The organism is Salinicola sp. V024 (genome assembly GCF_052645315.1).
Map to the genome: position 1 here is coordinate 56,056 of NZ_JBQXYB010000008.1, position 56,731 is coordinate 112,786.

Annotated in this window: 55 protein-coding genes, 1 tRNA gene and 1 riboswitch (1 of these 57 cut by a window edge); of the genes, 29 read left to right on the forward strand and 27 right to left on the reverse strand. The window is 61.7% G+C overall.

Annotated elements, in window-relative coordinates:
- Positions 1–259 carry the 3' end of a LysE family translocator gene (locus tag ACUN9V_RS12850; protein ID WP_075560555.1) on the forward strand. The gene continues 347 nt to the left of window position 1, outside the view, so only the last 259 of its 606 coding nucleotides appear in the window; its start codon lies off the left edge, out of view; the stop codon is at positions 257–259.
- Here the strand turns inward: ACUN9V_RS12850 and ACUN9V_RS12855 are convergent.
- Together ACUN9V_RS12855 and mntP are read right to left on the reverse strand one after the other, a co-directional pair.
- Positions 254–865 carry a cyclodeaminase/cyclohydrolase family protein gene (locus ACUN9V_RS12855; protein ID WP_445511678.1) on the reverse strand — a complete coding sequence of 204 codons (612 nt, stop codon included), beginning with the start codon at positions 863–865 and terminating at the stop codon, positions 254–256. The two genes, ACUN9V_RS12850 and ACUN9V_RS12855, sit on opposite strands and share 6 nt — an antisense overlap.
- A 66-nt stretch (positions 866–931) precedes the next feature.
- A complete protein-coding gene (gene mntP, locus ACUN9V_RS12860; protein ID WP_445511679.1) occupies positions 932–1,513 on the reverse strand; it encodes a manganese efflux pump MntP in 582 nt (193 codons plus the stop codon).
- A gap of 76 nt (positions 1,514–1,589) precedes the next feature.
- Positions 1,590–1,694: riboswitch (yybP-ykoY riboswitch) on the reverse strand.
- A 663-nt stretch (positions 1,695–2,357) separates the two neighbouring features.
- Here mntP and ACUN9V_RS12865 point away from each other — a divergent pair.
- The 7 genes from ACUN9V_RS12865 (at position 2,358) to ACUN9V_RS12895 (ending at position 8,917) form a co-directional block, all read left to right on the forward strand.
- The gene (locus ACUN9V_RS12865) at positions 2,358–2,531 is read left to right on the forward strand and encodes a hypothetical protein (RefSeq protein ID WP_167369271.1); all 174 of its coding nucleotides are present in this window, start codon (positions 2,358–2,360) and stop codon (positions 2,529–2,531) included.
- Between the two features lie 272 nt (positions 2,532–2,803).
- On the forward strand, positions 2,804–3,757 hold the full coding sequence (locus ACUN9V_RS12870; RefSeq protein WP_083627606.1) for a SctD/MshK family protein: 954 nt from the start codon (positions 2,804–2,806) through the stop codon (positions 3,755–3,757).
- 63 nt (positions 3,758–3,820) lie between these two features.
- On the forward strand, positions 3,821–4,237 hold the full coding sequence (locus tag ACUN9V_RS12875; RefSeq protein ID WP_445511680.1) for a hypothetical protein: 417 nt from the start codon (positions 3,821–3,823) through the stop codon (positions 4,235–4,237).
- Positions 4,238–4,268: 31 nt separating this feature from the next.
- Positions 4,269–4,661: a tetratricopeptide repeat protein gene (locus ACUN9V_RS12880; RefSeq protein WP_445511681.1), complete on the forward strand. Its 393-nt coding sequence runs from the start codon at positions 4,269–4,271 to the stop codon at positions 4,659–4,661.
- Positions 4,658–6,844: a type III secretion system export apparatus subunit SctV gene (gene sctV / locus ACUN9V_RS12885; RefSeq protein WP_439286859.1), complete on the forward strand. Its 2,187-nt coding sequence runs from the start codon at positions 4,658–4,660 to the stop codon at positions 6,842–6,844. Before ACUN9V_RS12880 ends, sctV begins: the two co-directional genes overlap by 4 nt.
- A gap of 214 nt (positions 6,845–7,058) precedes the next feature.
- The gene (locus ACUN9V_RS12890) at positions 7,059–8,402 is read left to right on the forward strand and encodes a type II and III secretion system protein family protein (protein ID WP_445511682.1); all 1,344 of its coding nucleotides are present in this window, start codon (positions 7,059–7,061) and stop codon (positions 8,400–8,402) included.
- 47 nt (positions 8,403–8,449) lie between these two features.
- Positions 8,450–8,917: a hypothetical protein gene (locus tag ACUN9V_RS12895; protein ID WP_439286857.1), complete on the forward strand. Its 468-nt coding sequence runs from the start codon at positions 8,450–8,452 to the stop codon at positions 8,915–8,917.
- Between the two features lie 13 nt (positions 8,918–8,930).
- On the opposite strand, the gene ACUN9V_RS12900 is transcribed toward ACUN9V_RS12895, so the two are convergent.
- Positions 8,931–9,725, reverse strand: coding sequence for a tetratricopeptide repeat protein (locus ACUN9V_RS12900; protein WP_445511683.1), 795 nt, complete (start codon positions 9,723–9,725; stop codon positions 8,931–8,933).
- Positions 9,726–10,183: 458 nt separating this feature from the next.
- Here ACUN9V_RS12900 and ACUN9V_RS12905 point away from each other — a divergent pair, with 458 nt between their 5' ends.
- The 14 genes from ACUN9V_RS12905 to ACUN9V_RS12970 all read left to right on the forward strand — a co-directional run bounded on the left by ACUN9V_RS12905 (position 10,184) and on the right by ACUN9V_RS12970 (position 23,371).
- Complete coding sequence (locus ACUN9V_RS12905) at positions 10,184–10,648, forward strand: hypothetical protein (protein ID WP_439303063.1); 465 nt, start codon at positions 10,184–10,186, stop codon at positions 10,646–10,648.
- Between the two features lie 88 nt (positions 10,649–10,736).
- On the forward strand, positions 10,737–10,934 hold the full coding sequence (locus ACUN9V_RS12910; RefSeq protein ID WP_075560545.1) for a hypothetical protein: 198 nt from the start codon (positions 10,737–10,739) through the stop codon (positions 10,932–10,934).
- Positions 10,935–11,193: 259 nt separating this feature from the next.
- Positions 11,194–11,643, forward strand: a complete 450-nt coding sequence (locus ACUN9V_RS12915) for a hypothetical protein (protein ID WP_445511684.1) — start codon at positions 11,194–11,196, stop codon at positions 11,641–11,643.
- A 36-nt stretch (positions 11,644–11,679) separates the two neighbouring features.
- The gene (gene sctJ / locus ACUN9V_RS12920) at positions 11,680–12,468 is read left to right on the forward strand and encodes a type III secretion system inner membrane ring lipoprotein SctJ (RefSeq protein WP_445511685.1); all 789 of its coding nucleotides are present in this window, start codon (positions 11,680–11,682) and stop codon (positions 12,466–12,468) included.
- The gene (locus ACUN9V_RS12925) at positions 12,465–13,151 is read left to right on the forward strand and encodes a hypothetical protein (RefSeq protein ID WP_445511686.1); all 687 of its coding nucleotides are present in this window, start codon (positions 12,465–12,467) and stop codon (positions 13,149–13,151) included. Before sctJ ends, ACUN9V_RS12925 begins: the two co-directional genes overlap by 4 nt.
- Complete coding sequence (gene sctL, locus ACUN9V_RS12930; RefSeq protein ID WP_445511687.1) at positions 13,148–13,735, forward strand: type III secretion system stator protein SctL; 588 nt, start codon at positions 13,148–13,150, stop codon at positions 13,733–13,735. The genes ACUN9V_RS12925 and sctL overlap by 4 nt, the downstream gene beginning before the upstream one ends.
- On the forward strand, positions 13,732–15,159 hold the full coding sequence (locus ACUN9V_RS12935; protein ID WP_445511688.1) for a FliI/YscN family ATPase: 1,428 nt from the start codon (positions 13,732–13,734) through the stop codon (positions 15,157–15,159). Before sctL ends, ACUN9V_RS12935 begins: the two co-directional genes overlap by 4 nt.
- Positions 15,156–15,638: a hypothetical protein gene (locus tag ACUN9V_RS12940; protein ID WP_445511689.1), complete on the forward strand. Its 483-nt coding sequence runs from the start codon at positions 15,156–15,158 to the stop codon at positions 15,636–15,638. The genes ACUN9V_RS12935 and ACUN9V_RS12940 overlap by 4 nt, the downstream gene beginning before the upstream one ends.
- Entirely contained in the window at positions 15,635–16,798 is a 1,164-nt protein-coding gene (gene sctQ / locus ACUN9V_RS12945; protein WP_445511690.1) for a type III secretion system cytoplasmic ring protein SctQ, read from the forward strand. Before ACUN9V_RS12940 ends, sctQ begins: the two co-directional genes overlap by 4 nt.
- Positions 16,791–17,450, forward strand: a complete 660-nt coding sequence (gene sctR, locus ACUN9V_RS12950; protein WP_110654667.1) for a type III secretion system export apparatus subunit SctR — start codon at positions 16,791–16,793, stop codon at positions 17,448–17,450. Before sctQ ends, sctR begins: the two co-directional genes overlap by 8 nt.
- Before the next feature lies 1 nt (position 17,451).
- Positions 17,452–17,721: a type III secretion system export apparatus subunit SctS gene (gene sctS, locus ACUN9V_RS12955; protein WP_075560538.1), complete on the forward strand. Its 270-nt coding sequence runs from the start codon at positions 17,452–17,454 to the stop codon at positions 17,719–17,721.
- Between the two features lie 30 nt (positions 17,722–17,751).
- Positions 17,752–18,570, forward strand: a complete 819-nt coding sequence (gene sctT / locus ACUN9V_RS12960) for a type III secretion system export apparatus subunit SctT (RefSeq protein ID WP_445511691.1) — start codon at positions 17,752–17,754, stop codon at positions 18,568–18,570.
- A gap of 174 nt (positions 18,571–18,744) precedes the next feature.
- The gene (locus tag ACUN9V_RS12965; protein WP_445511692.1) at positions 18,745–22,287 is read left to right on the forward strand and encodes a hypothetical protein; all 3,543 of its coding nucleotides are present in this window, start codon (positions 18,745–18,747) and stop codon (positions 22,285–22,287) included.
- A gap of 34 nt (positions 22,288–22,321) precedes the next feature.
- Entirely contained in the window at positions 22,322–23,371 is a 1,050-nt protein-coding gene (locus ACUN9V_RS12970; protein ID WP_075560535.1) for an EscU/YscU/HrcU family type III secretion system export apparatus switch protein, read from the forward strand.
- Between the two features lie 12 nt (positions 23,372–23,383).
- Here ACUN9V_RS12970 and ACUN9V_RS12975 read toward each other — a convergent pair whose 3' ends face one another.
- Positions 23,384–23,965 carry a TetR/AcrR family transcriptional regulator gene (locus tag ACUN9V_RS12975; protein WP_445511693.1) on the reverse strand — a complete coding sequence of 194 codons (582 nt, stop codon included), beginning with the start codon at positions 23,963–23,965 and terminating at the stop codon, positions 23,384–23,386.
- 175 nt (positions 23,966–24,140) lie between these two features.
- Between ACUN9V_RS12975 and ACUN9V_RS12980 the strand changes: the two genes are divergently transcribed.
- Positions 24,141–25,376 (forward strand): MFS transporter, encoded by a 1,236-nt coding sequence (locus ACUN9V_RS12980; protein WP_445511694.1) that lies wholly within the window; start codon positions 24,141–24,143, stop codon positions 25,374–25,376.
- On the opposite strand, the gene ACUN9V_RS12985 is transcribed toward ACUN9V_RS12980, so the two are convergent.
- From ACUN9V_RS12985 to ACUN9V_RS13030, 10 genes are all read right to left on the reverse strand, one after another.
- On the reverse strand, positions 25,373–26,029 hold the full coding sequence (locus tag ACUN9V_RS12985) for a tellurite resistance TerB family protein (RefSeq protein WP_445511695.1): 657 nt from the start codon (positions 26,027–26,029) through the stop codon (positions 25,373–25,375). The two genes, ACUN9V_RS12980 and ACUN9V_RS12985, sit on opposite strands and share 4 nt — an antisense overlap.
- 99 nt (positions 26,030–26,128) lie before the next feature.
- Positions 26,129–26,749, reverse strand: coding sequence for an NUDIX hydrolase (locus ACUN9V_RS12990; RefSeq protein WP_445511696.1), 621 nt, complete (start codon positions 26,747–26,749; stop codon positions 26,129–26,131).
- A 162-nt stretch (positions 26,750–26,911) separates the two neighbouring features.
- On the reverse strand, positions 26,912–27,688 hold the full coding sequence (locus ACUN9V_RS12995; RefSeq protein WP_445511697.1) for a hypothetical protein: 777 nt from the start codon (positions 27,686–27,688) through the stop codon (positions 26,912–26,914).
- Between the two features lie 199 nt (positions 27,689–27,887).
- The gene (gene nrdF, locus ACUN9V_RS13000; protein WP_110654928.1) at positions 27,888–28,868 is read right to left on the reverse strand and encodes a class 1b ribonucleoside-diphosphate reductase subunit beta; all 981 of its coding nucleotides are present in this window, start codon (positions 28,866–28,868) and stop codon (positions 27,888–27,890) included.
- Positions 28,869–28,965: 97 nt separating this feature from the next.
- The gene (gene nrdE / locus ACUN9V_RS13005) at positions 28,966–31,143 is read right to left on the reverse strand and encodes a class 1b ribonucleoside-diphosphate reductase subunit alpha (protein ID WP_439286839.1); all 2,178 of its coding nucleotides are present in this window, start codon (positions 31,141–31,143) and stop codon (positions 28,966–28,968) included.
- Complete coding sequence (gene nrdI / locus ACUN9V_RS13010) at positions 31,125–31,529, reverse strand: class Ib ribonucleoside-diphosphate reductase assembly flavoprotein NrdI (protein WP_075560528.1); 405 nt, start codon at positions 31,527–31,529, stop codon at positions 31,125–31,127. Before nrdI ends, nrdE begins: the two co-directional genes overlap by 19 nt.
- A gap of 82 nt (positions 31,530–31,611) precedes the next feature.
- On the reverse strand, positions 31,612–31,836 hold the full coding sequence (gene nrdH, locus ACUN9V_RS13015) for a glutaredoxin-like protein NrdH (protein WP_075560527.1): 225 nt from the start codon (positions 31,834–31,836) through the stop codon (positions 31,612–31,614).
- Between the two features lie 366 nt (positions 31,837–32,202).
- Positions 32,203–33,105, reverse strand: coding sequence for a phosphogluconate dehydrogenase (NAD(+)-dependent, decarboxylating) (gene gnd, locus ACUN9V_RS13020; RefSeq protein WP_110693114.1), 903 nt, complete (start codon positions 33,103–33,105; stop codon positions 32,203–32,205).
- 107 nt (positions 33,106–33,212) lie between these two features.
- Positions 33,213–34,436 carry a 5-demethoxyubiquinol-8 5-hydroxylase UbiM gene (ubiM, locus tag ACUN9V_RS13025; protein ID WP_445511698.1) on the reverse strand — a complete coding sequence of 408 codons (1,224 nt, stop codon included), beginning with the start codon at positions 34,434–34,436 and terminating at the stop codon, positions 33,213–33,215.
- 182 nt (positions 34,437–34,618) lie between these two features.
- Positions 34,619–34,807, reverse strand: coding sequence for a hypothetical protein (locus ACUN9V_RS13030; protein ID WP_445511699.1), 189 nt, complete (start codon positions 34,805–34,807; stop codon positions 34,619–34,621).
- Positions 34,808–35,073: 266 nt separating this feature from the next.
- Here ACUN9V_RS13030 and ACUN9V_RS13035 point away from each other — a divergent pair, with 266 nt between their 5' ends.
- Positions 35,074–35,538: a DUF2501 domain-containing protein gene (locus ACUN9V_RS13035; protein ID WP_445511700.1), complete on the forward strand. Its 465-nt coding sequence runs from the start codon at positions 35,074–35,076 to the stop codon at positions 35,536–35,538.
- A gap of 182 nt (positions 35,539–35,720) precedes the next feature.
- Here the strand turns inward: ACUN9V_RS13035 and ACUN9V_RS13040 are convergent, their stop codons facing one another.
- The gene (locus tag ACUN9V_RS13040) at positions 35,721–36,614 is read right to left on the reverse strand and encodes a LysR substrate-binding domain-containing protein (protein ID WP_445511701.1); all 894 of its coding nucleotides are present in this window, start codon (positions 36,612–36,614) and stop codon (positions 35,721–35,723) included.
- 169 nt (positions 36,615–36,783) lie between these two features.
- Between ACUN9V_RS13040 and ACUN9V_RS13045 the strand changes: the two genes are divergently transcribed.
- From ACUN9V_RS13045 to ACUN9V_RS13065, 5 genes are all read left to right on the forward strand, one after another.
- A complete protein-coding gene (locus ACUN9V_RS13045; RefSeq protein ID WP_445511702.1) occupies positions 36,784–37,761 on the forward strand; it encodes a TDT family transporter in 978 nt (325 codons plus the stop codon).
- Between the two features lie 89 nt (positions 37,762–37,850).
- The gene (locus tag ACUN9V_RS13050) at positions 37,851–38,957 is read left to right on the forward strand and encodes a serine hydrolase domain-containing protein (RefSeq protein ID WP_445511703.1); all 1,107 of its coding nucleotides are present in this window, start codon (positions 37,851–37,853) and stop codon (positions 38,955–38,957) included.
- Complete coding sequence (locus ACUN9V_RS13055; protein ID WP_445511704.1) at positions 38,954–40,561, forward strand: gamma-glutamyltransferase family protein; 1,608 nt, start codon at positions 38,954–38,956, stop codon at positions 40,559–40,561. Before ACUN9V_RS13050 ends, ACUN9V_RS13055 begins: the two co-directional genes overlap by 4 nt.
- 19 nt (positions 40,562–40,580) lie before the next feature.
- Positions 40,581–41,513, forward strand: a complete 933-nt coding sequence (locus ACUN9V_RS13060; protein ID WP_445511705.1) for a 2-hydroxyacid dehydrogenase — start codon at positions 40,581–40,583, stop codon at positions 41,511–41,513.
- Positions 41,514–41,613: 100 nt separating this feature from the next.
- Entirely contained in the window at positions 41,614–42,435 is an 822-nt protein-coding gene (locus ACUN9V_RS13065; RefSeq protein ID WP_445511706.1) for an HAD-IIA family hydrolase, read from the forward strand.
- Positions 42,436–42,491: 56 nt separating this feature from the next.
- On the opposite strand, the gene hemG is transcribed toward ACUN9V_RS13065, so the two are convergent.
- From hemG to ACUN9V_RS13125, 12 genes are all read right to left on the reverse strand, one after another.
- A complete protein-coding gene (hemG, locus tag ACUN9V_RS13070; RefSeq protein WP_445511707.1) occupies positions 42,492–43,925 on the reverse strand; it encodes a protoporphyrinogen oxidase in 1,434 nt (477 codons plus the stop codon).
- A 105-nt stretch (positions 43,926–44,030) separates the two neighbouring features.
- Complete coding sequence (locus ACUN9V_RS13075) at positions 44,031–45,401, reverse strand: aryl-sulfate sulfotransferase (protein ID WP_445511708.1); 1,371 nt, start codon at positions 45,399–45,401, stop codon at positions 44,031–44,033.
- Between the two features lie 175 nt (positions 45,402–45,576).
- Positions 45,577–46,209: a cysteine hydrolase gene (locus ACUN9V_RS13080; RefSeq protein ID WP_445511709.1), complete on the reverse strand. Its 633-nt coding sequence runs from the start codon at positions 46,207–46,209 to the stop codon at positions 45,577–45,579.
- 83 nt (positions 46,210–46,292) lie between these two features.
- Positions 46,293–47,882: an ABC-F family ATPase gene (locus ACUN9V_RS13085; protein ID WP_110693123.1), complete on the reverse strand. Its 1,590-nt coding sequence runs from the start codon at positions 47,880–47,882 to the stop codon at positions 46,293–46,295.
- Positions 47,883–48,062: 180 nt separating this feature from the next.
- The gene (gene betC / locus ACUN9V_RS13090; protein ID WP_445511710.1) at positions 48,063–49,577 is read right to left on the reverse strand and encodes a choline-sulfatase; all 1,515 of its coding nucleotides are present in this window, start codon (positions 49,575–49,577) and stop codon (positions 48,063–48,065) included.
- Between the two features lie 289 nt (positions 49,578–49,866).
- A complete protein-coding gene (gene rpsO / locus ACUN9V_RS13095) occupies positions 49,867–50,136 on the reverse strand; it encodes a 30S ribosomal protein S15 (protein WP_075560513.1) in 270 nt (89 codons plus the stop codon).
- Positions 50,137–50,273: 137 nt separating this feature from the next.
- The gene (gene truB / locus ACUN9V_RS13100; protein ID WP_445511711.1) at positions 50,274–51,200 is read right to left on the reverse strand and encodes a tRNA pseudouridine(55) synthase TruB; all 927 of its coding nucleotides are present in this window, start codon (positions 51,198–51,200) and stop codon (positions 50,274–50,276) included.
- Positions 51,200–51,667, reverse strand: coding sequence for a 30S ribosome-binding factor RbfA (gene rbfA / locus ACUN9V_RS13105; RefSeq protein WP_445511712.1), 468 nt, complete (start codon positions 51,665–51,667; stop codon positions 51,200–51,202). Before rbfA ends, truB begins: the two co-directional genes overlap by 1 nt.
- 66 nt (positions 51,668–51,733) lie before the next feature.
- Entirely contained in the window at positions 51,734–54,259 is a 2,526-nt protein-coding gene (gene infB, locus ACUN9V_RS13110; protein ID WP_075560510.1) for a translation initiation factor IF-2, read from the reverse strand.
- 27 nt (positions 54,260–54,286) lie between these two features.
- Positions 54,287–55,780, reverse strand: a complete 1,494-nt coding sequence (nusA, locus tag ACUN9V_RS13115) for a transcription termination factor NusA (protein WP_439303032.1) — start codon at positions 55,778–55,780, stop codon at positions 54,287–54,289.
- 108 nt (positions 55,781–55,888) lie between these two features.
- Positions 55,889–56,350 (reverse strand): ribosome maturation factor RimP, encoded by a 462-nt coding sequence (gene rimP, locus ACUN9V_RS13120; protein ID WP_075560508.1) that lies wholly within the window; start codon positions 56,348–56,350, stop codon positions 55,889–55,891.
- Between the two features lie 175 nt (positions 56,351–56,525).
- Positions 56,526–56,602: transfer RNA gene (locus ACUN9V_RS13125), tRNA-Met, on the reverse strand.
- Positions 56,603–56,731 lie beyond the last annotated feature (129 nt).

Below are 56,731 nucleotides of genomic sequence, written 5' to 3' on the forward strand. Positions count from 1 at the left end.
GCAGCTGGTTAATCCCAAGACCTGGATGATGGCACTATCGGTCGTCGGCGTGTTCACCGACTCGGCGTCGAGCGCGACGCAGATCGGCGTATTGGCGCTGACGTTCGGGATCGTGGCGCTCCCCTGCCTGGCCCTCTGGGGCATGATCGGCAGCGGTGTCGCCCGTCTGTTTCATACCAAACGCCAGTGGCAGTGGTTCAATCGCGCGCTGGCACTACTGCTGCTGGCAGTGGCGTGGGGGAGCGTGCTGGCGTCATGAGGCGTCAATGCCGAGCCGATGACAGCTGGCTCGAGCGCTGTCGCGAAGCTCGCCACAGCGAACCTCCAGCTGCCGCCTTGCGGCGGGATCGGGCAGGGCCTCGAGATTGGACTCGACGCCGATCAGTAGCGCCTCCATCGCGGCGCGCAGCATGGTCGCGCCGGCCAGCGTGTCGCTCTCCATCGCCGACGACGTCAGCGACAGCCCCTCGACCGCCAGCACCAGCCCGTCCTGGCATCGCTCGGCGGCCGCCAGCGGAATCTGAATCGATGCATCGCGGGCTTCGCGCAGAGCCGAATCACGCTGCTCCGATTCGGCGCCGGTATCACTCGGTAGACGCTGCGCTTCGAGATAGTCGGCGAACGCCGCGGCATCGTCATCGACGGCCTCGGCCAGCGCTTTCTGCAGCCCATCGCCCTCTTCTATCAGTCGGCGGCGATGACGATCGAGGTCGGATTCGCCTCGATGCAACCGCACGCCCTTGAGAATCAGCGACAGGCCCAGGCAGCCACTCAATGCCGCGGCCGCGCCACATCCCGGTGTGGAACGGGTTTCAACGGCGTGCTGGAAATCGGCAAGCGAACGTTGCCAGAGAGAAGATGACATGCGGCACTCCGTGACGGGATCACGGTTCAGCATAGACAGCGAGCGTCGCCAGCGCGCGGAAAGGCTTCAACCCATGTGGGCGAATAGATGCTCATAGAGGACCGTGATACCGATCGCGATCAACACGATCCCGCCGGCGATCTCGGCGCGCTTGCCGATCAGCGAGCCGATCGCACGCCCCAGCATGATGCCGATGGTCACCATGAAGGTCGTCGCCAGACCGATCGCCAGCGCGGTGACCAGGATATTGACGTCGGCAAAAGCCAGGGTCACGCCAACCGCCATGGCATCGATGCTGGTCGCCAGCGCCGTGACGGCCAGCAGCCAGACCGATTTACGCTCCGGTATCTTCTGGTGATCCGCTTCGCTGTCGACCGGCTTGAACCCCTCCCAGATCATGTGCCCGCCAAGCGCGCCAAGCAGCACGAAGGCGATCCAGTGATCCCACTCGGAGACGAATCGCGTCGCTGCCAACCCCACGGCCCAGCCGATAATCGGCGTGATCGCTTCGACCGTACCGAAGATCACGCCGATTCGCAGCGCTTCGGGAAAGCGTGTACGGGTGAGGGCCGCGCCCTTGCCGATCGATGCGGCAAAGGCATCGGTCGACATGGCAAAGGCAAGCAATACGAGAGAAGCAGGGTTCATGGTCTTATCCAGCCGGTAATATCGCCACGACATCCGCAATTCCCGACGTTGCACTGCGGATGTCCATGGTCTCGCCAACCGGACCCGGCGTTCGTGCCACGGCATTGCCGAGTGTGTTGACACGAACATCACCACCGGCAGTCAGCACAGCGGTGATCGGCTACTCCCCAAGGAGGAGATAGACTATAGTCACACCACCGAAGAACATCAATAAATGATTGAATTTAAAGAGAAAATTCACCACGGTTAATTCATGTCGTTAGCGTTAATCAAGTTAACGCCGGTTGGACTTTGATGGCGGGGTTGCAGATGCGGCACTCAACCGATCAGGGGATGACGCCATTGAGAGACATTGATAATCAACGCCGTCTCTGGATAACGACACCGGGACGTTTATTCAACCATTTTTAATTAAGAAAATACTGATTCTTAGAATAGAAACTCTCATTATCAAGCAAGACGTGCAATTTATTGCACAACTCCCCAGCTCATATCGTGAACCGCTATAACGAAGGCGAAAAACACATTCAAACAACCGATTTAATGTAATATAAAGTAATAAAAACGCCATCTCAGGTATTTGAATGAACGTTCAATATAATATATTTTTATTTTATATCAATAACTTGAAGACAAAAACTGGGTTTTATTTTGCTTACCTAATCGATACGCAAAGAATCAAATATTTACTTCAAATTAGCCCTCTTGTCACGCAAACCCAGTAACCTGAATTACGTTGGATCGCGTTCCTGACGTCTCGCTAATATTGCGGATTCGATCTAGCACCTTTTCTAGCACCGCTAGAATTGCAGACTCTGAAACTCACGCTATTAGGAGAAATACCATGGCTGATACTCCTGCAATCGATCCGTCGACTTCAAACGACAGCGCTGATTCTTCCATTAGTCAGTTGAAAGCGGTTTTTGATCAGGCGATCGAGAAATCCGCTGAAATTACCAAGGTCACGACCGAGAAGAAGACGATGCTCGACGCGACCAAGCAGCGTCCGCAGAACTAATGCGGCCAGTCGCGGGCGGCCTTATGCCGCTCGCGGCGTTTCTACCCCATCATCCGGCAAAGCGGCAGAACGTTCACGTGACGGCCCTTGGTCCAACAATGAAGACTGTAAAGCCGGGAGATGATGAATCGAGGCGACACATTTGCAAAGTCGCTGACAACCTGAAAAACGAGACCCATCCAGGAGCTTCTTTGGCTCTCCGACCTGATCGATTCGGCACGGACAGCCAAGGAATTTCTCAATGCTTCGTACGACACTAGCGAGTTAAACGCATGAAACCCGCCTCCTCCTCTTCGGCGTCGGCAAGCGAAGTCGTAACGACGCTTAGGGTCACCGCTGGCTTACATAGCGGAGCGATGATCGAGCTGACTGATCCGGTTTGCCGAATCGGCAGTGATGAGACTGCCGATGTTGTGCTGGGCGATTCTGGCACGACGGCCGAACACTTGGTGCTACGTTTTCACGGGCGCCAGATGGCTGTCGAAGCCATTGGCGGCGATGTCATCGTCAACGGTCGCGTTGTCACCCGGGGCACCGGGCTACGTAGCGACTTGCCAGCCGAGCTGCGTTTCCATGACGTCGCTTTGAAGCTGACGCGCCCCGCGGCGTCACCGATGCTTCCCGCTTTTCCCAAGCTTCCGACGCTGCCACCACGCTGGCGCAGCTCCCTCAATCGCGCCTTCACCTTGCTGGCCCTGGTGGCAACGCTTGGGGTACTGGCGCTCTACGAGTTCATCGACGTCAACCAGGCCGGTGCCAGCATCGGTAACTACTCGTCACCTGCCACACTCGATACGCAGGCCATAGAAGGGTCCCGCCAACTGGTCAACGACGCACGCCTCAGCCCGGCGGCCTCTTTGCGCCAGGAGCTAACAAGCGCTGGGCTCTCCACGTTGGAGGTCACTGATCATGGCGGCTACCTGAGCGTCTCCGGTCAATACACGGCAGCGCAAGCCGAAACGTGGAACCAGACTCAGCGCTGGTTCGATCAACGTTATGGTAGCCACAACGTTTTACTCAACGACGCTAAACCGCAACAGGCGCCGGCCCAGCCCGATCTGCGCCTACAGGCCGTGTGGCTCGGTGAAAACCCTTATGTCATCGACCATCAGGGAAAGCGACTCTACCCCGGTGCGGCGCTAGAGTCCGGCTGGGTGATCTCAGCGATTCAATCGGATCAGATCATGCTCCGCCGCGGTGATGATCAATTTGCGCTGACGCTTTGAACGATCGATTTCTAACGATTCATCTCTCAACTACGCCATGCGCGCTGACGGGGCTGTCGTTCCATGAAGATTCCTGATCGCCCGATGCCAGGAGATCGCTATCGTGCATCTCGTGCCGACGCCGGGCCGATCGGACGCATCGATGCCGAATCCTTCGATCAGGATACGGCGTTCACACGTGCGGTCAGCGAATCGCGTAGCCGACAGACCGAGCAACCGGCTCTAGCCGATCGACTGGATGCATTGGCGCAACCCGCAGCCAGCGATTCCCGGAGCTATGAAAATGCACGCAGCATCGAGTTGCTCCAGCACGTGGTCGACAGCATCTTGCCCAAGCTGGAAGCGGATGACGACATCGTCGCCATGGCACGAGACATCATTGGCGAAGAGCTCGAATGGCGTCAGGCGTGGGAAGGCCGCATGAATGAAGCCATGGCACCCTCGCTAGACGATGATCCTGGTGAGAAGAGTCTTTCATGAACCCTCTTCGACTCATGAAACAGACAATCGCATGAACGACAACGATGATCGCGACGCCGCCGACCTGCTCCATTTGATGGGGCATCTGTATTTGAAGAGTGGGCAGGCTCAGAGAGGACTGGCACTGCTGTTGATCGCCAATCGCATGGCTCCGGATCATCTCGGCGTGCTTCACGCACTGTGTCGAGGATTTCTGACCACCGGTAATGGACAACGCGCGATCAACGTCATCGCTCGTCTCGAGGCGAGCGGACAACACGACAACACACTGCTGCTATTACGCAGCCGGGCCGAATGGCTGAACGGTGAACATGCATCCGCTCGGCAACATTTTCAGACGTATCTCGAACGAAGAAAGCGGGAAGAGGGTCGGCTCGGGCCGCCATCGATCGACGCCAATCAACGGGGAGAGCCTGCGGCATGAACGAGATTCTCGGTCGTCTCAACATGGTGGCTCGCCGCGCCTCTCAGCGCAGCGATGTGATCATCGCCGCTTTCATGGTGCTGGCGGTGGTGATGATGATTATTCCGCTACCGACCGCGCTGGTCGATGCGCTGATCGGCATCAACATCGCCTTCAGCCTATTGATTCTGGTAGTGGCGTTCTATATTTCGCATCCGGTCGAGTTCTCGTCGCTACCGCCGATCATTTTGCTGGCGACACTGTTTCGCCTGTCGCTATCGATTACCACCACTCGGCTGATTCTGTTGGATGCCGATGCCGGCCAGATCGTCGACGCCTTCGGAAACTTCGTTATTGCCGGCGAAGTCGTCATCGGCATGGTGGTGTTTCTGATCATCACCGTCGCCCAGTTCCTGGTCATCACCAAAGGTTCGGAGCGCGTCGCCGAAGTCGCGGCACGCTTTACTCTCGATGCCATGCCCGGCAAGCAAATGAGTATCGACAATGAAGCCCGTAACGGCGATATCGATAACGCCGAAGCTCGTCGTCGACGTTCGCTGCTGGAAAGCGAAAGTCAGCTTTACGGGGCAATGGATGGGGCGATGAAGTTCGTCAAGGGCGATGCCATTGCCGGGCTGGTGATTCTCTTTGTCAACTTGATCGGCGGCCTGTTGATCGGAATGCTGGAACACGACATGCCATTCGGCGAGGCCGTGGAGACCTATTCGCTGCTGACCGTCGGTGATGGTCTGATCGCCCAGATTCCCGCCCTGTTGATCTCGATAGGTGCCGGCACCGTCGTCACTCGCGTTAGCTCCGACAACGCCAGCGATCTGGGTAGCGAGATCGTGGGTCAATTGGGCAGCAATTCCAAGGCGCTGGGGCTGACGGCGGCGGTACTGTTCTGCGCGGCCTTCATTCCGGGCTTTGCCACCGGCGTTTTCCTGGCCATCTCGGCGTTACTGGGAAGCGCTGCCTTCATTTTACGCCGACGTCATCTTCGCGAGCAGACCGACGAAGCCCCCCAGACAGGGACAGGAGCGGAAGGCACAGCGGCCCTGACATCCAACGATGCCACCCACGACGCCGCGCCTTCCCACTCAGACCTCTCTAACTCAAGTCTCTCCCGCTCGGCCGACGATGACCCTCGGCAGCATCGTGTCATGCTTTGCCTGGGTGCCGGTCTCGCCGATACGCTGCCGCTAGAAGTGCTGCGTGAGGGGATGCAGGCTGCCCGTGAGCGGGTCGAGCGCGATCTCGGCATTGCCATTCCCTCCGTCGGACTACGGCTGGAACCGGCACTCGCCGCACGCCGCTTTGCGGTCGAACTGGACGAAGTCCCGGTGCTCAACGGCGAACTGCCGGAATCTCAAGTGCTGCTGGATGATGATCCCAGCACCCTGGAATTGCTCGAACTGACGACGGAGACGCATCCGGCGCTGGCCGGACGCGGCAACTGGCAGTGGCTGCCGGAATCCGCGAGCACCGCATTGACCGATGCCGGTGTCAGATATCGCACGCCGGATCAGGTGCTGGAACGCTGCCTGGAGCGTACGTTGATGCGCTACGCAGGCGACTTTGTCGGCATTCAGGAAGCCCGTGCGCTACTGTCGCACATGGAGTCGGATTACGCCGAGCTGGTCACCGAAGCCGTCCGTGTGGTGTCGCTGCAGAAGATGGCGGAAATCCTCCGCCGACTGGTCAACGAAGGCGTGCCAGTTCGCGCCATGCGCACCATTCTCGAGGCAATGGTGACCTGGGGACCGCAGGAATCCAGCAGCGCTCGGTTGGCCGATCGCATCCGTACCGCCATGGCGCGCCAGATAAGTCATCGTCACGCCCGCAGCGACAGAGTGTTACCGGCTTGGATCGCGACCCGCCCGATGGAAGAAGCGCTGCGCAGCGCCCAACGCCATGCCGAGGATCAACCCCTGCGAAGCGGGCTGCCGGCACCGTTATCACGAGCGCTCAACGCCTGGTTCCAGCAACAGCTGGAAACACTCGATGCCGACCTGCATCCCGTGGTGGTCGTTGCCAGTGATGTGCGCGCCACGCTGCAGCAGTGGCTCAAGCAGCATGACATAGACCTTGCGGTCATGGCCTGGCCGGAAATTGCGCCGGAATTCAGTCTGCAGGCGATCGCCCAGGTACGTTTACCGAAACCGGCATCTCGACGTGAGGCCGAGACGCAAGCCAAGTCCTGATTCGACCGAGAAAGCGTCGATGACACTCCAAAGAGTCCATTCCGGTCACAATGGAAAAGCGTTACACAGCCTAAAAAGATATAAAGTCATCAAAATCAATAATGATAGCCAAGCGTGGCGACCCGGCATGGCGATTGGATTAACAGGAACGGGATCAACAAAAATGGGATCAGCTGGGATGGAGAATACCCGTGACACAGTGGCAGCAACAATCATGAAGGCAAGCGCAATCTCCATCGACGTCAAACCGTTCCAGACCGCCATTCGTCTGATATCGCAGGTAACGCTACTGTTACTAGCCACCGTCACGTCACTGATCGTCACTTCATTGCCGGCCCAGGGTGATGTCGCCGTCGATGCTTCCGGTGGCGCCATGAGTGTGGAGACCGGCCAAGGGCGCATTCTGCGATTCGATCAACAGGTGGCTTCGGTGTTCGTCGCCAATCCTGCCGTCGCTGACGTGCAGGTCGTCTCGCCAGGCGTGATCTATCTATTCGGCAAGCAGGCCGGTGACACCAATCTGATCGCTCTCGGTGCCGACGATGAAAGCCAGGCATCGCTGCGCCTGCAGGTGCGCGATGGCGATGCCCAGGCAAGCGAAGCACTGCGCGGTGTCGATGGAGACAGCCAGGTGCGACTGCACATGGCCGGCAATCAACTGATAGCCGAGGGCCGCAGCAATTCGGTGGAGGGCGCCATGGCGACCCAATCGACGCTCGATGCTCAGGCACCGGCCGGCGGCAGTCTCGATCGATCTACCTACGACGGCACCAACCAGATCAACATTCGGGTGCGTTTCGCCGAAGTCGCCCGCGACGAACTGCTCAGCTACGGCGTCAGTTGGAATGCGTTGATCAACAATGGCTCGTTCTCGTTCGGCGTACTGACCAGCAATATTGCCAGTTCCGCGGGCAGCGAGGGGGTCGACGGTCTGCTGCAAGCGCTACAGCAGAACAACTTGCTGCAAATTCTGGCCGAGCCCAATATCACCACGGTATCCGGGCAGACGGCGAGCTTTTTGGCAGGCGGAGAAATTCCGATTCCCGTGCCGGTCAACAGTGACCTGGTGGGTATTCAGTACAAGCAATTCGGGGTATCGCTGCTGAGTACGCCGACATTGCTGCCCAATGGTCGTATCTCGATGGAAGTGCGTCCGGAGGTCAGCAGTCTGACCAGCGACAACGTTCAGATCGCCGGCTACGACGTACCGTCGCTGCAGGTTCGCCGAGCCGATACCGTGGTCGAAGTCGGTAGCGGTCAGACATTCGCCATTGCCGGACTGTTTCAGCGCCAGGTCTCCAATGAGCTGGAGCGCATTCCGGTGCTGGGTGATATTCCGATTCTGGGCCAGCTGTTTCGCTCGCGCCGCTTCCAGCGCAACGAGACAGAACTGGTGATTCTGATCACGCCCTATCTGGTTCGCCCCTCCTCATCGCCGGCGCCGAGAACGCCGCTGGATCGGGCCCAGGTCAGCGCCAATCCGCGACTGGGTGACGATCCCGCACAGCATGCTCGATCCGCCGGCATCGATGATCCCTTCGGCTTCTATCTGCAATGACCGAGGCGGCAATGATCGAAGCTGAAATGAATGAGGAGAACAGCACCATGTCATCAAGTCCGACCGCATCGATACGCAAGACATGGCGCCTCGTGCCGCTGCTGGCGTCGGCTTTTCTGAGCCTCGGGTTGCTGGCCGGCTGCCAATCGTCGATGGGACCTATGAACTGGACCAGCGGCTATCGACAAGTCGCCGTCGCCAATCCCCAACCATCAGGCGCAGTGGCGGGCAGCCAATCGGTGACGATTCCCAATCTGTGCCAGACACAGCCCGACGACACCGGCCTGGTGTCACTGCCGCCGGGCTGTGCCAATGACCTCAATCTTCAGCTGATGGTGGCGAATCCTCAGGATCTGACTCGCGGGCAAGAGATGGGACCAGCGCAGGCGGCACCGGTGGCCAACGCCGCCCGCGAACGTCTCAATGACCGCGAACGCGCCAGCGAGCGGCGCGCCATGCTCGAGAACGAGGCGCGCAGCGCGATGGGCAACACCGCGACCACCAATGGCCTATAACCTCGAAACGCCGTCAGTCGCGGCGCGATGCCATGGCCAGCCCCAATGCCTGGGCACGCTCGGCGGCACCGGGGATGGCAGCCAGACGTTCGGCGCTGGCGATCAGCGACTCGCGCTTTGCGGTCGGCAGGTCGGGAATCTCGACGCGACGCGCTTCGTCGGTCTGCCCGGCGAGCACCAGCACCAGAATTTGGTTGCGGTAATGTCGAGCCTCGGCCAGCGGGGAAGCCGTGATCTGACGCATGGCAGCCACCGCCTTGGCATTATCGCCGGCCAGCGACTCGGCCAGCGCCAGATTGGCCTGGAGGTCCAGGTCCCGCGGTTCGAGCGCAACAGCCTTGTCGAAGGCGGCCACCGCCTGCCCGGGCCGACCTGTCAGCGCCTGAGCCGCACCGAGCCGGCTCCAACCCGAGACGCTATTGATCGCTGGTGCGGCTCGGGAAAGGCTACGCAACGCGCTCTCCGGCTCGCCCAGGCGCAGCTGCGCCGTTCCCAGCCCCAGCAGCGCCGGAGCCAGATTGATATCCTCGTGCAGTGCCGCGCGAAACGCTTCGGCAGCCGCGGCAGGCTCACCGGCAGCCAGGCGTGCGTTGCCCAGACGAACCTGAATATCAGCGGAGGCTTCACCCTGTTCCAGAGCGCGTTCGTACATGGCGGCAGCCGTTGCATGATCACCGCGCTGATCGACGTCATCGGCGAGCTTGAGCAGCCGGCCTTCGGTGCTGCCGGTCGGTGTAGCCGCACACGCCGAGAGCAGACAGCCGATACCGATGGCCGCCAGTACGCACTTGAGCCGACAATGCGTCATCCGAGTGTGCACGAATCCGGCGTACGCAAACCGAGAATGCTTAAAAGGTGCCTTCATCCGTGAATCAGTCCATGGGCTCGTGGAGTGGAGAGACAGCGTACCGGAGAACCGGCGGTTGGGGGCAGCGTCGAATTTCATCACGTGATGACAAGCCTTTACAGAACACAAGCGAAAGTCACAAGAAGACATACAACAGTCTACTAAACCGTCATCACGATCTTGCTAGGGTTGATAAACACGGTCCGTTGCACGGGGAGGATGCATCACATTGGCTGAGCGTTCCACGACGACATGAATGCTTTCCACCTGCCGCCGTGCTGATATTACTTATCCTGGTTGCCGCGCCTTGGAGCACGGTATTCGCGGCACCTGCATCTTCTCTGGAACAGACGTCTGCGGCAGCACCTGCGCCATTTTCTGGCCATCCACCGTGGGGAGAGCGCAGTTATCGATACGTGGTGATCGACCAAAAGGTACGTGACGTATTGCAGGAATTCGGCCGCAACCTGTCGCTACCGGTGGAAGTCAGCGACGCCGTCGATGGTGAGGTTCGTGGCGATATCCATGCCACCACCGCCGCCGATTTTCTCGCGCAGGTGTGTCAGGCAAACGGCCTGGCGTGGTTCTTCGACGGATACGTGCTGCATGTCGCCGCCCGTGAAGAGCTGGGGCGGCAAAGCTTCGATCTCAATGGCGTGGACGTGCCAAGTCTGCGCACCGATATCGAAGCCGCCAGGATCGGCGCCCCGCTAAGCGCCGAGATCCGTGATGGCAGCCATCGCCTGGAGGCGATGGGACCACCGTCATGGCTCGCGGAAGTGGCACAGCGCGTGGAGGCGTTGCGCCGAACGCCGACGCTCACCAAGCCCGGCGAAGTCAGAGTGTTCCGAGGCAGTGTGGCGCAGCCAGCCACCCGCGAATGATGCCTGGGAAGAAAGGCAGCAGTATTGCGATGACTCACCGACGGCGCGTTTGCCGATCGGTCAATGCGAAAACCGAAGGAGACGATACATGGCTATCGATGCCGTAGGCAGCAGCAACGCAACCAGTGACTCGACCACCGATTCCCAGGCTTTCGACGACGCGCTCGACAACGCCAAATTCCAGGAAACCATGAACGAGGGCATGGTCCAGGTCGGCGGACAGCTGATTCTGATGCCAATGATGAAAGACATGCTGAGCGAAGCCATGTCGGGTGGTGAAGACTAAGCTGAGCGATGAAGACCAAGCTGAGCGATGAAGACCAAGCTGGGCGAGTAAGACCAAGCTGGGCGAGTAAGACCAAGCTGGGTGGGGTGAAGAGTGGACCTGATGGTGAAAGCTGGAGCGGGTAGTAACGACTCCGTGACTCGACACATCCAGGGCAGCAACCGCCACTCGATGCAGTAACGATTGGCGGTTGCTGCCGTTCGCGGCGCTGCTGGTGACGATATCAGTCGAAAAAAACACGAGCCTGACGACGAGGTGAATGATGACTCCCGTGACACCACCGAGTGCCGGGGCGTTGACACCGACGCCCCCTGCAACGGAAACGAGCGCCAAGGCGCTGGCCTCGCAGAATCTGTTCGAACATATGGCGAGTCAGGCTGGCGCTTCTCCTGCCGGGGCCAGCCCCAGCGAGCTGGGTTCGAACCTGATCAACAACCTCGATGGTTTCGTCGACCGGGTCAACACGTTCGCCCAGCAGGCCAAGATCCCGGATGCGCAGGCGCCCGACCGCTTCGCCAAGGTAACGACCCATGAAACCTCGCCAGCGCCGGATGCGGGTGATGCGCCCTCCGCGATCGGCGATGAAAAAATGGCCAAGGTCGTCGACTCGCTGGGGCAGGTCTTCGATCACTCTATCGAAACCACCATGGTGGTGCGTGGCGCCACGCAGGTCTCCGGCTCGGCCAATACTCTGCTGAAAGGTCAATGACACTTGCACTTCGATCGACGCTTTAGCCGTTCACGCGTGTTCCGATATCCATATCGACGTCCGCTGCAGGTCATTGCATTGCTAATGATGGCTCTACTGCTGCAGGCCTGCGATACCAACCTCTACACGCATCTCGATGAGCGCGAGGCGAACGTGATCGTGGCCACACTGGCACGCAACGGGATTCCCGCCAATCGACAGTCCGACGACGAAGGCCAGATGACGGTGACCGTCGACGAGGATCGTTTCGCTGAAGCGGTCGACGTGCTTGATCGCGCCGGCCTGCCGGAGCGCAAGTTCACCAACCTCGGCGAGGTCTTTCAGGGCAACGGTCTGGTATCGTCTCCCGTACAGGAGCGCGCCCAGATGATCTACGCATTGAGCCAGGAACTGTCTCACACCGTCTCCCAGATCGACGGCGTGCTGTCGGCGCGCGTTCACGTCGTGTTGCCGGACAACGATCTACTGCAGCAGAACAGCACGCCGTCGTCGGCATCGGTCTTCGTGCGCTATATCCCGTCGCTGGATATCGATCCGCTGATTCCCCAGATCAAGACACTGGTCGCCAACGGCATCGCCGGCCTCTCCTACGACAAGGTCTCGGTGGTGCCGGTCGTCTCTCGCCTCCCGGAAGAGACGCGCTCGACGCCGCAGCCGATGATGAGTTCGTTTCTGGGCATCGCGATGCCGGCTACCAGCGTCGCCAGCGTCGGGTGGTTATTTGGCCTGATGATCGCGGCGATCCTGTTACTGAGCCTTGCGGTGGGCTGGCTGATCTGGCGGCAGCGCCGCCAACGCCCCTATGATTTGGCGACACCATCATGATGACAGCGGCCGACGCCGAACTGCCGGTGCGCATCGATCGGACACACTGGGTTGAATGTCTGGACGGCATCGCTCTGGATGCGACCCTGCAACGCTGGGTCGCGCAGCCGCGTTTTCGACAGCGCCTGACCGAGCGACTGCGGCGCCGCCACAACTTACCCGCGATTGATGCACTGCCCGAGGCAGACGCCGCCGATCACGCGTTGCGCCAGCTGGACGCCGCCGCGCTAACGGACTGCGTTCGTGCAGCCGGCGTCATCGTCCATGCCAATGCCGTGGTTCGCGAAATCCAGGCGCCACGCGTCGCCGCGCTCAAGCAGCGTCTGGGCGCCGATCTCTATGCGCTGGCCTTGACCCATCGCAGCCATGGCAACGCCGACGAAGCCGTCGGGAATGACCTCGACGCCTTCGAGGCCAGAATCGAACGAGCCGGCAGCCACTGCCTGTTGGTGTGGGCGGAGACACGACCGACCTCGCTGCGAGCCTGGCTTCAGTTGGGTTGGCTCGGGCAGCTAACTGCCAGCGATTCCTCTGAACAGCCTGCAGTCGACGACCACATCGACATCGGCAGCCATGAGGACAAGGACAAGGCCAGCGAGATCGCCCGCCTGGCGGCAGCGCATCTACTCTCGCGTAACGTCATGCAGGACCAGGCCACTCGACAAGGCGGTGATCCGGCATGAACTCACTCCCCCCACGCCCCGGCAAGGTGATCTTGCGCGCCGCGGAAGCCGAAGCCTGGGTCGACGGTTACGCCTTTCTCGATCAGGCACGCCAGCGGGCAGACAATCAGGCCGCCGAGTTCCAGCAGGCACGGAATACCGGTTACACCGAGGGTTTCGAAGCCGGCCGTCGTGATGGCGAAGCTCAGGCCGCAAAGCTGCTGGCGACAACCCAGGCCGACATCCAACACTATCTGGAGAGCCTCGAGCCCGCCCTTGCCAAACTCTCGCTGAATCTGGTCCGAAGACTGCTCGGCGAATTCGATGACGCCGATCTGATCGCCCGCTGCGTACGTCAGGCGCTATCCGAGTGGCGTCACGAACATCGCCTGCGCATTCGCGTGGCCCCGGCATTGGAGTCCCGCGTGGCCGCACTGCTTGCCGAGCATCCGCCCGTAACGGTCGATTTTCAGGTCGAAGCCGACGCCCAATTGGGGCCAGGTCAGTGCCTGCTGGTCAGCCCGGTTGCGGTCATGGATATCGGCGTGGATTCGCAGCTCGACGTGCTGCGTCAGGCGTTGCTCGACGGCAAGGCATCGGCATGAACACAGAGATATCCGCGACGCCCGACGACAATGACGACGCCCTCACAGCGCTCGACGGTCTGTTGCCGAGGCTCGGCGAACGTATCGCGCAGACCGAAACCCGCCAGATCAACGGCCGAGTGCGACGGATTCGAGGCCTATTGATCCACGCCAGTATCGAAGGCGTCAGCATCGGTGAACTCTGTTACCTGCGTGACCCCGTCAGCGGTCGTCGCATCGCTGCCGAGGTGATCGGCTTCGAGGAAGAAGACGCCGTGCTCTCGCCGATCGGCGAGCTGCAGGGGTTATCGACCCGCAGCGAGGTGATCGCCACCGGCCGCGCTCAGGGCGTGGCCGTCGGCGATGATCTGCTCGGCCGCGTGATCAGCCCGCTCGGCAAGTGGCTGGACACCCCGCCGGCGCCGTCGGTCGACGCCTCACAATCCGCCTCTCCACTAACCGCCAACGCTTCACGAACCGACGGCTCTCTGCACGAGTATCCTGTGCATGCAGAGCCTCCCCCCCCTTTGACCCGCCAACTGATCGAGCATCCTCTGGCACTTGGCGTGCGCGCCATCGACGCGCTCAATACGGTCGCCCGAGGCCAGCGTATCGGCCTGTTCGGGGAACCCGGTGTGGGTAAATCTTCGTTGCTCTCAGCCATTGTCAAAGGCAGTAGCGCGGAAGTCGTCGTCCTCGGGCTGGTAGGAGAGCGTGGGCGTGAAGTGCGAGAGCTGCTCGACGTCCAGCTCGATGCCGAGGCTCGACGCCGTACCGTTTGCGTCGTCTCCACCTCGGACCGTCCGGCGATCGAGCGGGCCCGCGCCGCGCTGGTCGCGACCAGCGTGGCGGAGTATTTCCGCGACCAGGGACGTGACGTGCTGTTACTGGTCGACAGTCTTACCCGCTTTGCTCGCGCTCAGCGCGAGATCGGTCTCGCCGCCGGCGAGCCGCCAACCCGGCGCGGCTATCCGCCGTCGCTGTTCGCCGCTCTCCCCCGACTGCTCGAACGCGCCGGCCCCGGCGGCGCTTCCGGTGGCAGCATCACGGCAATCTACACGGTGCTGACCGAAGGTGATGGCACGCTCGACCCGGTCGCCGAGGAGTCGCGCGCCATTCTCGACGGACATATCGTGTTGAGTGCCGATCTCGCCCGCCGTGATCACTTCCCGGCGATCGACGTGCTGGCCAGCCGAAGCCGTTTGATGGAGACCGTCGCCAGCAAGGACCACCGCCACGACGCCGGCAAGATTCGCGACCTGATGGCACGCTATCGTGATGTCGAGCTGCTGCTGCAGGTGGGCGAATATCGTGAAGGCAGCGATGCCGCCACCGATGAAGCGATTCGCAAGCATGCCGCGATCAATGACTTTTTGCGCCAGTCGCGGGATGACCTCAGCGATTTTACAGAGACTCTGAAGCGGCTCAGGGAGCTCGCCCGATGACCTCACCGCATCAGCTCGAACGCCTGATGCAGCTGCGACGTCAGCGCACGCGTCTGGCTGAAGAAGCCTTGGCGACAGGCCAGCGCCACTGCAAAGATCTGGCGGCACAGTGTCAGGTACTGGAGCAATCGTTGGTGGAACACCAACGCAGCGCCAATCAACGGGACCAGGCACAATTCGAGGCCAGCGAGAATCGCCCGCTCAACGCCGAAGCGCTGGCCGACTGGCAACAGACGATGGCCGACGACGCCGCGCATCGAGAGACGCTGCTTTACGAGCGCCGATCGCAGGCGCGTCATCTCAAGCTCGCCGAAGAAGAACGCGATGCACAGGCCGCCGAATGGGGTCGACGCCTGCGCGCCCAGCGGGCGCTGGAACGTCTGCAAACCGATCAACAGCTCACCATGGCGATAAATGCCGAGCGTCTGGCGGAACTGGAGATGGAAGAGGCGCGCCAGGGGCAAGGAGACATCACATGACGAACCTGTCGTCGGCGCCGCCCGAGACTCGATTCCAGCCCTTGTTTGACACGACCGATTCGCCGAGCGACACCACAGCGGCCCGAGTCACCCCGCTGGCGATATCGGCACTGCCACGCGTCGAGGCCTCCCGGCTCGCGCTGCATAACGCCCTGCACGTGCCCCGCCAGCCGCTCGGCTTCGACTGGCACGGCCATGTGGCCAGCCTGCGTCTGCTCGACCAAGACACGCAGGTCGAACAAGCGCAGGCGATCACGCTCTGTCTTGGCGAGGAACGGCTAACCCTAAGCGGTAGCGCTCGAGCCTTCGAGCGTCTCGGTCAGCATCCCGATCGCCGCCGCGGTCTGGACGAGGTCGACCGCGAGCTGGCCGCGATGTGGCTGGAAGTCGTCTGGCTCGACTGGCTAGAGCCGCTGGAGGCTTCACTGGGCGCGGGCATTCGTCTGATACCCGGCAAATCGGCACCGCCCGAGTCCACGATGCGTCTCTGTTTCATCCTCGAGCTCGATGGCGAATCTCACCCGCTGGCCCTCGATCTTGCCATTCCGACCGCCGAGCGGCTGCTGCCGCAGCTCGACCGTGCCTTTCCGGCACAGCGAGCGCCGGCCAATGGCATCATCTCCACACTTCGGGTCGAGTGTGGCCGGCAAACGCTGACGCTGGGCGAGTTTCGCAGCCTGCGTCCCGGCGATGTGGTCATGCTCGATACGGCGACGGACGATGAGGCCCAACTGAATCTGGCCGATCACTTCGGCTGCCGCGCTCGTTTTGGCGAAACCGGACTTCAGGCCACTGGGCCGTTGATCGCGAATCGTCCTGAGTCACACGCGAATTCATCCCTCGAAGAGAGTGTCATGAGCGAACCCCCTGTGGACAAAAAAGAATCGCCCATCCAACCCTCGCTGGAAGCCGATGCTGTCATGGATAACCTGCCGGTACAGCTGACCTGCGAGCTGGGCCGGCTGGAACTGTCGCTCGGCGAGCTGCGCAAGCTCGGTGAAGGCAGCGTACTGCCGCTGGAACGCCAACCGGAGCGAGCCGTGGACCTGGTCGTCAACGGCCGGCGGATGGGGCGTGGGCGCCTGGTCGCGATCGGCGACGCCATCGGGGTACAGATCGTAAGGCTCGCGCTCGATGAAGGACACGCCGGGGATGACTGAGTTCCAGCCCAACTTGATCGCGATCATCATCGTGGTCGCCACTATCGGCCTGGTGCCGTTGGCGGTGGTCACGATGACGGGCTTTCTCAAGATTTCGGTAGTGCTGTTTCTGATCCGCAACGCCCTCGGCGTGCAGCAGACGCCGCCCAACCTAGTGCTCTACGGCATTGCGCTGATCCTGACGGTTTACATCACAACGCCACTGATCGGGGAGATGGCCCACCAGTTCGAACAGCGCTCGGCAGGATTGGCCAACGTCGAGGAGATCAAGCAGACCGGCGAGGCGCTACGCGGGCCGTTGCAGGAGTATCTGTCCCGCTACGCCAGCGAGCGCGAGCGAGCATTTTTCATCGATGCCACCCGCACGCTGTGGTCGGACGAGGCGCGCGAGGATCTGAAGAGTGATGACCTGATCGTGCTGATACCGGCTTTCGTCAGCTCCGAGTTGACCCGCGCCTTCGAGATCGGTTTCCTGCTCTACATCCCGTTTCTGATCATCGACCTGATCGTCTCCAATGTGCTGATGGCGATGGGAATGATGATGGTTTCCCCGACACTGATCTCGATTCCGTTGAAGATCTTCCTGTTCGTGGCCGTGGACGGCTGGTCGCGACTCATGCATGGACTGATTCTGAGCTACGGAGGCGGCTAGGATGACGGACGACATTTTCCTCTCACTGATGAAAAACGCCCTGTGGACGGTGCTGCTGGTCTCGGCACCCGCACTGCTCGTGGCGATCGCCGTCGGTTTCGGTGTGGGTCTGTTGCAGGCGTTGACCCAGATTCAGGACCAGACACTGCCCCAGGCGGTCAAACTGGTGGCAGTGCTATTGGTGCTGATCGTCTCAGGCCCCCTGCTCGCTGGTCAGATCGTCAACATCACCGATCAGGTGTTGGATAATTTTGCCGCCTGGTCACGCTAGGCTCGGCGCCAGCTTCAACGAGCCGCGCGCATGAACTACGAAGATTTTGCTCAGTTCCTCACCGACTTCGCCTATCCACTGATAGCCGCGGCGGCGGTCGGTGTGGCGCGAGCACTGGGAATGGTGCTGGTCACACCCGCGTTCAATCGACTGGGACTGACCGGCATGATCCGCTCCGCCGTGGCGGTGACGATCTCGATGCCGCTGACCGTGCCGCTTTTCGATGCGATGGTGAACGCGGAGACCTTGTCGACCTTCAGCGTCGCCGGCATGGTGATCAAGGAACTGCTGGTCGGCGTCGCTATCGGCCTGGTGTTCGGCGTGCCGTTCTGGGCCGCCGAGGTCGCCGGAGAACTGATCGATCTGCAACGCGGCTCGACCATGGCGCAGATCGTCGACCCGATGGGGGCCACCGAGTCCGGCGTGACCTCGACATTGATGACGATCACGCTGCTGGCACTGTTTTTCATCACGGGTGGTTTCATGCTGCTGCTCGACGGTTTCTATCGCAGCTACGCGCTGTGGCCGGCGGTGGACTTCATCCCGCTGTTGTCGCAAACCTCGGCGATGGCCCTGCTCGGGCTGCTCGATCAGGTGATGGAAATCGGCGTGTTGATGATCGCCCCGCTGGTGATCGCGCTGCTGATCGCCGACCTGATGCTGGCCTACGTCGCCAGGATGGCGCCCAATCTCCACGCCTTCGATCTCTCGCTGCCGATCAAGAACCTGCTGTTCGCCTTCCTGATGCTGATCTACGTGGTCTTCCTGATTCCGTTGATGGTGGATCAACTCGATATCGTCAATCTCAACATGGGCCGCCTCGAGGCCATTCTCGGCGCCATGCGATAGCCGTCTTCCGCCCCACTAAAGCCATACAGTCCGTTACTCAGCGTTTCGCCGCTGCCATCGGGTCGTCATCCGGCGCCTGAATACTGGAGACGTTTTCCCGCGATGCCGCCCCGTCCTTTTCATGGATCGAACGTCGGCGTCCTCGAGCCAACGCCTTCCAGAGAGAACAAGCCGATGCGCGTCAACGATGATGTCACCCTCGACAAAAGCACGATCTCGTCCGCCCCCACTCAAGTTTTCACCTCCTTGCTCAAGCTGGCGCAGAAGATGGCCGGGGATGGCGGCAAGGAGAAGGAAACTCTCGAGCCCGGCAGTCAGGATTACGAGGACACGCTGAATTCTTTGGCGGTGGACATGGCGGAAGGCATCGACATCGACAAGCGCCGGGTTTCCAGCCTGACGGGAGACGCCGCAGACAAGTTCGAGAAGCTGGTCACCGCCGAGCTCAACGCCCAGCGCGCCGACGGCAAGAACCCCGACCTGTCCAAGGCGATCGACAACGCCAGGAAAGCGCTGTTCGATCGCATCGGACATGCCCTCGACAACGCCGACCGCAACGCCGACAAGGGACTCGATGTCTTCGAGGGCTACTGGAAGCGCCATGGCGGCGAAGAGGCCGCGATCGACGCGGGTTATGACGCCTACGACGGTTATCTGGCCGATAACACGCTGACCGACAACCCCGACTACGAGGACAAGCTCAATGCCCTGGCCTTGGGGATGGCCGGCGGCACGCTGACCGACCAGCGCAAGATCCTGCATCTCGACTCATCGGACACGCTCTCCCAACTCTACAAGAATCTGATCCAGAACCGGATCGATCAGGGCGACGATACTCAGGAAGCGATGGATCACGTCAACGACGATCTGCGCGAGCGCATCGACAGCGTCGGCGGTGGCGACGTCGCCAATGTCTTCGACGGCTATTTCAAGCGTCACGGTGGCGAAGAGGACACCGAGGAGCTGGCCCAGGAGAGCTATCTGGCCAATCGCGACGAGGCCGACATCGCCTACGACGACACGCTGAATTCGCTCTCCTCCGACATGGCCGAAGGCATCGATATCGACGACCGCAAGGTGAGACCGCTGACGGGAGACGCCGCCAGCCAGTTCAGCCAGCTGGTGGCGTATCAGCTCGACCAGCAGCGTGAGCGCGGCGACGCCCCGGATCTTCAGGCGGCCATCGACGACGCCAAGAGCGATTTGCTTGACCGCACCGGCAACGCGCTAAGCAATACCGGAAAAGATAGCGATGACGGTCTCAACGTCTTCAACGGCTACTGGGATCGTCACGGCGGCAAGGACGACGCCATCAGCGCCGGTTATGCCGGGTACGACAATTTTCTCGCCGACAACACCGTGACAGATAACCCGAGCTACGAAGACAACCTCAACGCCCTGGCCTCTGCCATGGCCGGCGGCACGCTCACCGACAGCCGCAACATTCTGCATATCGACAGTTCTGAAACGCTGTCGCAGCTCTACCAGAACCTGATCGACAGCAAGGTCAGGGAGGGCGTCAACGCGAGCGATGCCGTGACTCAGGTCAACGATAATTTGCGCGCGCGAATCGGTAGTGCCGCGGGTGACGACGGCGACAAGGTCACCAATGTCTTCGACGGCTACTGGTCGAAGCACGGCGGCGAGACCAATACTCAACGCCTCGCGGATAATGCGGAGCTGGATACGGCGCGGCGCGATCACGACCTGCCAGTCTTCAGCGATGTCGACATTCAGTCGATGGAGACCAGCGAGACCGACCCGGACGACAGTTCACGCAAGTTGACCGTCAGCGAGCTGACCTGGCAGAACCTGATCAAGGACTGGAAGGCGGGCATCGAAGACGGCAGCATCGACAAGAACGACGAGCGCGCCCAGTTCTACCGAGCCCTGCGCGCCCAGGGTGCGCTCGAAAACGGTCTGGATCTGGTCGGACTCGACCTCTCCGAGGGACTGAGTCTCGATCACGCTAGCGGCGACGATCTGTCATCGGTCGTCGATGGCGAAAAACTCGATGCTCGTCTTGGCGACCTGTTTGCCTCCGAAGCCGTGCAGAAGGATTACGCATCGGCACAGACAGGCGCCGTCAGCAAGGTCGCCAACAAAGATGATATCGCCTCTCGGCTGGAGGAAACGGCGTTCAGCGAGGCGTACATCGATTACATCAACGACCTCCGCGAGAGCGGACAGGGCGAACTCGCCGAACAGGATATTTCGAAGACCTACAATGCCCTCTCCACGCTATTCCCGGCGACCGAAGAGACCGACAAGGCAGCTGAATTCGCCCAGAATCTGCAGGTCGATTCGATGGTCACCGATCTCGACGACCTGATCGCCAATCCCGACCAGATCAACGATGCCAATACCGCGACCGCGACCCAGGACGTGGTCAAGACCGTTCTGACCGCACTCAAGCGCGCCGGTGTCGATATTCCACGACGCACGGCGGAGACGATCGATAAGTTCGTCAACGAATACCTCAACGATCAGCAGACGGCGAAGAACTTCGGCAAGGCGCTACAGGAGCTTGGGGATCGCTTCCAGAAGAATGGCTCGATCACCCAAAAGGATATCGATGGTCTGATGAAGAACGGCGTCTACAAGGCGCTCAACGAAAAGACCAATGGCGGCATGATGTCGCTGATCGGCACGCTCAACGGCAACGGCGCGCTGGGTTCGGCCGGCGGTCTGATCTCGCTCGCTTCGGGCATCTATCAGCTGGCCGGCAAGGGTGGTTCACTCGCCGACACCACCGAAGGACGCATGGCGATCGCCAAGGAATTCATCAGCTTCTTCGGCGCCAGCCAGCATTTCGTCAATCTCGGTAGCAACATCATCGACAAGGTTAATGGCACTAACGTCAATGCCATGCTGGGCCTCGACAAGACGCTGCCGCAGATCTGGGGCGACGACAAGGTCAAGGGTAAGGCACCCGCTCCCGATCCTCATACGTGGGAGCGTTTCAGCGACAACATGCAGCAGATCATCAAGGATGCTCCTGTCGGCGATCAGGAGACCCTGGCCAAGAAACTGGATATCTCCTATGACGACGCCGGGAAAGTCGTCAAAGGCGCCAAGGACGGATTCGCCAAGAACCCGGCATTGCCCGACGCCACCACGACGACACGTTCCGTGAGCTCCTTCCTGAGGGTTCTGGATGGCGCAGCCAACTCGGCCACCGGCGCGCTGGATATCGCGCTCGGTGGGCTGATGATCAAGCGCGGCGCCGACAGTGGCGATGGTGCCACCATCGGCCAGGGCGCCGTGACCGTCGCCGCTGGTGCCTTCGGCCTTGCCGGGGGCGCTTCCTCGCTCGCGGCGCTCAAGGGTATTGCCGTTGCTCGCGCCGCCACCGGTCCGCTTTTCTGGGTATCTGCCGCACTGACGCTCGCGACGTTACCCTTCTCCATCGTCCAGGACATCAAGCGCACCAATGCACTCGAGAGCCATGAAGCCGATCTCAAGGATCTCTTCACGTCCCTGGACGAGGACGGTCTGCTGACCGAAGATGGCTTGAACCGCTACGAGTTTCTCGAAGAGTATATGCAGAACTACGGTCAGCGCGATGCGCCCGATGACCAGAGCATCTTCGAATACCGTCGCGACGAATACGCTTTCTACACTGAAGAGGGCCACCTGCCCGAATCGGGCTGGGACGATTTCAATCATGAGGATTACGCCGGTGACGGCAGCAACCTCGAGACTCAGATGGCTTGAGATTCGGCAGAAACCGACATGACACCATGAGCGCATGAGCGAGCAACCTTCCGAAGAGAAGACACTACCGCCATCGACGAAGAAACTTCGCGATGCGCGCAAAAAGGGCCAGGTCTCCAAAAGCGCGGATCTGGTCACGGCAATGGTGATGCTGGCCTGCACGCTTTACATCGCGGTCAGCGCCAGCGACATCATCGCACGCGTCCGGGGCCTGCTCGACACGACAGCGCAGCTCTATACCGAACCCTTCGACTCGCTATGGCCACGCCTGGTGGCGCAGGCGGGAGAGGTTTTGCTGCTGTCGGTGTTGCCGCTGGTGGCGCTCACTTTCGTGATCATCGTGCTGACCAACATCGTGGTCTCGCAGGGTTTCGTCTTCGCCACCGAACCGGTGCTGCCCAAGGCGGAGAAGATCGACCCGGTACAGGGTTTCAAGCGTATCTTCTCGGTGCGCGGCCTGACCGAGTTCCTGAAGTCGCTATTCAAGATGCTGGCCCTGGCCGTTGCGCTGGTCATCGTCTATCGGCTCGGTCTGCAATCGTTGATGGAATCCTCAAGTTGCGGCTTCGGTTGCATCCAGGGCACTTTCATCGATCTGTTGCAGCCACTGGTCATCACCGCATTGATCGCGTTCTTGCTGGTCGGGGGCTTCGACGTGATGTTGCAGCGCTGGCTGTTTCGGCGCGACCAGCGCATGACCAAAACCGAACAGAAGCGCGAGCGCAAGGATCAGGAAGGCGATCCGACGATGAACCAGGAGCGCCGCAAACGCCGCCGTGAAATGCATCAGTTGAATGCCAAGGTCGGCGTACAACATGCCTCGATGATGATCGGCACCGAAGATGGTTGGTTGGTCGGCATCCGCTACGTACGTGGCGAAACACCGGTACCGCTGGTCACCTGCAAGGCAGACCCCTCACAGGCGACCGCTCTGCTGGCGAGCTCGATTCCTCGGCATATTCCGCGGTCGGCAGATGCGGAGCTGGCCAAGAGCATCGCCAGACGCGCCGGTAATGGAGACCCGATTCCCGATGGGACCTTTCAGTCTGTCGCCGACCTGCTGGTGGCAGCCAAGCTGATATGACAGTCAACGGATTTATTGGCGGCATGCGACCCCGGCGTCACCGTCTTGCAGCGTGCAGTCGATCCAACGCTGCAGATTGTCGACGGTTGCCGAATCGCGGTCATAGAGAAGGCGATACGTCATCGGCGCGACCACGCCATCGATGAGCTTGCAGATCGGCGGCGGCGTTTCGCCGCGGGAGAGGGCTCGATCGTGCAACGTCGTCATCAGGGATTCGCTGTAACGGCAGCAGCGCTCTCGCCGCTCGTCATGAGCGCTAGCCATGACGTCGTTGAGCGCGCGCTGACCCGGCACCGATGTCATCTCCTCGAGGTAATGTTGCCCCCAGGCCAGCAGGTCACCCGCAAGCGTGCCGGTATCCGCTGGATCCTCGTCGGGACGCATCCGCTCCACCGAGACGTCGGCCACCAGCTCCGAAAGATTGCCCCAGCGACGATAGATCGTCGAAGGTGTAACCCCGGCGCGCTCGGCGATCTGCGGCACTGTCAGCTCGTCTCGAGCCTTGATGGTCTGCAGCTCGCGAACGGCTTGATGGACCGCTTCCTGCACGCGGGCGCTGCGCCCCCCTGGCCTAACGGCTTCCTTGATCGCCATGACTCTCTCCGCAAGCGCTGTTCGATGAATCCAATCGACTAAAACCGGCGAAATGAAACCTGGTGCGGATAAGGTACATCCATCGTTCCGCTACTAAACGCAAAGCGTTTGCTTTATTCGCCGGGCACGGTCAGACTATCATTAACGCAAAATTTTAGCATTAACGGATTCCTCGATGTCACCGCCTACCCCTTGCAGCTCGACCAATGTCTACCCCGCGCCCAGGCTCGGGTCGCTGGTCTATTACGCGGTATTGATGGTGACGTTCCTCGCCGCCTCGAGCGCTCCGACGCCGCTGTATCAGATCTACCAGTCGACCTGGCACTTCTCGACGACCTGGCTGACGCTGGTCTTCGCCAGCTACGTGTTCGCGCTGCTGTTGGCGTTGCTCACCACCGGCTCGCTATCGGACTACATCGGCCGACGCCCGGTCGTCGCCATCGCCATCGTGGGCGAGATCCTGTCGTTGGGGTTATTCCTGGTCGCCGACGGGCTTGCGTGGGTACTGGCGGCGCGAATCCTGCAAGGCATCGCCACTGGGATCGTAACCAGCGCGCTGGCGGCAGCGATGCTCGACAGCGATCATACCCGCGGCCCGGTGCTGGCCAGCATCGCGCCGCTGTCCGGGATGGGAATCGGTGCGCTCATCGCCGGGCTGCTGGTGACCTACGCCCCGGCGCCCATGCGCCTGATCTACGGGGTCCTGATCGTCATGCTCGTCGTCATGGGGCTGTATCTGCGTCGGATCCCGGAGAGTGTAACGCCAAGGCCCGGCGCACTGGCGGCGCTTCGCCCCCGCGCGACAATCCCGCCCGCCGTGCGCGGTCCGCTGTTCCGGGTCATTCCGGCCGTGGTCTCGTCGTGGGCGCTGGGCGGCTTTTCGTTATCGCTGGGGCCGACGCTGGTGGGCACGATCAGCGGCGTACACAATCCGCTGGTAGGTTGCCTGATCACGTTTCTGCTGCCCTTCATTGGCGGCATCAGCGTGCTGATCCTGCGCGCCAAACCACCAAGGCTGGCCGTGCTGCTGGGCACCGCCTGTCTGATCGTCGGCATGGCCGGCCTGCTGCTGGGAGTCTATCGGGAGTCGGTTGCGATCCTATTGGTGGGCACGGCGATCGCCGGTATCGGCTTCGGCGCCGCGTTCATGGGCGCGATGCGCGTCGTCATGCCGCTGGCGCCGCCTACCGAACGGTCGGCGCTGATGGCCGCGTTCTACGTGATCTGTTACCTGTCGGCCAGCACCCTGGCGCTTTGCGGCGGCATCGCGACCCAACATTTCGGTCTGATCCCTACCACCTACGCCTATGGCAGCCTGGTGGCATTGCTATCCCTGGCGGCGTTTTTCGGCACCCTGACGCAGCGCCAACCCGAGGCCGAACCTCGGGCGCGATGCCACAGCCCCGCTTAAATCGATGCTTCCGACGCCTGCCGCTCGAGCGTTCGACACAGATCGCCGTCGAGCTTGAGCGCCGCCGCCAGTTGATCAAGCCAGGCTCGTTCCATCGGATTCTGCTCATCGACGATCGCCACGCTGGCCAGATAGACCTCGCGCGCCGCCTGGGGTGAATCGGCATTGCGGGCGATCGCATCGGCATCCAGCGGCGCGGCCATCTGCTGTTCGACCCACGCATGTAGTTCATCGTCGGCGCCCAGTGCGTCGATCTGCTCGGCCAATGCGGCGCGCTCCTGGGCATCGATGTGGCCGTCGGCACGGGCGGCGGCGATCATCGAGCGCAGAATCAACAGACTTCGCGTCTCCTGAGGTTCGCCGGAGAGCTGTTCCAGCGGCCGGCCGGTCTCGGTGGTGGCTGCGGCGTCGGGCGCGGAGGACTTCTCCTGGTGCGTTTGCCAGGCCTTCCACGCCAGCGCGCCGAGGCCGGCCAATGCGCCATACTTGATCGCCTTGCCACCCATGCTGCGACCACGCTTGCTGCCGATCAGCATGCCCAGCGCACCGCCGCCCATCAGCGACTTGACGTCGAAGCCGCTATTGCCAGACGACGATTTACCGCCACCGCCAGCCTGCTTCATGATCTGCGAAAGAATCTTCTGTGCGTTCATTACCCCTCCCGTCAGTTTCCACTCGTCCCAATGCAGGGAAGCCCTGCCCTTGAATAGACCGCCTCGAGGTCAGGAGGTTTAACGTCGGCGACAAATGACTCAATCGATCAGCGCCGCGCGATGCGGGTCGGCATGGAAATCGAAGGCATCGGCAATGTCCCGCGCGATGACGCGAGGCTCCGAGAGCGGCGGCAGCTCGGCGGGCGAGAAATAGGCGGCATCGTGCACTTCATGGCCGGGATCGAGCGGCGCACCGTCGAGGCGCTCGCAGAGGAAGAACAGCTTGTAGAAATCGAGCACGTCCGGCGGGTAGGCGTGCCTGGCCTTGTGGCGGATGGCGTAGAGCCGTTTGACCGCGACCGTGACGCCGGCTTCTTCCCACACCTCCTTGACCGTGTTGTCGGCTGCCGACAGCCCGATTTCGGCGTAGCCGCCGGGCATCGTCCAACGCCCGTCCATCTTCTCTTTCACCAGCAGAATCTTGCCGTCGTCGATGATCGCCGCGCGCACATCGATCTTGGGCGTGACGTGCCCTTCGCCCTCGCCCAGCGCCAGATTTACCCGACCGATGGGAATATCGCCCAGCGCCGCCATCATCGCGGTCGAGAGCTCGGCGACCTCTTCATAGCGCTCGCGGTCGAACTTGTCGTGGCAGTAGTGCAGCCCAGTATCGGCCAGGGCCGAGAGCCGTTTGGCCCAGGCGAGCCATTGATCTTCCATGAGGGGGTTTCCGATCGCAGAGGTTGGATGACAATGCAGGTTCGGCTAAAGACTAACAACTGCGGCTAGGGACGTCAGGCAATGGTATGAGTTGGAGACACGAAAAAGCCCTTCCGGAGAAGGGCTCGCCTCGCTGACAATCGATGAGTCGCAGCGATGGCTTCAGCCGGCTGCGGGCGCTTCGTGCTTCGGTTGCGGGCCGTGATTCGGGCCACCATGCGGGCCGTTGTGCGGGCCGCGCGGCGGCTGGGTCAGCGCCTCGAAGGCGGCAACCTGCTCGTCGTCGAGCACCTCGGCAAGCGCGCTGTGGCGCTGTTCGAGCAACTGCTTGAACTGGGCGCCGCGGGAGTCTTTTGTCGCGTCGTCAGCTTTGGCATCGGGACGCTTCAGTTGATGCAGGCCATCGAAGAAGGTGCGTTCGGCATTCAGCACCTCGGCGCTCTGGTCCTGATTGAGATCCCAGGTCGCGAACAGCGGCGCATAGCGTTTCTCCAGCTGTGCGGTCATCTGCTCGGGATCCATCTTCGGGCCACCGTGATGACGCATCATCCCGGGCCGCGGGCGCTCCAGCATCTGGTAGGCGTGCAGCTGTTCGTCGGTCAGCACGCCAGCCAACTGTTCACGCTGCCGTTCGAGCAGTGATTCCATCGCCGCGCGACGCTGCTCGGGTTCAGCCTTGTTGTCGCCGTCATTCGAATCACCGTGCAGTTGCTTGAGACCTGCGCGGAAATCGCTGTCGGCCTGGGCCAGACTGGCCAGCTCGTCTTTGTCGAGATTCCAGCTGGCGACCACGGCATCCTTGAGCGGGTTGGCATGTGCCATTCGCGCTTCGTGAGGCGCGGGCTGTTTGGGTTGTTCGGTGGATGCAGCCAGGGCCAGCGGTGACAAGGTGGAAGCGGCAACGGCCAGCGCGATGAGTGATTTGTGATGAAATTTCATGACTTCGACTCCGGTTGCGCACCGAGACGCGGTGCAGGAGCACTATCTCGCCGTTTCGTGCAGGCAGTGTGCAGTGAGCGTGAAAGGGCGAATCACCAAATCGTCAAAGCCTGACATTGTCGTACCAACTCGTGCCGACATGAAAAAACCGCCCGGAGGCGGTTTTCAGGAAACAGGGTGACCCGTTCTCGCATGAAACTCAGAACGCCCAGTCGTCGTCTTCCGTACTGACCGTCTTGCCGATGACGTAGGAGGAGCCGGAGCCGGAGAAGAAGTCATGGTTCTCGTCGGACCCCGGCGACAGCGCGGCGAGGATCGCCGGGCTGACATCGGTGACACTGGCCGGGAACAGCGCTTCGAAGCCCAGATTCATCAGCGCCTTGTTGGCGTTGTAGTGGAGGAACTTCTTGACGTCCTCGGTGAAGCCGACGTCGTCGTAGAGCGACTCGGTGTACTTGACCTCGTTGTCGTAGAGCTCGTGCAGCAGCTCGTAAGCGTAGATCTTGACCTCTTCCTGACGCTCCGCCGGTAGCTTGGCCAACTGACGCTGGAACTTGTAGCCGATGTAGTAACCGTGGATCGCTTCGTCGCGAATGATCAGACGAATCAAATCAGCGGTATTGGTCAGCTTGGCGCGGCTCGACCAGTACATCGGCAGATAGAAGCCGGAGTAGAACAGGAACGACTCCAGGAAGGTGCTGGCGACTTTACGCATCAGCGGGTCTTCGGCGCGATAGCGCTCGAGAATCAGCTCGGCCTTCTTCTGCAGGAACGGGTTTTCTTCGCTCCAGCGATAGGCGTCGTCGACATCGCGCGTGGTGCACAGCGTCGAGAAGATCGAGCTGTAGGAGCGCGCATGGACCGACTCCATGAAGCTGATGTTGGTGATAACCGCCTCTTCATGGGCGGTTACCGCATCTTCGATCAGTGCCGGCGCGCCCACCGTTCCCTGGATGGTGTCGAGCAACGTGAGACCGGTAAAAACGCGGATCGTCAGCTGCTGCTCCTTCTCCGTCAGCGTATTCCAGGCGGGAATGTCGTTGGAGAGCGGAATCTTCTCCGGCAGCCAGAAGTTGCCGGTCAGGCGGTTCCAGACGTCCAGGTCCTTGTCGTCCTGGAGACGGTTCCAGTTGATCGCATCGACCCGATTCAGGTGACGGGCGGCAGAGGTAGCGGGCATATCCATGGGAGTGCTCTCGTTCGGTTGGCGCCGGGAAAGACGTTTCGCCATCGTTTCCCGGCGCGTTCACGCAAAGTCGGTCGTTATGGAAGGACGATCACAGAGTGCAGGAAACGCAGCCCTCGACTTCCGTCCCCTCGAGGGCGGCCTGACGCAGACGAATGTAATAGATCGTCTTGATACCTTTGCGCCAGGCGTAGATCTGCGCGCGGTTGACGTCACGGGTGGTCGCCGTGTCGCGGAAGAACAGCGTCAGCGACAGGCCCTGATCGACGTGCTGCGTCGCCTCGGCGTAGGTATCGATGATCTTTTCCGGGCCGAGCTCGTAGGCGTCCTGGTAGTACTCCTGGTTGTCGTCGGTCAGATACGGCGCCGGGTAGTAGACGCGACCCAGCTTGCCTTCCTTGCGGATCTCGACCTTGGACGTCACCGGGTGGATGCTCGAGGTGGAGTTGTTGATATACGAGATCGAACCGGTCGGCGGGATCGCCTGCAGGTTACGGTTGAAGAGCCCATGAGCCATGACCGACGCCTTCAGCTCGCGCCAGTCGTCCTGGGTCGGGATCTCGATACCACTCTTCTCGAACAGCCCGCGCACTTTCTCGGTCTTCGGCTCCCACGCCTGCTCGGTGTACTTGTCGAAGTATTCACCGCTGGCATAGGTCGATTTCTCGAAGCCGGCAAAGCGCTTGTCGCGCTCGATGGCGATGCGGTTGGAAGCGCGAATGGCGTGAAACGCGATGGTATAGAAGTAGATGTTGGTGAAATCCAACCCTTCTTCCGAACCGTAGAGGATGTGCTCACGCGCCAGATAACCGTGCAGGTTCATCTGCCCCAGGCCGATGGCGTGCGACTTGGCGTTGCCTTCGGCGATCGACGGCACCGAGGTGATGTTGCTCATCTCGGAGACCGCGGTCAGACCGCGAATGGCCGCTTCCACCGTGGTGCCGAAGTTCGGCGAATCCATGGTCTTGGCGATGTTGAGCGAGCCCAGGTTGCAGGAGATATCCTCGCCGATCTGACGGTAGCCGAGATCGTCGTCGTACTCGGTCGGCGTGTTGACCTGCAGAATCTCCGAGCACAGGTTCGACATGTTGATCCGGCCGTGGATCGGATTGGCGCGGTTGACCGTGTCTTCGAACATCAGATACGGGTAGCCGGATTCGAACTGCAGCTCGGCGATGGTCTGGAACAGCTCGCGGGCGTTGATCTTCTTCTTGCGGATACGCCCGTCGGCGACCATCTCTTCGTACTTCTCGGTGACGCTGATGTCACCGAACGGCACGCCGTAGATGTGCTCGACGTCGTAGGGCGAGAACAGGTACATGTCCTCGTTGCGCTTGGCCAGCTCGAAGGTGATGTCCGGCATCACGATGCCCAGCGACAGCGTCTTGATCCGGATCTTCTCGTCGGCGTTCTCGCGCTTGGTGTCGAGGAACCGCAGGATGTCCGGATGATGCGCGTTGAGATAGACCGCACCCGCGCCCTGACGCGCGCCCAGCTGGTTGGCGTAGGAGAAGGCGTCTTCGAGCATCTTCATGATCGGAATGATGCCGGAGGACTGGTTCTCGATACGCTTGATCGGGGCGCCGGCTTCACGAATGTTGGAGAGCGAGAACGCCACGCCGCCACCACGCTTGGAGAGCTGCAGCGCCGAATTGATCGAGCGCCCGATGGACTCCATGTTGTCTTCGATGCGCAGCAGGAAGCACGACACCAGCTCACCGCGCTGACGCTTGCCGCAGTTGAGGAAGGTCGGCGTCGCCGGCTGGAAGCGGCCATGAATGATCTCTTCGACCAGCTGCTTGGCCAGCGTCTCGTCGCCGCGAGCCAGACTCAACGCGACCATGCAGACACGATCTTCGAAACGCTCGAGATAGCGCTTGCCGTCGAACGTCTTGAGTGTGTAGCTGGTGTAATACTTGAACGCGCCCAGGAAACTCTGGAAGCGAAACTTCGCCGCATAGGCCTGATCGAACAACGCGGTGACGAAGCTGAAATCGTACTGATCGAGCACGCTCTGCTCGTAGTAGCTCTCTTCCACCAGATAATCGAGCTTTTCCTTCAGCGAGTGAAAGAACACCGTATTCTGGTTCACGTGCTGCAAAAAATACTGACGCGCCGCTTCGCGGTCCTTGTCGAGCTGCAGATGGCCGTCGGCATCGTACAGGTTCAACATGGCGTTGAGCGCGTGGTAGTCGAGCGCCTTGGCGTTATGTTCGGCGCCGGCGGCGGGTCGCGCTGCCGTACCGGTATCTAGGCTGAGCGTTTCCAAAATTCGGTCACTCCTGCGAGGACTCGATGGACATCTTCGACAGTGCCCATCAGTTCAAAACGATAGAGAAGCGGTACCTGACACTTTTGCGCAACGACTCGACCGGCCAGACCGAAGGAATGGCCGAAGTTGGTATTGCCGCCGGCGATCACGCCGCGAATCAGGGACCGATTGTGTTCGTCATTCAGAAAACGAATGACTGGCGCGGGTACCGCGGAACGCGGGTCGCCATCACCGTAGGTCGGTACAACGAGAATATAGGGTTCTTCAATCTGCAGGGACGGGTCGCTTCGGTTCAGTGGAATCCGGTTTGCCGGTAATCCCAGCTTTTCGACGAAGCGCCGTGTATTGCCTGATTTGGTCGAGAAATAGACCAGCCCAGCCATGACGGCTCTCCTGCGCCCTGCGCGGTTTTCGGCAGCGCGGAACCCGGTTCCACGCTAGCCCGACAAATTCGAAAGGGTCAGATCAGGCTACCAGCGTGCTGATCTTGTCCGGACGGAAGCCGGCCCAGTGATCTTCACCTGCCACCACGACGGGGACCTGACGATAACCCAGATTCTGGACACGCTGCATCGCAGCGGCATCTTGGGTCAGGTCGACCACGGTATAGTCGATTCCCTGCTTGTCCAGGGCGCGATACGTGGCGTTGCACTGGACGCAGGCAGGCTTGCTATAGATCGTGATGCTCATGATAACCATCCTTGACAGGAAAAATCGCCCACCGACGGCCGATGGTGCAGGCTTGGGCAGCGTAAGGATCCGGTTTTTTCACCGCCCCCGCTGCTTCTGGAAAACACTATATATGGTAGCCCACCCATTTTCCAAGCATAGATGTGGTCTTTTTCTGTGACTTTCCTGTGGACAGTTTCGGGCCCTCACGGAGCCCGCATGGTAGCTCGCCTCACGCCATGTCAAGGGTCAAAAAGTCGTGCCCCGGGACGCAAAACGCGCCGGAGGCTTGTGCCGCCCGGCGCGTCGAGACACTACATCTGGTAGCCGATGAAGATCGCGCGGACAGCTCAAGCGTCTCGATCGGGTGGTGAAAGCAGCGCCGGACTAGTCCTTCTTGATCGCGTGGCCACCAAACTCGTTACGCATGGCGGAGAGCAGTTTGTCGCCGTAGGAGTCCTGCTCGCGGGAACGCAGACGCTCGAGCAGCGACAGCGTGATCACCGGTGCGCTGACATCGAGCTCGATGGCTTCGGCCACGGTCCAGCGGCCTTCACCCGAGTCCGACACGTACGGAGCGATGCCCTCGAGCGATGGATTCTTGTCCAGCGCATCGGCAGTGAGATCGAGCAGCCAGGAGCGTACCACGCTGCCATGACGCCAGATCTCGGCGACCTGATGCAGATCGAGATCGAAATCCTTGCGCTCCATGATCGCGAAACCTTCGGCGTAGGCCTGCATCATGCCGTACTCGATGCCGTTGTGGACCATCTTGGTGAAGTGGCCGGAACCGCTGGGACCGACATGCCCCCACCCCTTGTCGGCGGCCGGCGCCAGGGCTTCGAACAGCGGCTTGAGCGAATCGACGATGGGCGTCTCGCCCCCCACCATCATGCTGTAGCCTTCCCGCAGCCCCCAGACACCGCCGCTGGTGCCGACATCGACATAGTGAAGATGATGCTCGCGCAGCGTCTCTGCCCGGCGCACGGTGTCCTTGTACATCGAGTTGCCACCGTCGATCACGATGTCGTCCTTCGACAACATCGGTTCGAGCTCGGCGATGAGCTTGTCGACCAGCGGGCCGGCCGGGACCATCAGCCAGACGATTCTGGGCGCAGGCAACGCTTCGACGGCCGCCGCCAGCGATGCCGACGACTCGATGCCTTTCTCGGCCGCCTTCGCCATCGCCTCCTCGCTGGGGTCAGAGCCCACCACGCGGTGCCCGGCGCGTACCAGCCGCTCGGCCATGTTGGCGCCCATGCGCCCGAGTCCCACCATTGCAAGATCCATACGAACTCCTCTTGAGAGAGAAAGGTCTTGAGAAGAGAAAGGCGAGAGCCAGAGTCTTCCCGGCATCGCCCGACGAATGGCATCCGGCGGCCACGTGTCGAGTGCGACTAGTTCGACGAGCGCATCAGATGGCCGGCGATCAGCCGTTTGACCGGCCAGGCCGCCTCACCGGCTCGCAGCACCGCCTTGCGCAATAGCCTGGCCGGTGTGCGGTCATCGGTGTACAGACCGACGATCGCCAGGGTCGCGGCAAACAGCGGCGCGGTCGCCAGACGTTGCTCGCGCTGGTAGCGCCTGAGCAGCGATGACGAGGCGATGTCCTCGCCCTGAGCCCGCGCGTCACCGATCAGATCCGCCAGCCGCGACAGTCCCTGCAGGCCGAGATTGAAGCCGTGCGCGGTCACCGGATGCATGCCCACGGCGGCATCGCCGATCAGTGCCTGACGGGGCCCGACGAAACGCTCGGCATAGACGCTGACCAGCGGATAGCGGTGCGGTTCGGCGGCCCGACGCATCGCCCCGAGGCGGCCGCCGAAACGTTGGGTGATATCGGCGTCGAACGCTTCGACGCTCAGCGCGAGTTGCTTCTCCATGTCCGCCGGAGAGAGCGTCAGCACGACCGACGAGCAGTGGGTATCGACCGGTAGCAGCGCCAGCGTCTGGCCGTGGCCGAACCACTCCCACGCCGTCTGATCATGAGGTTCGTCATGATGCATGCGGCAGACCAGCATATGCTGGCCGTGCTGATAGCTGTGAACGGGGATACCCATGGCCCGGCGCGTGGTGGAAAAGCGGCTGTCCGCCGCCACCAGCAGCGAGGCATGAATGCGCTCGCCACTCTCGAGAACGAGATCGACGGCGGTATCGCCTGCCTGGAAGTGGGCGATTTCCTGCTCGTCACGCCATAGGATCTCGCCCGGCCCGGGCGCCGACGCCTGCGGTATCGTTGTCTGCAACGCCGCATAAGCCGCTCGCCGGATCACCCGATTGGGCACCAAGCAACCCAGCGGTTCGTCTTTCGACGCATCCGGCGCGATCTGCATCGCGAATAGCGACTGGCCATCGAAAACCTTGGCACCACGCATCCGGGCGCGTTCGGCCGGCTCGACTCGCGACCAGACATCGAGTTTGTCGAGGATCTGCTGGGAGGACCGGGTCAGCGCAATCTCTCTGCCATCACTATCGGGATTCATCATCGCCGAGCGCGGCTGACGATCGATCAGCATGGCGCTGACACCCTGACGCGACAACGCATTGGCGAAACACAGGCCGATCGGCCCGGCCCCGACGATGGCGACGTCGACCCGTGTCACAGCGGTTGAATCATCCATGGGTGCCGCTCCCTGATATCGGTGGGCCGTAACGGTAACGGAAAAGGGCGCCACGGCGAAACGTCGCCATGGCGCCTGGCGGGCCCCATCGTTCTTCGCGGCCCGTCCTTCGCGCGGCATCCCGTTCACTGCGGCGCCGGAGAACGATCATCTCGATGGAGCCCGGAGGCCGAGCGACAAGCTCAGTGCTTCTCGCCATGAACCTTGATGTGGCCCACCTTGTCCCTGAAGATCTTCTCTTCGAACTCGACTTCTAGATGCATCTCGCCCTTGGCCGGAACACGATGATATTCCAGACCGCTGAAACTCAATTCCAGATCATCGTCGTACTCTTCGAGCACTTTCCTGAATTCGCCAACGGTAATAATCATGACATCTCCTTTTTTCGAGGGAACATCGGATCCCTTCCGACACTCCAAGCCTAGACCATGACGCCGGTTCGGCGTTTCGTCTTCGGTCAATGTGATCTTCCGGAGATCGTCTCGCCAGGCCGACACGGCCATTCATGGTTACCCTAGCGTAGGACAGCGCTAGCTTGGCGTCTCATCGCCCATCGTCAACATGGCGTCACCAGCCGCGAATCGCTTCATCGGACCCTCGCCTGCAGGGTTTCTTTTTCAGCCAGGAGTCTCATTTGATGAATCTTCGTTTCCTTTCCGCCACGCTGCTGACCGTCTCCTTCGCGGCCTCGCCGATGGCCTCGGCCTACAGTTTCGATAGCGTCAAGAAAAACGCCGGCGAGATGATGTCCGGCCAATCCTCCCAGAGTACGGGCACCGCCAGCGGCGCGTCGCTGCTGAGCTCGCTGGGCTCCGGCTCGATGAATCTGGGTAGCATGCAGAACGTGGCCGGCGTGCTCGGCTACTGCCAGGATCAGGGCTATACCGAAAGCACCACCGACAAGGTCAAGAACAGCCTGCTCGAGAAGATCGGCGGCCAGAGTCAGGCCGAGGAGAGCGACAGCTACCAGCAAGGCCTTAGCGGGCTGCTCGATGGCGGGAACGGTCAGACCTTCAGCCTGACCCAGCTCAAGGATCAGGTGGGCAAGAAAGCGTGCGGCATGATCACCGACAAGGCGATGTCGTCGTTCCTCGGCGGCTGATACCGCCAGCGAACGATTCGCTGCACTGGCAGCCGCTTCGCCGCTGTCCGCTTTAACACTATCCACTTCACCACTATTCACTTCACCACTGTCCACTTCACCACTGCCCGCATCACCAAGGCCGAGCGCCCCGAGTTCGCTTCTCGGAATCGGGGCGCGCGGTGGCTGGCCGGGTTCACGGCTCAGGTGGCGAAGCTGTCACTCCGATCGCGGCAGAATTCGACGAACCGCTCGATCAACGGGCTGCGATACTTGTCGCGGTGCAGCACCAGGCTGAATTCGCGGGTCATTTCCAGCGCCAGTTCGATCTCGACAAGGCGACCATCGTTCAGGGCGTGACGCGCCTCCAGTGCGGACAGACACGTCAATCCGAGACCGGCCGCGGCAGCATTGATGATCGCCTCCGCCGAGTTGATCTCCAGGCTCAGCTCCCATTGCGGCAGCTGGGGCGCAATGAAGCGCATGAACTGTTCGCGAGTCCCCGAGCCCGGCTCTCGCAGCAGCCATCCGTAGTCCGCCAGCGCACCAACCGCCATCCTGCCCCGATGCGCCAATGGATGATCGGGGGCCGCTGCGATCAGCATCCGATCGCGCCGCCATGGCAGCACGTGGAAACGCTCCCCCGCTGCACGCCCCTCGATCATGCCGATATCGAGCTCGAACGCCTCCAGCGACGCACAGATTGCCGCGCTATTGGCGATGGTGACCCGTTGATCCCGGTGCCCGGTCTCGAGACGAAAGTCCCGCAGCAGCGACGGCAGCAACTGATGACCGATCGTGTAGCTGGCACCAATATGCAGATGCCCGCCCAGAGCGTCGTTGTCGAAAAGCTGCTCGATTGCCTCGCTGCGGGCCAGCAGTTCGTCCGCCATCGGCAACAGCCGTCGGCCCTGATCGTTGAGATGGAGTCGGTTGCGATGGCGATCGAAAAGCGTACGGCCGCACTGCTTCTCCAATTCGGCCAGCGCAATGCTGACTGCCGGCTTGGTCAGGAACAGTGTCGATGCCGCCGCCGTCAGCGTCCGCTCATGAGCCACCGCGACGAAGACCTGCAACTGACGAAAGGTGATCGCCATCGTTTCTCCTGATTGCCCGATTCGTGATCGCCCAATGCCTGAGCGTCCAATGCCTGATCGTCAAATCCCTGGCCGTTAATTTTTATAAAACGCCAAGTGAAGAAAGTTAAAATATAACGATAGCTCGAATTGCCATAAGGTGTCTCCATCGATTTCGAGGAGAACCTCCATGCCCGCTATGTCTCAGCGACTCCAGACCGCCCCGACCCCGATGGCCGGCCTGGCGCTGGGCATCTCCAGCCTGGGCTGGAGCTGGGAAAGTTTCGCGCCGCTGGGCGGCGTGGCTCAGCTGAGCGGCGCGGCAATCGCCGCGATCATGCTGCTGGTTCTCGGCGCCAAGTTCGTGTTTCACCCGCGCCTGCTCTGGGCGGACCTGGCGCATCCCGTCGTCGGTAGCGTCGTCCCGACCTTCGCCATGGCGCTGATGGTGGTGTCGAAAGCCGTAGGAGACTGGCTGATGCCGGAAGCCGGCGTCGCCCTCTGGCTCGCCGCGGTGGCGCTCCACCTGGGTTTTCTCGCCGCTTTCGTCGTGCATCGGGCAAAGGCTTTCGAACTTCACCATATGGTGCCGGCCTGGTTCGTACCGCCGGTGGGGATCATCGTCGCCGATGTCGCGTTTCCGGGTGTCGCGGCGCTGCATCCGCTGGCCATCGGTCTGCTCTACCTCGGCATGGGGCTCTACGCCATCCTGCTGCCGGTGATGATCTATCGGCTGATCTTCGCGCCGGAGATTCCCGACCCGGCCAAGCCGACCATCGCCATCATGGCGGCACCCGCGAGCCTGTCGCTGGCGGGATATCTCACCGTGGTCACCGAGCCATCGCCGCTGTTGATCGCCCTACTCGGCGGCATCGCGGTGCTGATGACCCTGATCATCTACCTGGCCTTCTTCAAGCTGCTACGGCTGCCCTACAGCCCGGGCTACGCCGCGTTCACGTTTCCTATGGTGATCGGCGCCACGGCGCTTTCGAAGACCGCCGGGTGGATGCAGGCCCACGGCTTCGACGCGCACGATATCGCTATCGTTCACGGCCTGGCGATACTGGAAGTGATCGTTGCCACCGCCATCGTCGGCTATGTCGCCCTGCGCTACCTCGGCTTCTATCTCCATGCCTGGCGCCAGAGCACGATGCCCCGCCCGGTCTGAGGCGTTCCTTTGCCGTAAATAGTCTGACGCGCACTCTCTGATGACGAGTCCTGATGACGAGCGCCTGATAACGAGTTCCGCATGACGGCATGGAAGAACCTGACGGCATGCGCCAGACTCAACGCATGCCGATTACCCGCTCTCCCCGTCCCTTTTCCGTCGCCGCCCGTCTTCGCTGGCAGCGTCTTGCCATCAGCCTGATGCTGGCGACGCTACCGTCGCTGACCCTGGCCAGTCCGTTGCCCGAAGCCACTCGCGCCGGCGCGATCGAACATGCCCGCGAGCTACCCCGCAGCCACACCCTGATGGTCGCCATCGACGGCAAAACCGTGATCGACGAAGGATTTCGCGGCCACGCCACCGACGAGACCGCCAACATCAAGTCGCTCTCCAAGACGCTGATCTCGGCGCTGGTGGGCGCGGCGATCGATCGCGGCGTGATCGAGAGCGTCGATCAGCCGATAGTCGAGCTGCTGGGCGATCGCGTCCCCGCCGATATCGATCCTCGCGTGAACAACATCACCGTCGGCAACCTGCTCTCGATGCAGGCCGGACTGGAGCGCACGTCCGGCAGCAACTACGGCGCCTGGGTCGCCAGCTCTAACTGGATTGCCGACGCGCTCGAGCGTCCCTTCGTCGCCGAGCCCGGCGGTCGCATGCTCTACTCCACCGGTAACAGCCATCTGCTTTCGGCCGCACTCACCGAAGCGACCGGCCGCAGCACGCTTTCGCTCGCGCGAGACTGGCTGGGCGCGCCGCTGGGTTTCGCCATTCCGCCGTGGACACGCGACCCGCAAGGCATCTACTTCGGCGGCAACGAGATGGGGCTGACGCCGCAGGCGCTACTGCGTTTCGGCGAGATGTTTCGTCACAACGGTCAACTCGACGGCCAGCGCGTGCTTTCCGCCGACTGGATCGAGCGCTCGTGGCAGCCGCGCACGCGATCGTTCTTCAACGGTGACGATTACGGCTACGGCTGGTTCATCACCGAACTCGCCGGCGAACCGGTCTATTACGGCTGGGGCTATGGCGGCCAGTTGCTCTACATCGTGCCATCCCGAGCCATGACCGTGGTGATGACTTCCGATCCGACGCCGCCGTCCAGCGGCAGCGATTACCTGGACGACGTGGAGGCGCTGGTTGGCGATCTGATCGAGGCAACAGCGAATCACGACAACGAGGGCCCCAACTCGTGACCCAACCCCATCGCGATATCGAAAACTGGACGCTGACCACGCCCGCCGCTCGCTCGAGCCGAGGAGCCGTGGCTTCCCAGCATCGCTTGGCGGCGCAGGCCGGCGCCGCGCAGCTCGACGCCGGCGGCAACGCCATCGATGCCATTGTCGCGACCGCCTACGCGCTCAATGCGGTCGAGCCGTGGATGAGCGGCCTCGGCGGTGCCGGCTTCATGGTGATCTGGCTGGCGAAGGAGCAGCGCGCGGTGGCGCTGGATTTCCAGGGCACGTTGCCCGGCGATATGCGGCTCGAGGATTACCCGGTCGATCCGGCGCTACCGGCGACGCCGATGGGCTTTCCCGGCGTGGTCGACAACGCCAATATCGAAGGCTATCGCTCGATCACCGTGCCCGGTGCCGTGGCCGGGCTCGATCATGCGCTCTCGCGCTTCGGTTCCCGGTCACGCAGTGACGTCATGACGCCAGCCATTCAGCTGGCCGAGCGCGGGCTGCACGTCGACTGGTTCACCAGTCTGCAGATTGGCGTCTGCACGCGTACGCTGGCTCGTGATCCGATATCGGCATCGATCTATCTGCCCGGCGGCCACCCGGCGACGCCGGAGAGCCGGTTGCGAATCCCGAATCTGGCCGAGACGCTGGGCGAGATTGCCGAGGGCGGCGCCGAAACGTTCTATCGTGGTGCGCTGGCCGAACGGATCGTCTCCGATCTTCAGGCCGGCGGCTCGCGGATTTCCCGCGCGGATCTCGCCGCCTATGAGGTGTTCGAGTACACCCCGATGGCCGCCGAGCACCGCGGCTACACACTCTATACCCCGGGCGAGGTTTCCGGCGGCCTGCGCCAGCGCGAAATGCTGGCATACGCACTCGAGGCGATGCCGACGCCACCGGAAAACCCGACGGCAGAAACCTGGCTCGCCTACGCCGAGGCGCTGGAGCAGTGCTGGAAGCGGCACAAGATCCGCAACGGTGTCATCACGGAACAGGGCGCCTGTACCTCATCGATGTCGTCGGTGGACGCCGAGGGCAACATGGTGGCGCTCACCTATACCCTGCTCAACCGTTTCGGTTCCGGCGTCACCCTGCCCTCCACCGGGATGCTGATGAACGACAGCGTCAGCTACTTCGACCCGCGCCCCGGCTACCCCACCACCATGGCGGGCGGCAAGCGTATCAACTCGTCGAACATGTGCCCCACGGTGGCCGTGAAAGACGGCGAGGCGCGCTTCTCGATGGGCGCTTCCGGCGGCAATCTGATCATGCCGGCGGTGACCCAGGTCGCCGCGCTGATGATGGACTTCGACATGAGTGTCGAGGATGCGATACATCATCCGCGAATCGATGCCAGCTACCGTGGTTCGGTGCGCGTCGACCCGCGCTTCAGTCCAGAAACACTGGCAAAGCTGGGCCAACGTTTCGAATTGGAGATCGCCCAGCAGGTAATGTTCCCCAAGCTCTACGCCTGCGTGTCGGCGGTATCGCGGAATCCGACCACGGGCGAATGCGCCGGCATCAACGACCCGACGCAACCCGTCGGCGGCGGTGCCGCGCCCGCGCCGTTTCACATCGAACCGCTCGACGATGACGAGCCGGTCGTGCGCCCCTGATCACTACCAGGATTCCGAGATGTCCATCGTTGTCTCAATACCGGGTGTGGATAAAACAGACTGGTGGATCGAACAGCTTCAGAAGCTGCTGCCCGGCTGGACGATCCGCTCGATTCATAACCCTGGTGACGTGGAAGCCGTCACCTACGCCGTGGTGTGGAAGCCAGCCGAAGGCGCATTTCTCCCATTCCCCAATCTCAAGGCGATCGTGTCGCTGGGCGCGGGCATCGATCATGTACTGGCCGATACGAAGCTGCCACGCCAGATACCGATCATTCGCACCGTGGGTACGGATCTGACCCAGCGCATGCGCGAGTACGTGGCCTTGCATGTGCTGAGCCACCATCGCGACATGCCGACGATCAGCGCCAACCAGCGCGCCCGACAGTGGAAGCAGCTGGTCGTCCCGCCAGCGACGGATCGCCCCGTGGGCGTCATGGGGCTCGGCAATCTGGGGAGCGCGGCGGCTTCCACGCTTTCCGCGCTGGGTTTCGAGACGCTGGGCTGGTCACGCACGCAACGCGAGATCGAGGGCATAACGACCTTCGCTGGCGACGCCGAATTCGCAGCATTCCTCGGCCGCTGCCAGATCCTGGTCTGCCTGCTGCCGCTGACCGACGCAACGACGGGCATTCTTAACGCCGAGCTTTTCGCCAAGTTGCCGAAAGGCGCCAGCGTGATCAATGTCGGGCGCGGCCCACATCTCGTCGACGACGACCTGCTCGCCGCGCTGGATAGCGGCCAGTTGAGTCACGCCACGCTGGACGTGTTCCATGTCGAACCGCTGCCGAGCGAGCATCCGCTCTGGTCGCACCCCAAGATCACGGTGACACCGCACATCGCCTCGCTGATCGACGCGCCCACCGGCAGCCGGATCGTCAGCGCCAATATCGAACGCTTCGAGCGCGAGGGCAGCGTACCCGATCTGGCCGATGCCGAACGCGGCTACTGAGCGGGTGAAGTCGACATCACTTGTTGCCGACAAGTTGCTAAACTGGCGGAACCAGTAATCAGGTATCGATCATCTCTCCACACGCGTGCCAAGGGGCCCCATGTCTAATAAAGAGACTAATAAAGAGACCAGCAAAAAAGACAACACCGCGAGTCGACGTAACATCAAATCCTGGTTGACCGACATGGATGGCGTCCTGGTCCACGAGAACAAGGCCATCCCTGGCGCATCGGAGCTGATCAATCAGTGGCGAGAGCGCGAGATCCCGTTTCTGGTGCTGACTAACAACTCGATCTACACCCCGCGGGATCTGAGCGCGCGCCTAAGGCAGAGCGGCCTGGAGGTTCCCGAGGACAAGATCTGGACCTCGGCACTGGCGACGGCATCGTTCCTGCGTGATCAGGCGCCGGGTGGGTCGGCATTCGTCGTTGGCGAGGCGGGGCTGACCACCGCGATTCATGAAGCCGGCTTCATCATGACCGATACCAAGCCGGACTACGTCGTGCTCGGTGAAACCCGCTCCTACTCGTTCGAGGCGATCACCAAGGCGATTCGCCTGATTCTTCAGGGCGCGCGCTTCATCTGCACCAACCCGGATGCCACCGGCCCCAGTCAGGAAGGCGTTCTGCCGGCTACCGGCGCCATCGCGGCGCTGATCACCGAGGCCACCGGGCGCAAGCCGTATATCGTCGGCAAACCCAACCCGATGATGTTCCGCTCGGCGCTGAACAAGCTCGGCGTCCACTCGGACGGCGCCGGGATGATCGGCGATCGCATGGATACTGATATCGTCGCGGGTATCGAAGCCGGCATGCACACGGTGCTGGTGTTGAGCGGTATCGCCGATCAGGCCGAGATCGAACGCTATCCGTTCCGTCCCCGGGAGATCCTGTCGTCGGTGGCGGAGCTGGTGGACAAGTAGATCGATGGGCTGAGCCAGTGGATCACTCGATATTGACCTGACGGCGCCCTCCGCCGTCAGCTCGGCTCGGCCGCCAGCAGTTTCTCGCCCAGCAGTCGACCGTTCTCGAGACAGTCGCCCACGGCGATACCGCCACGCCAGTTACCGGCCAGGTGGAGCCCGGAATACGCCCGAAGCGCGTCATCCAGCGCCTCGATTCTCGCCAGATGACCGACTTCGTACTGCGGAATCGCCTGCGGCCAGCGTGTCACCTTCTGCCACACCGGTTCGCCGCGGATGCCCAACAGATCGCGCAGATCGCCGAGTACCCGTGACACCTGTGTCGCATCGTCTCCGACTGCCGCTTCGGGACTCTGGCGACCGCCGATGAATACGTTGAGCAGCTTGTGGCCGGCTGGCGCGCGACCCTCGAACAGCGTCGACGAGAACAGTGCGCCCAGCGTTCGGCGTTTTTCGGCGCGCGGAATCAGCACGCCGAAACCATCCAGCGGATGCGCGATATCCTGCTCGCGGAAACCCAGTGCGATGGCGTTGACCGGCGGATAGGCGATGGCTGCCAGCGGCTTCGCCAGCCGCTCGTCCAGCGGGCGCAGCAGCGTCGCCGCCACGGGTGCCGGCACCGCCAGCAACAGCGAACGGGCCCGCCATTGCCGGCCGTTGCGATCCTCGACAACCCAGTGCTCGCCTTCGCGACGAATGCCGCGGATCTCGCAGTGCGTCTGAAGTGTCGCGGTCGGCTGGGCGGTAATCCCCTCTGCCAGCCGGTCCGTCAGACGCTGCAGCCCCTGCGGAAAGCTGACCAGTTTGCCCCGCCATTCGACCGGTATCGGTGACGGATCGCGGCGCGCCTGGCGCAGCCGCTTGAGACCGCCAATGATCAGCGAGCGGTGCTCCTGTTCCATCGCTGCCAGCCGTGGCATCGCGGCCTGAACCGAGAGCCGCGCGGGGTCTCCGGCATAGACGCCGGAGACGAACGGATCGACCATGCGTCCGAGAATCCTTGGCCCCAGGCGGCGCGACACGAAAGCGGCCAGTGTCTCTTCCGATGCCGTCGAGCGGGCAATGAACGGCTCGCGAGCGAGCCGTGCCCAACCGCGCCAGCCGATGATCGGGCTGGTCAGCGCATCCAGCGGCTTCATCGGCAGCGCCACGGGCTGGCCGTTCAGCACCACGAAACGCTTGGTGCTTTCCGCATTGGCGGGCTGCGCTTCGCCAAGCAGGTCGAGCTCGTCGAGCAACGCGTAGAGCGGCGGCTTCATGATCACAGTGTTGGGGCCGTGCTCGATCTGCCACTCGCCGTCCCGCTCGGTATGCAGATTGCCGCCGACCTGATCGTTGCTTTCGAGCAAGGCCACGTTCTGCCCGCGCTTGGCCAGCGTCCAGGCCGCCGCCAACCCGGTCGCGCCGGCGCCGACGATCAAGGTATCGAGCGGGGTATCATCCCGAGCGGCATTCGTGGCGGGCGAGGAATCTGCGGCGTGGCTGGTCATGGCGACTCGTGCGGGTAAGTGTGTGATGCAGTCTACGCAGACCTCACCTCATCTGCATCCGGCCAGCGTGCGACGGCTTGCCGTCACGCCGGCCGGGCGAGAAGCTCAGGTGCCGGAAGGCGCTTCAGGCTGGCCCGGATGGCAGCCGGGCGCCGCCGGATAGCGACCGCAGTCCGGCTTCACCGCGGTTTCCTCGTGGGGCGTGCCGTCCGGTGCCCAATCGTAATCCACCAGCTGCGCGCGATAGACCTGATTGGTGACGTAGTCGTCCTCAGGCATCGATTTGCCGAAGAACGGGCTGACGTACTCCCACACGATCTCGCCTGCCGACGTGATCTGAAACAGACGGCCGTTCTGGCCCTCGTCGATCAGCGTATTGCCGTTGGGCAACCGACGCGCGCTCGAGATGAACGAACTGTAGAAGGTGTAAGGCGAGCGCCCGGACATGTCGCCGGAGTACTGCCAGACGATCTTGTCGCTGGTCGGATCGACCTCGATCACGCGGGACGAAGAGAAGAACCCTTGCTTCGACGGCGGGAAGCCCGCATTGCCCTGGTTGTCGAAGATCAGCAGGTTGCCGGCGCCCGGCAGGCCCTCCGGAATGATGTGCGCATCGTGCGAGCCCACGGTCTGGTCGACCGGGCGTCCGAGCTTGCCGGTCAATTGCAGCGCCGGGAAATCCGGCCCCATGCGCCAGACGATCTCGCCGCTCTTGCGATCGACAATGAAAGTGACGTTGGCATTGCGCGAGTTGATCAGGATATTGTCCGGCGCGAAGCGCTCGTCGCCGTCGTCATACCGGTGATTGGGCCCGACCGGCACCGCGGTATTCAGATGCAGGAAATCCGGATCCTCGGAATCCTTGAGCGAGCGTAGCCGTTCGTCGGAGAAACCCATCTCATCAAGGTGGTCTCCGGCACTCCAGGACCAGACTACCTTGCCGTCGGCATCGACCTCTTCCACCGCGTTGTCGATGATCTCGTAGTCGAAACCGTTGAGTTCCCGTATCCCTGCGGTCATCACCAGGTTGTTGCCGTTGGGCAGGCGGCGCATATCGTGATGCTGATAGACCGGGTCCTGCTGACTGCCCCACTGCCATTTCACCTCACCGTCCCAGTTCACTTCCGCGACCGAGGCGTTGGTCAGGCCGTTACCGGGACTGGCATGTTCAGGCGGTTTTTCGGCCCGCGCCAGCTGCACCAGCAGATGCCCTTTTTCGCCGTCGGCCTGATCGGCGGAGAGCGGGATCGGAGGAAAACCTTCGTAGTCCCAGCGGTGAACCTCGTTGCCGTTCATGTCGATCAGGTGCGTTTTGAGATCGCCGCCGGGAAACAGCACGAAACCGTTGTAGGCCCGCTCGGGATCGTAATAGGTGGTACCGGTCGGGAAACTGCTGGGCAAGGCAATGGCTGAAGTCGCCACGGTCGTCAACATGGCACCCAGTAATACCGAAACGGATCTTGCTCGTGACATCATCGCTCGTCGCTCCTTCGTCGAGTCCCGCCGTGCGCGGGTGTGGCCGGCACCGCGGTGTCGGCGAAATCCACTTGGCCGATGATGAAAGTCGTTGATCGCCATCGGCTTTACGATAGATCTTTACATAAGACCCCCGCGACGGCGTTTCTCTCCCGGACCCGGAAACGTTTCGCGCCTACGCGGCGCCCGGGAGTAATCCGGCGAACTCCTCGCTGGTCATCGGCCTGGAGAACATCGGGTAGTCGTAGGCGATGGCGGCATCGTGCTCGGCTTCGCTGGTGGCGGCGACGGCATCGGTCAGCGTCAGCACCTCGAAACCCTTCTCGTAGCCCGAGCGCATGGTCGATTCGACGCAGCAGTTGGTCAGGAAACCGGCCAGGGCGATCGTTTCGATACGCTTGCTGCGCAGGATGAAGTCGAGGTTGGTCGAGGCGAAGGTGTCCAGACCACGCTTGCCCTCGATGACGATGTCATCGGGCTGCGGCGTGAGTGCCTCGCAGATTTCGGCACCCCATTCACCTTTGACGAACGCACTACTGTTCACCACTCCCGCCAGAATGCCGTAGGGTCGGGCCGTGATCTCGCCGTACCCCGGCGCGAACTGAATCGGCGCATGGAGAATGCTGACGCCCGCGGCACGCGCTCTGGCGACCAGATCCCGGGTCTTGGCCAGCATGTCATTGCCCGCCATCACGCCTTTCACGGCATCGTGAAGCGCGCCGCCTTCAGAGGTGAAATCGTTCTGGAATTCGATCAGTACCAGGGCGGTCTTGATCGGATCAATGCGCTGGGGAAGGGCGGATGTCATGGCGGGAAGCTCCTGAAAGGGAATGGACTCGCTGTCGTTCAGCGTAGCCCAAACCCGGTCAGAGAGCGGTAGTGCAGCGAACGCTAGCCGTATACGCCCTGGCTGCGCAGATAGTCGTCGTAGTTGCCGCTGAAATCGACGATGCCGTCCTCTTTCATCTCGATGATTCTGGTGGCCAGCGAGCCGACGAATTCACGGTCGTGGCTGACGAAGATCAGCGTGCCGGGATAGTTGTCCAGTGCCAGGTTGAGCGCCTCGATCGATTCCATGTCGAGGTGGTTGGTGGGCTCATCCATCACCAGCACGTTGGGCTTCTGCAGGATCAGCTTGCCGAACAGCATCCGCCCCTGCTCGCCGCCGGAGATCACCTTGACCGACTTGCCGATGTCATCGTTGGAGAACAGCATCCGACCCAGCGCACCGCGAACGGTCTGCTCGCCCTCGGTGGTCCACTGGCGCATCCAGTCGAACAGCGTCTCGCCGCTTTCGAAGTCGGCGGCGTGGTCCTGGGCGAAGTAACCCACTTCGGCTGCGTCGGTCCACTTCACCTCGCCGGCATCCGGCGTCATCGTGCCGACCAGGCAATTGAGCAGCGTGGTCTTGCCGATGCCGTTGGGGCCGATGATCGCCACTCGTTCGCCGGCTTCGATCTGCAGGCCCAGGCGATCGAACAGTACGTTGTCGCCCCACGCCTTGGAGAGTTTCTCCGCCGTCAGCGCATGGCGATGGATCTTCTTGGTCTGCTCGAAACGGATGAACGGGCTGACTCGCGACGACGGCTTGACCTCGTCGAGCTGGATCTTGTCGATCTTGCGCTGACGCGATGTCGCCTGCTTGGCCTTGGAGGCGTTGGCCGAGAAACGGCTGACGAACTGCTGCAGCTCGGCGATTTCGGCCTTCTTCTTGGCGTTTTCGGAGTGCAGGCGCTCGCGGGCCTGGGTCGCGGCGATCATGTACTCGTCGTAGTTACCCGGGAACAGCCGCAGCTCGCCGTAGTCGAGATCCGCCATATGGGTGCAGACGCTGTTCAGGAAGTGACGATCGTGAGAGATGATGATCATCGTCGAGCTGCGGGCCCGCAGGATGTCTTCCAGCCAGCGGATGGTGTTGATATCCAGATGGTTGGTGGGCTCGTCGAGCAGCAGCACGTCGGGATCGCTGAACAGCGCCTGTGCCAATAACACCCGCAGCTTCCAGCCCGGCGCCACCACGCTCATCGGCTGAGTGTGCTGTTCGAGCGGAATGCCCAGCCCCAGCAGTAGTTCGCCGGCGCGGGACTCGGCGGTATAACCCTCGAGTTCGGCGAAGCGGACTTCCAGATCGGCGACCTTCATGCCGTCCTCGTCGCTCATCGCCGCCTGAGAGTAGATCCGCTCGCGTTCAGCGGCCACCTCCCACAGCTCCTCGTGGCCCATGATCACGGTATCGATCACCCGCTCGTTCTCGAACGCGAACTGATCCTGGCGCAGTTTACCCAGCCGCGTGGTGGCATCCTTCATCACCTGGCCGCCGCTTGGCTCCAGGTCGCCCCCCAGAATCTTCATGAAGGTGGACTTGCCGCAGCCGTTGGCGCCGATCAAGCCATAGCGATGGCCACCGCCGAATTTGACGGAAACGTTCTCGAACAGCGGCTTGGGGCCAAACTGCATGGTGATGTTGGCAGTAGAGAGCACAGCGGGGAATCTCGCGGGAAAGGGCGTGAATGAAACGACGACAGAATGAAAAGACGAAAGCCGAGACAGGCTCGGCTTTCGTCTGGGACGTTCGTCGTAGACGGATTATACGCGGATGCGGCGCTCGCTCATACGCCACGCGCGAAATGATTGCCGCCTCGGCCTCCTGCAGCCGACGTATTATTCACCGCGGGGGAAGCGCTGAGACTCCTCGACGATGTTGAGATCCATGTGGTTGCGCATGTAGCGCTGGGAAGCGTCCTGCAACGGCTGGTGATCCCACGGATAGTAGTGCCCGTTGCGCAGCGCTTCGTAGACGATCAGCCGCTGTGCCTGGCTTTCGCGAACCTCGGCGTCGAAACGCTGCATGTCCCAGCGCTCGCGGACCTTGGCCTGGAATTCCGCCAGCGTCTCGGCGTAGTCCGGGTCGTCGGCCAGATTGCGGGTCTCGTTCGGATCGGCCTCGAGATCGAACAGCTGCGGCGGGTCGATCTCGCAGTGGTTGAACTTCCACTGGCCTTCGCGAATCGTCACCAGCGGCGCCTGCGTGCCCTCGGCGGCGTACTCCATGTAGACCGGCGTCTCGCGGCTGCCACCTCGCGCCAGCGGCAGCAGCGACTCGCCATCGGTCCAGGGTTCGACTTCGGAGAGATCGATGCCCACCAGATCGGCCAGCGTGGCATTGATGTCGATGGTCGATACCGGCGCCTTGACCGAGCGCGGTTCGAGGCCCGGCGCGGCAATCATCAGCGGCACTCTGGAGGAGCCTTCGAACGGGCTCATTTTGAACCACAGCCCCTTCTCGCCAATCATGTCGCCGTGATCGGAGCAGACCACGATGATGGTGTTGTCGAGCATCCGGGTCCGTTCCAGCACGTCCAGGATCGAACCGACCTTGTCATCGATATAGGAAATATTGGCGAAATAACCGCGGCGTGCCCGACGCACGTCTTCCGGCTGGATATCGAACTTGGTGTAGTCGTTGGCCTCGAAGACCCGCTGACTGTGCGGATCGAGTTCGTCGAAGGGCACCACGTCCTGCTCCGGATCGAGATGCTCGCAGTCTTCGTACAGATCCCAGAATTTGCGCCGCGTGACATAAGGGTCGTGCGGGTGGGTGAAGCTCACGCACATCGACCACGGACGCGCGTCATGTCCGCGGGAGAGATCGAACAGTTTCTGCTCGGCGTGGAAGGCGACTTCGTCGTCGTACTCCATCTGGTTGGAGATCTCGGCGACGCCGGCGCCGGTGACCGAGCCCAGATTGTGATACCACCAGTCGATGCGCTCGCCGGGCTGGCGATAGTCCGGCGTCCAGCCGAAGTCGGCGGGATAGACATCGGTGGTCAAGCGCGTCTCGAAACCGTGCAACTGATCCGGCCCCACGAAATGCATCTTGCCGGAGAGGCAGGTCGAGTAGCCGGCGCGACGCAGGTGATGGGCCCAGGTCGGCACCGCTGAACGGAACTCGGCGGCGTTGTCGTAGACGCCGGTACGCGACGGCAACTGGCCCGACATGAAGGCCGCACGGCCCGGCGCGCACAGATAGCTCGGCGTATAGGCGTTGCTGAAATTGACCGATCGTTTGGCCAGCTTCTTGAGATTGGGCGCGTGCAGAAAGTCCGCCGGCCCGTCCTGAAACAACGTGCCGTTCACCTGGTCGGCCATCAGTACCAGAATATTGGGTCGCGTCATGCGTCCTCCTGCGTCATTGAATTTGTCGTTCGAGATAGGCTCCAGCTTGCGCGCCGGGAACGAATCAGTGCAAACGATCAATTCGACGCCTGAGGCCAAGCGAAGCTTGGGCTGAACGTTCCATCACTCATTCGAGCGCAGCGCCTGACAGCAGGAAGTGGCGCCGCAGGGTCGAGGAAAAACAGTTATCCACAAAAAAGCCCCACCGAACGGATCGGTAGGGCTCTTTCACCAACGGCACCAGGCCATCGGCTGTCGCTAGCACCGCCGGAAGCGGCGGCTCAGCGATTTAGCGGCGCAGGCCAAGCTTCTTGATCAACGCCTGATAGCGTTCGAAGTCCTTGCCCTTGAGGTAGTCCAGCAGTTTACGACGCTGGTTAACCATGCGGATCAGGCCACGACGAGAGTGGTGATCCTGCTTGTGATCCTTGAAGTGACCCTGCAGACCGTCGATGTTGGCGCTCAGCAGTGCGACCTGGACTTCCGGGGAACCGGTGTCGCTTTCGCCCTGACCAAATTCCTTGACGATCTCGGCCTTCTTTTCAGCAGTTAGTGCCATGAAAAACTCTCCAGCAAGCAATATGCCTGAATGATGAATGTCGGAGACCACGCATATTTGCAGCCTCCCGGTTAACCGTCACGAAGACGGGCGCATCGAAGCGATGCTGACAGCATGTCCGTCTGGCCCCAAAAGGCTCAGCTCGGCTCCGCTGCTGTCGTGTCGACCAGACGTCGAGGAGTCACTTCCCCCGGCGCGGTCATCTCGACCAATCCCAGAAAGGATTCGTCGCGATAGAGTCTTGCGGTTGCTCCCGGTGCCAATTGGCTTTCCGGTACCGCCGCCCGCTGACCCAGAAGCAGGCTATGCGCCACGCTTTCCGCGACCTCGAGCGTCGGAAGATGGGCGAGCATGACATCGACCGGCAATAGCTGCGCCAGTCGTTGTTCATCGCTCATCGCCTCGAGTGCCTCGAAGGATAGCCGCCCTTTACTGCCGAACGGTCCTGTTTCCAGGCGCTCCAGCGCGGTGATGTGGGCGCCGAAACCCAGTTCGGCTCCGATATCCTCGGCCAGCGTCCGAATGTAGGTGCCCTTGCTGCAGCGAACCTGCAACCAGAGACCATCGGGCTCCCAGCCGAGCGGGCGCATATCATATATCGTCACGCGTCGCGGCGCACGTTCAACCGTTTCGCCCTGACGCGCAAGCTCGTAGAGTTTGCGCCCCTGATGCTTCAGCGCCGAATACATCGGCGGGATCTGCTCGATCTCGCCGCGGAAACGCTCGAGGGCGGCTTCGACCGCGTCATGATCCAGTCTCGAAGGCAGCGACCGGCGCTCAACCACTTCACCTTCTGCATCGCCGGTGGCAGTCACTTCACCGAATTTGATTCGGGTACGGTAGACCTTGTCGGCTTCGAGCAGGTGAGCGGAGAACTTGGTCGCCTCCCCCAGGCAGACCGGCAACAAGCCGGTTGCCATCGGGTCCAGCGTGCCGGTGTGCCCCGCCTTGCGTGCCTGAAACAACCGCCTGGCACGCTGGAGCGCATGATTGCTCGATACGCCCTTGGGCTTGTCGAGCAGCAGCACCCCATTGATGGGCAACCCCTTACGACGCCGAGCCATCAGCGCGACTCTCCATCCTCTTTCCGAGACTCGCTATCGTGAGCCTCGTCTTCCAGAGTGTCTTCTTCGAGAGCCCCGTCTTCCGGAGTCACCTCGCCGCCTTCCGGCGGACGGTCCCTGCCGACGGCTTCATCGATCAGGGCCGACAGCTTGTGCCCGCGTACCACGCTTTCATCGTAGTGAAAACGTAGCTCGGGAACGTGACGCAGCTTGATCCGACGCGCGATCTGGGAGCGCAGAAACCCGGCCGCCCGCTTGAGCACGGCCATGTTTTCCTTGACCCGCTCCGGATCGTTCTCGCCCAGAAGCGTCACGTAGATATCGGCGTAACCCAGATCGCGACTGACCGTTACCGAGCTGACCGTGACCATCCCCAGACGCGGATCCTTGATCTCGCGCTGGATCAGCACGGCCAGCTCCTGCTGTAGCTGGTCGGCGACCCGGTCGGTTCGTTTGAATTCGCGCATCGTTGCCTCTCGAGATCCCGCAAGCGCCTATGTCGTAAAACGCAGGCACCCGCGGGATCCTGTCACTTACAGGGTACGCTCGACCTTGACCTGATCGAAGACCTCGATCTTGTCGCCGACCTGGACGTCGTTGTAGTTCTTGACGCCGATACCGCACTCCATGCCGTTGCGCACTTCGTTGACGTCATCCTTGAAGCGACGCAGGGATTCCAGCTCGCCTTCGTAGATGACCACGTTGTCGCGCAGGACACGGATCTTCTTGTTGCGGTGCACGGAGCCCTCGACGACCATACAGCCGGCGATGGCACCGATCTTCGGCGCCTTGAACACATCGCGCACTTCGGCAATACCGACGATCTCTTCTTTCCACTCCGGTGCCAGCATGCCACTCATGGCCTGCTTGACCTCGTCGATCAGCTGGTAGATGACGCTGTAATAGCGCAGATCCAGCCCTTCACGTTCGACGATTTCGCGAGCAGAGGCGTCGGCACGGACGTTGAAGCCGACCAGAATCGCTTCACTGGCGAGCGCCAGGTTAGCGTCGGTTCCGGTGATACCGCCGACCCCGGAGGAGACGACCGCGACCTGAACTTCGTCGGTGGAGAGTTCTTCCAGTGCGCCACGGATCGCTTCCAGCGAGCCCTGCACGTCGACCTTGAGGACGACGTTGACCTTGGCGACATCGCCTTGGCCCATCTGGCTGAACATGTTCTCCAGCTTGGCCTTCTGCTGCCGTGCGAGACGAACTTCGCGGTACTTGCCCTGGCGGAAGTTGGCGATTTCACGCGCCTTCTTCTCGTCGGTGAGCACCATGAAGTCTTCGCCGGCTTCCGGCGTACCGTCGAGACCCTGGATCTCGACCGGCATGGCCGGGCCCACCGACTCGACCTGCTTGCCGAGTTCGTTGGTCAACGCCCGGACACGGCCATAATGCAGGCCGGCGAGGACGATATCGCCACGCTTGAGCGTACCGTTCTGTACCAGCACCGTTGCCACCGGACCGCGGCCCTTGTCGAGGCGCGATTCGACCACCACACCCTTGCCGGGCGCTTCGGGAACGGCCTTGAGCTCGAGCACTTCGGAAACCAGCAGTACCGCTTCGAGCAGCTGATCGATGCCGTCACCGGTTTTCGCCGAGACCGACACGAACTGGGTATCGCCGCCCCACTCTTCGGAAATCACGCCGTGCTGAGACAGCTCGTTGCGAATCCGATCGAGATCGGCGCCTTCCTTGTCGATCTTGTTGATCGCGACGACCAGCGGCACGTTGGCGGCCTTGGCGTGCTCGACGGCTTCGACCGTCTGCGGCATGACACCATCGTCCGCCGCGACGACCAGGATGACGACGTCGGTCGCCTGGGCACCACGAGCACGCATGGCGGTAAACGCTGCGTGACCCGGGGTATCCAGGAAAGTGACGCCACCATGTTCGCCTTCGACGTGGTACGCCCCGATATGCTGGGTGATACCACCGGCTTCGCCAGTCGCGACCTTGGTCCGACGGATGAAGTCGAGCAGCGAAGTCTTGCCGTGGTCGACGTGACCCATGACGGTCACGACCGGCGAACGGGTGATCTCGTCGCCTTCATAGGAGATGCCTTCGAGCACTGCGGTCTCGAGCGCATCTTCCTTGACCAGCTTCGGCTTGTGCCCCATCTCCTCGACCACGATCGCGGCAGTGTCCTGATCGATGGTCTGGTTGATGGTGACCGCCGCGCCCATGTTGAACATGGCCTTGATCACTTCGTTGGCCTTGACCGACATCTTGTCCGCCAGCTCGGCAACGCTGATCGACTCCGGCAGGGCGACTTCGCGCACGATCGGCTGAGTCGGACGCTGGAAGCCGTGCTCGTTGTCGCTGCGACCGCGGCGACTGCCGCGACGCTCGGCACGCTTGACCTTCTTGGCACCGGTACCGCGACGACGCTCGGAGCGATCATCATTGTCGTCACGACGTCCGCGGCGACCCTGATCACGCTCCTTGTCCTTCTTCGGATGGGCGCGACGATTCTCGGTACGCGGTTCCTTGGGCGGCGCCTCGACGAACGGCTGACTGTTGGAAGTCGGCTCGTTGTCCTCGACCTGCGGCTCCTGAGAAATATCGGCACCTGGCGCCTGCGGCTCGGGAGCCGGTGCGGCGGCCTTGTTGGAGACCTCCTGGCCGGCACTTTCCTGAACCGACTCGTTGGCCACCTCGGCGCTGGACTGCTGGTCAGCCTGCTGCTGCGCCTGGTCGGCCATGTCGCCAACCAGCTGACGCGGCCCGCTCTCCTCGGCCGGTGCTTCCTCGACCGGTTCCGCATCCCGCTTGACGTAGGTCCGCTTCTTGCGCACCTGCACCTCGATGGTCTTGCCGCGCTCGCCCGAACGGATCTTGCTGCGGGTGTTGCGCGTCAAGGTGATGCGATTGCGCGGGCCGCGGCCACCACCGTGACTCTTGGTCAGGTGATCGAGCAGACGTTGCTTGTCTTCTTCGGAGACCGCGTCGCTTTCTTTCTGATGCGGCAAACCCGCATCCTTCATCTGTTCAAGCAAGCGGGACACATCGCGTCCCACCTTGCCGGCAAACTCTTCTACGGTCATGTCTGACATTACGACCCTCCTGAACCCGTGACCACGTTACTCTTCGCTCTGAAACCAAGGCGCACGGGCAGTCATGATCAGTGCCGCTGCGCGCTCCTCGTCCACGTCGTCGATATCCTTCAAATCCTCGATGGACTGTTCTGCGAGGTCCTCCATGGTGACGATGCCACGGCTGGCAAGAATGAAAGCCAGGTGGCGGTCCATGCCGTCCATCGTGAGAAGGTCTTCGGCGGGCTGAGCGCCGTCCAATTGCTCTTCCGACGCGATGGCCAAGTTGAGAAGCTCATCCTTGGCTCGTGCACGAAGTTCCTCGACCAGATCCTCATCGAACTCTTCGATCTCCAGCATCTCTTCGAGCGGCACATAGGCCAGCTCTTCGATCGTCGTGAACCCTTCCTCGACCAGGATACGGGCAACGTCTTCGTCGATCTCGAGATGGTTGATGAAATATTCGACCAGGCTGTCGACTTCCTGCTCGCGTTTACCCTCGGCTTCATCGACGGTCATGACGTTGAGCGTCCAGCCCGTCAACTCGCTGGCGAGCCTGACGTTCTGTCCGCTACGACCGATGGCCTGAGCGAGGTTGTCTTCGCCAACGGCGACGTCCATCGAATGGGCGTCCTCGTCGACGAGGATGGAAGCGACTTCCGCCGGCGCCATGGCATTGATCACCAACTGCGCAGGGTTGTCGTCCCATAATATGATGTCCACGCGCTCGTTACGCAGCTCGTTGGACACCGCTTGCACGCGTGAACCACGCATGCCGACACAGGCACCGACCGGATCGATGCGCCTGTCATTGGTCTTGACCGCGATCTTGGCACGCGCACCCGGATCCCGGGCGGCCCCCTTGATCTCGATCAATTGTTCGGCAATTTCCGGCACTTCGATCTTGAACAGCTCGACCAGTACACCCGGCTTGGTCCGCGACAGAATCAGCTGAGAGCCGCGTGCTTCCGCATCGACCTTCCACAGCAGCGCGCGCACCCGCTCGTTCATGCGGTAACGCTCGCCGGGAATCATCTCGCCTCGCGGCAGAAACCCTTCGGCATTCTCGCCAAGATCAATGATCAGGCCATCACGTGTCGTTTTCTTGACGATACCCGCCACCAGCTCACCTTCCCGCTCGGTGTACTGCTTGACGATCTGGGCCCGCTCTGCCTCGCGCACCTTCTGCACGATGACCTGTTTGGCGGTCTGGGCGGCGATCCGTCCGAACGCCACCGACTCGACCTGATCTTCGATGACATCGCCTGCTGCCAGCGGGGGCTCGCGTTTTTCCGCCTCGGACAGCGGCACTTCGCGATCTTCACTGAGATACTCTTCGTCTTCGACCACGACCCAGCGGCGGAAAGTATCGTACTCGCCGGTGCGGCGATCAATCTGAACGCGAATGCTGACGTCCTGGCCTTCGAAACGCTTGCGCGACGCGCTGGCCAACGCCGCCTCGACCGCCTCGAAAATGACGTCTCGGGGCACGCTCTTCTCATTGGAGATGGCGTCAACGACCAGCAGTATCTCTTTGCTCATGGCTATGCCTCGCCGAAAAACCGGTTCTTGATCTCGAATAACTGAGTCGGTCTCGAATGAATGAGTCAGTCTCGAACAACTGGATTATCGAATAACAGGTGATCGAAATCAGTCGTCGAACTGCGGGACGACGCGAGCCTGATCGATGCTTTCGATGGGAAAGCAGTATTCTTCCGAGTCCATGTGCAGCAGCACTTCGTCGCCGTCGATACCGGCCAAGCGCCCCTGAAACTTGCGCCGACCATCAAACGCGGTGCGTAGCTTGAGCTGCACCACCTGGCCGCGAAAGCGCGAAAAATGATCAAGCGTATAAAGTGGGCGATCGAGTCCTGGAGAGGAAACCTCCAGGCTGTAATTGCCCGGGATGGGATCTTCGACATCCATGACGCCGCTGATCTGGCGACTGACGCCAGCGCAATCATCGACCGAGATGCCGTTGGGGCTATCGATATAGACCATCAGCTTGGAGTGCTTACCCTGAGCCAGATAATCGAGGCCCCACAGCTCGAAGCCCATGGCGGTAACCACCGGCTCGATGAGCGCATACAGTGCTGCGTCCTTGGTGACCACAAACGACTCCTACAGCAGTTGCATCAGGCACCTGACCGGGAGTTGAGAGACATGCAAGGTGCTAGGTGGCTGACTGGCATTGGCGTCAGCAGCGACGTCGACAACGACAACACGTTGAAAACGACAGAGCCGCTAACAAAAAGCCCCTTCTCAGGAAGGGGCCTTTCAAAAAACTTGGTAGCGGGGACCGGATTTGAACCGATGACCTTCGGGTTATGAGCCCGACGAGCTACCAGACTGCTCCACCCCGCAACATCAGGTTGGCGATTATAGAAACGACCTTGAGATGGGTCAAGGAAGGCCGTGATATCGCCCGATTCTTTTTACCGACATCGGCAAGCGGAATCGTCTTGCTGAAACTTTTGCTTTATCGCCCGACTT

Excerpts from the sequence above, each read along its gene's own strand:
- ACUN9V_RS12855 (WP_445511678.1), bottom strand. The coding sequence starts at position 865 with ATGTCATCTTCTCTCTGGCAACGTTCGCTTGCCGATTTCCAGCACGCC.
- mntP (WP_445511679.1), bottom strand. The coding sequence starts at position 1,513 with ATGAACCCTGCTTCTCTCGTATTGCTTGCCTTTGCCATGTCGACCGAT.
- ACUN9V_RS12865 (WP_167369271.1), top strand. The coding sequence starts at position 2,358 with ATGGCTGATACTCCTGCAATCGATCCGTCGACTTCAAACGACAGCGCT.
- ACUN9V_RS12870 (WP_083627606.1), top strand. The coding sequence starts at position 2,804 with ATGAAACCCGCCTCCTCCTCTTCGGCGTCGGCAAGCGAAGTCGTAACG.
- ACUN9V_RS12875 (WP_445511680.1), top strand. The coding sequence starts at position 3,821 with ATGAAGATTCCTGATCGCCCGATGCCAGGAGATCGCTATCGTGCATCT.
- ACUN9V_RS12880 (WP_445511681.1), top strand. The coding sequence starts at position 4,269 with ATGAACGACAACGATGATCGCGACGCCGCCGACCTGCTCCATTTGATG.
- sctV (WP_439286859.1), top strand. The coding sequence starts at position 4,658 with ATGAACGAGATTCTCGGTCGTCTCAACATGGTGGCTCGCCGCGCCTCT.
- ACUN9V_RS12890 (WP_445511682.1), top strand. The coding sequence starts at position 7,059 with ATGAAGGCAAGCGCAATCTCCATCGACGTCAAACCGTTCCAGACCGCC.
- ACUN9V_RS12895 (WP_439286857.1), top strand. The coding sequence starts at position 8,450 with ATGTCATCAAGTCCGACCGCATCGATACGCAAGACATGGCGCCTCGTG.
- ACUN9V_RS12900 (WP_445511683.1), bottom strand. The coding sequence starts at position 9,725 with ATGACGCATTGTCGGCTCAAGTGCGTACTGGCGGCCATCGGTATCGGC.
- ACUN9V_RS12910 (WP_075560545.1), top strand. The coding sequence starts at position 10,737 with ATGGCTATCGATGCCGTAGGCAGCAGCAACGCAACCAGTGACTCGACC.
- ACUN9V_RS12915 (WP_445511684.1), top strand. The coding sequence starts at position 11,194 with ATGATGACTCCCGTGACACCACCGAGTGCCGGGGCGTTGACACCGACG.
- ACUN9V_RS12925 (WP_445511686.1), top strand. The coding sequence starts at position 12,465 with ATGATGACAGCGGCCGACGCCGAACTGCCGGTGCGCATCGATCGGACA.
- sctL (WP_445511687.1), top strand. The coding sequence starts at position 13,148 with ATGAACTCACTCCCCCCACGCCCCGGCAAGGTGATCTTGCGCGCCGCG.
- ACUN9V_RS12935 (WP_445511688.1), top strand. The coding sequence starts at position 13,732 with ATGAACACAGAGATATCCGCGACGCCCGACGACAATGACGACGCCCTC.
- ACUN9V_RS12940 (WP_445511689.1), top strand. The coding sequence starts at position 15,156 with ATGACCTCACCGCATCAGCTCGAACGCCTGATGCAGCTGCGACGTCAG.
- sctQ (WP_445511690.1), top strand. The coding sequence starts at position 15,635 with ATGACGAACCTGTCGTCGGCGCCGCCCGAGACTCGATTCCAGCCCTTG.
- sctR (WP_110654667.1), top strand. The coding sequence starts at position 16,791 with ATGACTGAGTTCCAGCCCAACTTGATCGCGATCATCATCGTGGTCGCC.
- sctS (WP_075560538.1), top strand. The coding sequence starts at position 17,452 with ATGACGGACGACATTTTCCTCTCACTGATGAAAAACGCCCTGTGGACG.
- sctT (WP_445511691.1), top strand. The coding sequence starts at position 17,752 with ATGAACTACGAAGATTTTGCTCAGTTCCTCACCGACTTCGCCTATCCA.
- ACUN9V_RS12965 (WP_445511692.1), top strand. The coding sequence starts at position 18,745 with ATGCGCGTCAACGATGATGTCACCCTCGACAAAAGCACGATCTCGTCC.
- ACUN9V_RS12970 (WP_075560535.1), top strand. The coding sequence starts at position 22,322 with ATGAGCGAGCAACCTTCCGAAGAGAAGACACTACCGCCATCGACGAAG.
- ACUN9V_RS12975 (WP_445511693.1), bottom strand. The coding sequence starts at position 23,965 with ATGGCGATCAAGGAAGCCGTTAGGCCAGGGGGGCGCAGCGCCCGCGTG.
- ACUN9V_RS12980 (WP_445511694.1), top strand. The coding sequence starts at position 24,141 with ATGTCACCGCCTACCCCTTGCAGCTCGACCAATGTCTACCCCGCGCCC.
- ACUN9V_RS12985 (WP_445511695.1), bottom strand. The coding sequence starts at position 26,029 with ATGAACGCACAGAAGATTCTTTCGCAGATCATGAAGCAGGCTGGCGGT.
- ACUN9V_RS12990 (WP_445511696.1), bottom strand. The coding sequence starts at position 26,749 with ATGGAAGATCAATGGCTCGCCTGGGCCAAACGGCTCTCGGCCCTGGCC.
- ACUN9V_RS12995 (WP_445511697.1), bottom strand. The coding sequence starts at position 27,688 with ATGAAATTTCATCACAAATCACTCATCGCGCTGGCCGTTGCCGCTTCC.
- nrdF (WP_110654928.1), bottom strand. The coding sequence starts at position 28,868 with ATGCCCGCTACCTCTGCCGCCCGTCACCTGAATCGGGTCGATGCGATC.
- nrdI (WP_075560528.1), bottom strand. The coding sequence starts at position 31,529 with ATGGCTGGGCTGGTCTATTTCTCGACCAAATCAGGCAATACACGGCGC.
- nrdH (WP_075560527.1), bottom strand. The coding sequence starts at position 31,836 with ATGAGCATCACGATCTATAGCAAGCCTGCCTGCGTCCAGTGCAACGCC.
- gnd (WP_110693114.1), bottom strand. The coding sequence starts at position 33,105 with ATGGATCTTGCAATGGTGGGACTCGGGCGCATGGGCGCCAACATGGCC.
- ubiM (WP_445511698.1), bottom strand. The coding sequence starts at position 34,436 with ATGGATGATTCAACCGCTGTGACACGGGTCGACGTCGCCATCGTCGGG.
- ACUN9V_RS13030 (WP_445511699.1), bottom strand. The coding sequence starts at position 34,807 with ATGATTATTACCGTTGGCGAATTCAGGAAAGTGCTCGAAGAGTACGAC.
- ACUN9V_RS13035 (WP_445511700.1), top strand. The coding sequence starts at position 35,074 with ATGAATCTTCGTTTCCTTTCCGCCACGCTGCTGACCGTCTCCTTCGCG.
- ACUN9V_RS13040 (WP_445511701.1), bottom strand. The coding sequence starts at position 36,614 with ATGGCGATCACCTTTCGTCAGTTGCAGGTCTTCGTCGCGGTGGCTCAT.
- ACUN9V_RS13045 (WP_445511702.1), top strand. The coding sequence starts at position 36,784 with ATGCCCGCTATGTCTCAGCGACTCCAGACCGCCCCGACCCCGATGGCC.
- ACUN9V_RS13050 (WP_445511703.1), top strand. The coding sequence starts at position 37,851 with ATGGAAGAACCTGACGGCATGCGCCAGACTCAACGCATGCCGATTACC.
- ACUN9V_RS13060 (WP_445511705.1), top strand. The coding sequence starts at position 40,581 with ATGTCCATCGTTGTCTCAATACCGGGTGTGGATAAAACAGACTGGTGG.
- ACUN9V_RS13065 (WP_445511706.1), top strand. The coding sequence starts at position 41,614 with ATGTCTAATAAAGAGACTAATAAAGAGACCAGCAAAAAAGACAACACC.
- hemG (WP_445511707.1), bottom strand. The coding sequence starts at position 43,925 with ATGACCAGCCACGCCGCAGATTCCTCGCCCGCCACGAATGCCGCTCGG.
- ACUN9V_RS13075 (WP_445511708.1), bottom strand. The coding sequence starts at position 45,401 with ATGATGTCACGAGCAAGATCCGTTTCGGTATTACTGGGTGCCATGTTG.
- ACUN9V_RS13080 (WP_445511709.1), bottom strand. The coding sequence starts at position 46,209 with ATGACATCCGCCCTTCCCCAGCGCATTGATCCGATCAAGACCGCCCTG.
- betC (WP_445511710.1), bottom strand. The coding sequence starts at position 49,577 with ATGACGCGACCCAATATTCTGGTACTGATGGCCGACCAGGTGAACGGC.
- rpsO (WP_075560513.1), bottom strand. The coding sequence starts at position 50,136 with ATGGCACTAACTGCTGAAAAGAAGGCCGAGATCGTCAAGGAATTTGGT.
- truB (WP_445511711.1), bottom strand. The coding sequence starts at position 51,200 with ATGGCTCGGCGTCGTAAGGGGTTGCCCATCAATGGGGTGCTGCTGCTC.
- rbfA (WP_445511712.1), bottom strand. The coding sequence starts at position 51,667 with ATGCGCGAATTCAAACGAACCGACCGGGTCGCCGACCAGCTACAGCAG.
- infB (WP_075560510.1), bottom strand. The coding sequence starts at position 54,259 with ATGTCAGACATGACCGTAGAAGAGTTTGCCGGCAAGGTGGGACGCGAT.
- nusA (WP_439303032.1), bottom strand. The coding sequence starts at position 55,780 with ATGAGCAAAGAGATACTGCTGGTCGTTGACGCCATCTCCAATGAGAAG.